Raw genomic sequence first — 57,671 nt, forward strand, 5'->3', positions numbered from 1 at the left:
CCTTGTAGGGGTTAAGGCCCCCTGTAGACGACGGGGTTGATAGGCCGGATCTGGAAGCCCTGTGAGGGGTGGAGGTGACCGGTACTAATAGGCCGAGGGCTTGTCCATAGCTGCTTGCGTCCACTGTGTTGGTTCTGAGACAACAACCTGTTTGTTGCTGGTTGTTTGTTTCATTGTGTTTCGGTGGTCATAGCGTTGGGGAAACGCCCGGTCTCATTCCGAACCCGGAAGCTAAGCCTGACCGCGCCGATGGTACTGCATGGGGGACCGTGTGGGAGAGTAGGTCACCGCCGAACAATCTTTAGAACTCAACCCCTGAGCTGCGGCTCAGGGGTTGAGTCATTTCCGGGAGCCTTGCAGACTGGGACAATGGCCGAAGAGATAGCCGTACTTCGTTGGGATGAGTCGCCAGACGGCGGGGACGGGCCTGCGGTCGTCCTGCTGGACCAGACGCGGCTGCCTGCCGACGAGGTGGGGTTGGTCTGTGCCGATGTGCCGGCGCTGGTGCGGGCGATTCAGATGCTTGCCGTGCGGGGTGCGCCGCTGCTCGGTATTGCCGGGGCTTATGGCGTCGCGCTGGCTGCCGCGCGGGGCGATGACGTCGGGGAGGCCGCCGAGTTGCTCGCGGGGGCGCGGCCGACCGCGGTGAACCTGGCGTATGGCGTACGGAGGGCACAGGCCGCCTGGCAGGGCCGGGACGGCGGTGCCGGCGGGGCTGCGGCCGCGTTGGCGGAGGCGCGGCGGTTGCATGCCGATGATGCGCGGGGCAGTGCGCGGATGGCCGAGCACGGACTGCGGCTGCTCGGAGAGCTGGTCCCCGAGGGCGGGTACCGGGTGCTTACGCACTGCAACACCGGGGCGCTGGTGTCCGGTGGTGGGGGCACTGCGTTCGCCGTGGTGCTGGCGGCGCATCGGTCGGGGGAGCTGCGGCGGCTGTGGGTGGACGAGACCCGTCCGCTGCTGCAGGGGGCTCGGCTGACCGCGTACGAAGCCGGGCGGGCCGGCATGCCGTACACGCTGCTGACCGACAACGCGGCCGGGTCGCTGTTCGCGAACGGGCAGGTGGACGCGGTGGTTCTGGGCGCGGACCGGATTGCCGCGGACGGGTCGGTGGCCAACAAAGTCGGGACGTACCCGCTGGCGGTGCTCGCCCGCTACCATCGGGTTCCGTTCCTCGTCGTCGCGCCGACGACGACGGTGGACTTCAACACGCCGGACGGCTCGGCCATCGAGGTGGAGCAGCGGGCCGGGGGCGAGGTCACGGAGTTCTCCGTGCCGCACGCCGCCGGGGCGCGTTCGGCAACGGCCGCGGTGGCGTATGCGGTCGCACCCGCGGGCACGGAGGCGTACAACCCGGCCTTCGATGTCACCCCGCCGGAGCTGGTGACGGCTCTGGTCACGGAGCGCGGGGTGGCCTCGCCGGTGACGGGGGATTCGCTCGCAGAGCTGTGCGGGCGTTGACCGCGGGTGATCGTCAGGGGAAGAGGCACGTCACGGCGGTGGCCGGGACGTGACCTGGGACACGGGATTCTCTGTATGGGATGTGTAAATGGGATGATGTCGTCATGAAGGGACGCGTTCTCGTCGTCGACGACGACACCGCACTGGCCGAGATGCTCGGCATCGTGCTGCGCGGGGAAGGCTTTGAGCCGTCGTTCGTATCGGACGGTGACAAGGCGCTCGCCGCGTTTCGCGAGTCGAAGCCCGACCTGGTGCTACTCGACCTCATGCTGCCCGGCCGGGACGGCATCGAGGTCTGCCGCCTGATCAGGGCGGAGTCAGGTGTGCCGATCGTCATGCTGACGGCGAAGAGCGACACCGTGGACGTCGTCGTGGGCCTGGAATCCGGGGCCGACGACTACATCGTCAAACCGTTCAAGCCCAAGGAGCTGGTGGCCCGGATCCGGGCCCGGCTGCGCCGGTCGGAGGAGCCGGTGCCGGAGCAGCTGGCGATCGGCGATCTGGTGATCGACGTCGCCGGGCACTCGGTGAAGCGCGGCGGTGAGCCGATCGCGCTGACGCCGCTGGAGTTCGACCTGCTGGTGGCGCTGGCGCGCAAGCCGTGGCAGGTGTTCACGCGCGAGGTGCTGCTGGAGCAGGTCTGGGGCTATCGGCACGCCGCCGACACGCGCCTCGTGAACGTGCACGTGCAGCGGCTGCGCTCGAAGGTCGAGAAGGACCCGGAGAAGCCGGAGATCGTGGTGACCGTCCGCGGTGTCGGCTACAAGGCGGGACCGAGCTGACGTGTTCCGCGTGCTGCCGCGGGAGGGCGTGCCCGGCGGGCCGGTGCAGCCGTTCGTGCGGCTGTGCGTGCGCTGGGTACGCCGCCCGTTGCGCATCGCGACCAGGCTGTACCGGCGGAACATCCAGCTGCGGGTGGTCGCCACCACGCTGCTGATGTCGCTGGGCGTCGTCGTGCTGCTCGGCATCGTCGTCATCGGCCAGGTCCGTAACGGTCTGCTGGAGGCGAAGCTCGGCGCCGCCCAGGGGCAGGCGCAGAGCGGCTTCGCGCAGGCGGAGATACGCGGCGCCGCGGAGGAGCCCGGCAGCGGCAGCGAGGCCACGACGGCCGTGAACTCCGCGGAGTGGCGGGCCGCCCTGGTGGAGCAGCTGATGGGCAGCGGGCAGGGCGTGGTGTCCGTGCTGGTGATGAGCTCCAACGTGGACAACGAGGCGGCCGGCTCGTCCGACAACCCGCGCGGCTCGCTGGTCTCGGACGACACGTCGGTGGACAGCATTCCGGCGGATCTGCGCGAGAGGGTCGACCGCGGCGGCGGATCCGGGATCTACGAGCAGTACGCGCGGGTCTGGAAGCGCGGCTCGGACGAGAGCGAGCCGTCGCTGATCATCGGCAAGCGGCTGAACGACCCGAACAACAATCCTTACCAGCTGTATTTCGTGTTTCCCTTCACGCAGGAAGAGAAGACGCTGAGCCTGGTGAAGGGCACGCTGGCGACGGCCGGCGTGTTCGTGGTGGTGCTGCTCGGCGCCATCGCCTGGCTCGTCGTACGACAGGTCGTCACGCCCGTCCGGATGGCCGCCGGCATCGCCGAGCGGCTGGCCGCGGGGCGGCTGCAGGAGCGGATGAAGGTCAGCGGCGAGGACGACATCGCCCGGCTGGGCCAGTCGTTCAACAAGATGGCGCAGAACCTCCAGGTGAAGATCCAGCAGCTGGAGGAGCTGTCGCGGATGCAGCGCCGCTTCGTCTCCGACGTCTCGCACGAGCTGCGCACCCCGCTGACGACGGTGCGGATGGCCGCGGACGTGATCCACGAGGGGCGCGAGGACTTCGACCCGGTGACCGCGCGCTCCGCGGAGCTGCTGCTCGACCAGCTGGACCGGTTCGAGTCGCTGCTCTCCGACCTGCTGGAGATCAGCCGCTTCGACGCGGGCGCCGCGGCGCTGGACGCCGAGCCCGTCGACCTGCGTGAGATCGTGCGGCGCGTCGTGGGCGGCGCGCAGATGCTCGCGGACGCCAAGGGCGGGCGGCTGCTCGTGCGGGGCGACGAGCGCCCCGTGATCGCGGAGGTCGACGCGCGGCGCGTGGAGCGGGTGCTGCGGAACCTGGTCGTCAACGCCGTCGAGCACGGCGAGGGCCGTGACGTCGTCGTGCTCCTCGGCGCGTCCGAGAGCGCGGTGGCGGTGGCGGTCCGCGACTACGGCGTGGGGCTGAAGCCCGGCGAGGCGACGCGGGTGTTCAACCGCTTCTGGCGCGCCGACCCGGCCCGGGCCCGGACGACTGGAGGGACCGGCCTGGGGCTGTCCATCTCCCTGGAGGACGCCCGGCTGCACGGCGGCTGGCTGCAGGCGTGGGGCGAGCCGGGTGGCGGGTCGCAGTTCCGGCTGACGCTGCCGCGGACGGGCGGAGAGGCGCTGCACGGCTCGCCGGTGCCGCTGGAGCCGGACGACTCGCGGGCGCGGCGTGCGGCGCGGGCGGTCCCGGAGCCGGGCGCGGTGAGTGTGGCGCAGGCCGGCGGATCGGCGGGCGGGGAGCTGCTGGGCACCGTACCGGCGCAGGGCGGGCGTGGGACGGGCGCTGCCGCGCGTGCGGCGGCGCCGCGGCCCGTGGCGCGGGCGGAGGCGGATCCGACGGCGCTGCCGGGCAGCGGGCGGCGGGTCAGCGGGTATGCGGGGGCGGCGGACGAGGCGGCGGCGCCGGGTGGCGCCGCAGGCGAGGATGTGGCGGAGGGGGTGTCCGTGGGCGCGTCTGGGGGCGGGCCCGAGGGTGTCTCGGAGAGTGGCGAGGGCGGCGATGCGGTCCCTAGTGAGGTCGGCAGCGAGGTCGGGAGTGAGGTCGGCGGTGAGGGGGAGCGCGGTGGTCGCGGCTAGCCGTACGGGGAGGACGTCGGCGGTACGCGGGCGGGGCCGGCGGGCGTCGGCCCGTACCCCCGGGCCGTACGGGCGCCCCGGGCCGTACGGACGCCGGCGTCCAGCCCGTAGGCGCCGCTATGCCACCGCCGCTCTGCTCGCGGGCTTCCTGCTCGTCACCGGCTGCGCCTCCATGCCCGACAGCGGGGGCGTGCACCAGGTGCCGCTGTCCGAGCAGCGCGAGGATCCACGCGCGCGCACATACGCCGAGCGGCCGGAGCCCGGGGCCAGGCCCCAGCGCATCGTGTCCGACTTCCTGGAGGCCCTGCGCAGCGACGACTACGCCACCGTGGCAAAGGCATATCTTACGGAGAAGGCGCGCGTGTGGACGCCCGGCGAGACGACGGTGCTCGCTGAGGCGCCGGAGGTCACGGAGTGGCGGCCGACCGGGCCCAAGCCGGTGAACCGCGAAAAGGTGAGCACGGCGGTCGTGCAACTGCACGGCGACAAGGTCGCGCGGCTCAACGAAGCCGGCACGTACACGCCGGACGAACGCCCGTACAGCCTGAATATCGAGCTGTCCAAGGAGCGCAAGTCCGGCCAGTGGCGGATCGTCGATCCGCCGCGCGGGCTGGTGATCAGCCGGGCGGACTTCGAGCGGACCTTCCAGCCGGCCAGTACGTACCACTTCACGGCGCGCAGCAAGGACACGCTCGTCGCCGACCCCGTCTACGTACGCAGGCGGATCGATCCCGTCACGGATGCCGTGCGCACGCTGCTCGACGGGCCGGGCGGGCTGATCGGCACGGTGACGCAGACGACGTTCCCGGAGCGCACCAAGCTGGCGGAGAACCAGCGGCTGACGGTCAACGAGGAGGGCACGCTGCGGGTGCGGCTCGTGACGCGGACGAAGCCGGGGCTGTACACGTGCGAGCGGATGGCGGCGCAGGTGCTGCACACCGCGCAGAGCCAGGAGGGCGTGCGCGTCGACCACGTGGAGCTGCTGACCGCCAAGGACACCAAGCTGTGCGACCTGAGCGCGACGGCGGGCGAGCGGTATGCGCCGGACCGGCTGGCGCGCCACCCCGACTCGCTGTACTTCATCGACTCCAAGCACCGGCTCGTACGGACTCCTCCGGGGCCGGACGGGGGCGACGCCGGGCCCGCGACGGTGATCAGCCCGCTCGGCGACGGCAGACCGGCGTTCGGCTCTGCGGCGGTGGCCCGCTCGGAGAAGAAGGCGGCCGGGGTCACGGCCACCGGGCGCGAGCTGTACGTGTCGTCTCTGGACGAGTCCTCGTCGCTGGGCGACCCGCTGGTGACCAGCGACGCCACCGAGGCGCAGGCGGAGCGCGGCGACGGGCTCACCGCGCCGAGCTGGGACGGCCTGGGCGACCTGTGGGTGGCGGACCGGGTCGGCGGGGAGTCGCGGCTGTACTGGATGGCGGGCGGCGCCAGCGAGCCCGTGCGCATCGACGTCACCGGGCTGGACGGGCGTATCGAGGCGCTGCGGATGTCGGCGGAGGGGGCGCGGATAGCGCTGGTCGTCAGCGAGGGTTCGGAGAGCCGGCTGGTGCTGGGCGTGGTGTCGGTGGAGGACGGCGTGCCGGTGGTGGCGCAGCTGCGTGACACGGGGCCGCTGGCGGAGGTGCGGGCCGTGTCGTGGGCGGGCGAGAGCCGGCTGCTGGTCGTGGGGCGGGAGACCGAGGGCGTGCAGCAGATGCGGCTGGTGTCGACGGACGGATCGGTGCCGCCGGCGGCGGAGCTGGGGCAGGGCCTGACCGGGGTGACGGCGGTGGCGGCGGCGGAGGACGGTACGAAGCCGCTGGTGGCGGCGTCGGAGGACGGGATCGTGCGGCTGCCGCAGAACGCGTACTGGAAGGCGGTGTCGGGCGGGGAAGGGGGCACGGCGCCGGTGTATCCGGGGTAGGTGCGCTGGGGCCGGTTTCCGGGACCGGGCCGGGCGGCCGGGCGGGGCCGGGGCGGGGCGTGGTTGCCGGGGCTGGGTGTGGGGGCGGCCGGGTCTGGTGGACCTCACAGGTCTGGCGGGTCTGGCGGGTCTGGCGGGTCTGACTGCCGGTGGCGGGTGGCCGGTGGCCGGGGCGGCGGCTCGGTTATCCACATACGCGGGGTTGTCCACAGGTGGGTCGCGGGTGTCGGTGGGCCCGGGCATGGTGGACGTATGCGGGGGACAGGACGGGAACTGGCGGGGTTGTTGCTGTCGGCCGGCTGCGCGGGATGCGGGGCCGGGCGGGGCGCGGGGGCGCTGTGCGTGGAGTGTGCGGCGGAGCTGACGGCGGGGGCGGTGCGGCGCGTGGTGCCGCGGCCCCGGCCCGCTGGGCTGCCCACGGTGTACGCGGCGGTGGCGTACGGGGGCGCGGCGCGGGCGGCGCTGCTGGCGCACAAGGAACGGGGTGCGCTGCGCCTGGCCCGCCCGCTGGGCGCGGCCCTGGCGGCGGGGGTCCGGGCGGCCGGGGCCGGCCGGGGTGCTCGCGGCGGGGCGCGGGGTGAGGCGCGGCCGGGGGAGCCGGAGGGCGAGCGCGTCGTCCTGGTGCCCGTGCCGTCGGCGCGGGGGGCCGTGGTGCGGCGGGGGCACGATCCGGTGCGGCGTATCGCGCTGGTCGCCGCGGAGCGGCTGCGGCGGGGCGGGATACGGGTGGAGCTGCTGCCCGTGCTGCGGCAGCGGCGGGCGGTGGCGGATCAGGCTGGGCTGAGCGCGGTGGCGCGGCAGCGGAATGTCTCCGGGGCGCTGGAGGCGGTCCGGGGCGGTGCGCTGCGGTTGCGTGCGCCGGGGTGCCGGGTCGTGCTCGTGGACGACGTACTGACGACCGGGGCGTCGCTCGCGGAGGCGGCTCGGGCCGTACGCGCCGCATGCGACCGTGACGCGGTCGCGGCGGCGGTCGTGGCCGCGCCGCGGGACGCGTTCGAAGCCGGTCGCGCGTGCCCGCTCCCTTGACTGCAATCTTACGTTTCTGCAGGTAGAAAGGAGGTATGCGTACCTGATCGAACCATCGACGCCTTAGGGGGTGCCGCGGCATCTGAGGCGAGCTATGTTCGATTGTGAGGAGGCTGTGGGGACAGCGGATGGGCCGAATCCGCCGCCTTCCGTGGGGTGTCGATCTTGTCGGTGGGGGAGGAGGAGGTGAAGGCCGGTCCTTCCGCGGGGAGGGTCCGGCGGCAGAGAACCCCGAGGCTCCGGCAGCCACCGGGGCCCAGCGCACCAAAGGACCGGCTTCGCCCGTCAGCTCAGCGGTAAGCGGAGCCGCTCCAGAACGGAGTTCTGCGTGGACATCGTCGTCAAGGGCCGCAAGACCGAGGTTCCCGAGCGGTTTCGTCGGCACGTGGCCGAGAAGCTGAAGCTGGACAAGATCCAGAAGTTCGACGGCAAGGTGATCAGCCTCGACGTCGAGGTGTCCAAGGAACACAACCCGCGGCTGGCCGACCGCTGCGACCGGGTCGAGATCACGGTGCACTCCCGGGGGCCCGTGGTGCGCGCGGAGGCGGCCGCGGCCGATCCGTACGCAGCCCTGGACCTGGCGACGGCCAAGTTGGAGGCGAGGCTGCGCAAGCAGCACGACAAGCGCAAGACCCGGCGGCCCGGCAAGGGCCGGCGCACCGCGGCGGAGGTGGGCGCGGTCGTCGCGCAGGCGGCGCAGCTCACCGATGACGGGGAGCTGACGACCCCGTCCATGGAGACGACGGGGGAGAACGAGACGCAGCGGAACGGCTCTCGGCCTCTTCGCCGGGGACCGCTGGAAGTGGACGGTGACGGCCCGCTGGTGATGCGGGAGAAAACCCACGCCGCCCCGCCGATGACGCTCGACCAGGCGCTGTACGAGATGGAGCTCGTCGGGCACGACTTCTATCTGTTCGTCGACTCCGACAAGAAGCTGCCCAGCGTTGTCTACCGCAGGCACGCATATGACTATGGCGTGATCCACCTAGACCCTTATCCGATCGAGGAGTCGCTGCCGGACGGCGCGGGGGGCGCCTTGGGCGGCTGAAAGGCGACGGTACGCGGGCGGCGGGGGCGTCACCCCGCCGCCCGGTCGTGAAATCATGTGCGCGCACGGCAAAGTCGGTGCCTGGGGGCAAGAGTGGCGGAGTTCGATCTGAGCGGAGCTGGTGAGCCGAAGGCGACGGTCGGTCCCCGGGAGGAGCCGATCCGAGTCCTCGTCGTGGACGATCATGAGCTCTTCCGCCGCGGCTTGGAGATCGTGCTCGCCCAGGAGGAGGACATCCAGGTCGTCGGCGAGGCCGGCGACGGCGCCGAGGCCGTCGACAAGGCCGCCGACCTCCTTCCCGACATCGTGCTGATGGACATCCGGATGCCGCGGCGCAGCGGCATCGAGGCGTGCACGGCCATCAAGGAAGTCGTGCCCAGCGCGAAGATCATCATGCTGACGATCAGCGACGAGGAAGCCGACCTCTACGACGCGATCAAGGCGGGGGCGACCGGCTACCTGCTCAAGGAGATCTCCACCGACGAGGTCTCCACCGCGATCCGCGCCGTGGCCGACGGGCAGTCGCAGATCAGCCCGTCGATGGCGTCGAAGCTGCTGACCGAGTTCAAGTCGATGATCCAGCGCACCGACGAGCGGCGCCTCGTGCCGGCGCCGCGGCTGACCGACCGGGAGCTTGAGGTGCTCAAGCTGGTGGCCACCGGCATGAACAACCGCGACATCGCCAAAGAGCTGTTCATCAGCGAAAACACGGTGAAGAACCACGTGCGCAACATCCTGGAGAAGCTGCAGCTGCACTCCCGGATGGAAGCCGTCGTCTACGCGATGCGCGAGAAGATCCTCGAAATCCGCTGAGCCCCCGGGCGCCGCGGCCGCGTTCGGAGCCCCCGACGCGAAGGCCGCGACCGCCCGGTCGCTCAGCCTGCGGCCAGGGCCTTCTCCGCCGCCCGTGCGAGCGGAGTGTGCAACTCCGGCGGGCTGACCCGCTCCACCCGTACCGCCTGCGCCCCGACCCAGCTCGCCGCCTCCGCCAGCGCCGCGGCGGTCGGCTCCACGGCCTTCGCCGGCGTGACCCCGCCCGGCCGGTCGGCGCCGAGCGTGACCTGGCGGGCGACGAGCGTGCTCCCCTCGCGGCCCGGGTCGACCCGGCCGACGAGCTTGCCGCCGGCGAGCACGGGCATGGCGAAATACCCATGTATCCGCTTGGGCTTCGGCACGTATGCCTCCAGCCGGTGCGTCAGCCCGAAGATCCGCTCCGTACGCGGGCGGTCCCACACCAGGGAGTCGAACGGGGACAGCAGCGTGGTCCTGTGCCGCCCCCGCGGGGCCTCTGCCAGCGCCTCCGGGTCGGCCCACGCCGGCTTGCCCCAGCCCTCGACCTCCACCTCGACCAGCTCCGTGTCACCCACGACCGCGGCGACCTGCTCGCCTTTGAGACGGTGATAATCAGCCAGGTCCGCGCGCGTGCCCACGCCCAGTGCGCGGCCCGCCTGGGTGACGAGGCGGCGTAGGCACTCCTCGTCCGCCAGGTCGTCGTGGAACAGCTCGTCCGGAACGGCGCGCTCGGCCAGGTCGTACACCCGCTTCCAGCCGCGCCGGGCCGTGACCACCACCTCGCCCGCGTCCAGCAGCGTCTCCACCGCGATCTTCGTCTCCGACCAGTCCCACCACGGGCCGCCGTTCTTCGCCCCGCCCAGGTCCGTGGAGGTCAGCGGGCCGTCGGCGCGCAGCCGGTCCACGACGGCGGCACGGGAGCCCTCCGGGTCCTGCAACTGGTGCCAGCGGTAGCCGCGGGCGCGGCGCTCCCGGCGGCGGAAAGCGAACAGCGGCCACTCCTCCATGGGCAGGATGCAGGCCGCATGCGACCAGTACTCAAAGGCGGCCGTCCCCGACCAGTACGCCGACTCCACCGCCTCGCGGCTGACGGCGCCCAGGCGCGCGTACGGCACCAGCTCGTGCGACCGGGCGAGCACCGAGATGGTGTCCAACTGCACCGCGCCCAGCCGCCGCAGCACGCCGCGGGCCCCGGCCCGGCGCTCCGGCGCGCCGAGCAGCCCCTGGGCGCGCAGGGCGATACGGCGGGCGTCGTCGGCGGAGAGAGACACGTTCGTGGTCATGCCGGCGAGCGTAGAGCCTGCCTCTGACAACCCCTCGCCCCCGCCCCTCGCCCCCGCCCCTCTCCCGCCCCCTCCCCTCGCCGTCTGCATTGCCCTGCTTTTGGCCGGCCGTGTCGCTCGGCGGCAGGCGGGCGGCGTCGGAACGTCGTCAGGCGGGCGTGCCCGGTCCGTACGGCACCTGTGGGGCCAGGCCCGTGTCCGACGGCAGCAGCGACGCCACCCAGGCGTCCCGCCGGACGCCCCGGTGGATGATCCGGGAGCGCAGCACGCCCTCCATCGTGAAGCCGGCCTTCCGGGCCACCGACCGCGATCCCTCGTTGCCCACCTGCGCCAGCCACTCCAGCCGGTCCGCGCCCAGCTCCGTGAACGCCCACCGCGCCAGCGCCGCCACCGCCTCGCCGGCGTAGCCCCGTCCGCGGTGCCCGGGGGCGGTCCAGAAGCCGATCGAGCGGACGCGCTCCTCGGGCCCGGCGGTGCGGCCGACGCCCGCCGAGCCCACCAGTGTGCCGCTCTCCAGGTCGGTGAGGACCAGGTCGTACTGCCGGTCCTCGCGCCAGCCCGCCGGGATCATCTTCAGGACGTACTCCTCGGCGTGCTCCCGCTCGTACGGCGACGGGACCGGCAGCCAGCGCTGGATGCCGGGGTCCTGGCAGGCGGCCAGGACGGCGTCGACGTCACCGGGCTCTGCGGGGCGGAGCAGCAGGCGCTCGGTGACCAGGGTGATCGGGTCCATGGAGAAGATTGTCCGCGGGCGGGGCGGGTGGCGCCAGCAGTGCAGTTGGACACCCGGTGAGCTGTCGGACACTCACCGCGACGGCGGCGGCAGGTACGGCATCCGTGACCGCAGCCCCACGTCCGAGGGCAGCAGCGACGCCACCCAGGCGTCGCGCCGCGTGCCGTGGTTGACGAACCACGAGCGCAGCGTGCCCTCCATCGTGAACCCCGCCCGGAGCGCCACCGCCCGCGACGGTTCGTTGCCCACCTCGGCGAACCACTCCATCCGGTCGATGCCCACCTCCGTGAACGCCCACCGCACCACGGCCGCCGCCGCCTCCGCGGTGTATCCGCGCCGCCGCTGCTCCGGTGCCGTCCAGTAGCCGAGTTCCGCGACGCGCTCCGCGTGCCGCGACGGGGTGAAGCCGACGAGGCCCATCGAGCCCACCAGGGCGCCGCCGTCGCGGGCGAAGACGCCGAAGTTGTACATGGTGTCCTCGCGCCAGCCAGCCGGGCTGACCTTGAGGACGAATTCCTCCGCGTGCGCGCGCCCGTACGGCGACGGTACGCGCGTCCAGCGCTGGATGTCGGGGTCCTGGCAGGCGGCGAGGACGGCGTTGATGTCGCCGGGTTCCATGGGGCGCAGCAGCAGGCGGCCGGTGTCCAGGGTGACGGGTTCCATCTCCGGATTCTCCGCCTCCGCCTTCCGCCCCCGCCACGGCTTTTCCCGCCGCACCGGCCGGCCCGCGGGCCGGCCGGTGCGGGGGTGCGCGGCCTTTGCGGCACTTTCCACGGTGTTCGGACGTTGACACGTACGGTGACGGCACCTAACGTCCCTGGGCTGGACCTCCCGGGGCGCCCGCGTCCTCGCATACGATGGCCGGTGCGGCCATGGGCTCCGCGAGGCCCGAGAGGAGCCCCAGAGGACAGGGGCCGCACCAGCGCACCCGACCGTGCCAGGCCCGACCGGCAAGGAGCCAGCCCAAAGTGTCCGTCTTCGGAAAGATCATGCGCGCAGGCGAAGGAAAGATCCTGCGCAAGCTCAGCCGCATCGCGGACCAGGTCAACTCCATCGAAGAGGACTTCAAGCACCTCTCCGATGACGAGCTGCGCGCACTGACCGAGGAGTACAAGAAGCGGTACGAGGAAGAGGGCGAGTCCCTCGACGACATCCTGCCCGAGGCGTTCGCCACCGTACGAGAGGCGGCCAGGCGGATCCTCGGCGAGCGGCACTACGACGTCCAGATCATGGGCGGCGCGGCGCTGCACGAGGGCTACGTGGCCGAGATGAAGACCGGCGAGGGCAAGACCCTGGTCGGCACCCTGCCCGCGTACCTCAACGCGATCTCCGGCAAGGGCGTGCACATCGTCACGGTCAACGACTACCTCGCGCAGCGCGACTCCGAGTGGATGGGCCGCGTGCACACCTTCCTCGGCCTGTCCGTCGGCTGCATCCTCGCCAACATGCCGCCGGCGCAGCGCCGCGAGCAGTACAAGTGCGACATCACCTACGGGACGAACAACGAGTTCGGCTTCGACTACCTGCGCGACAACATGGCGTGGTCGAAGGACGAGCTGGTGCAGCGCGGCCACAACTTCGCGATCGTCGACGAGGTCGACTCCATCCTCATCGACGAGGCCCGTACCCCGCTGATCATCTCCGGCCCTGCCGACCAGGCCACCAAGTGGTACGCCGACTTCGCCAAGCTGGTCACCCGGCTGTCCAAGGGCGAGCCGGGCGACCCGCGCCTGGGTAAGCAGGAGACCGGCGACTACGACGTGGACGAGAAGAAGCGGACCGTCGCCATCCACGAGGCCGGCGTCGCCAAGGTGGAGAACTACCTGGGCATCGACAACCTCTACGAGTCGGTGAACACCCCGCTCGTCGGCTACCTGAACAACGCCATCAAGGCCAAGGAGCTGTTCAAGAAGGACAAGGACTACGTCGTCATGAACGGCGAAGTCATGATCGTCGACGAGCACACGGGCCGTATCCTCGCCGGCCGCCGCTACAACGAGGGCATGCACCAGGCGATCGAGGCCAAAGAGGGCGTCGACATCAAGGACGAGAACCAGACGCTCGCCACGATCACCCTGCAGAACTTCTTCCGCCTCTACAAGCGCCACGACCACGAGGGCAAGGAACTGCCGGGCCTCGCCGGCATGACCGGCACGGCCATGACCGAGGCCGCCGAGTTCCAGCAGATCTACAAGCTCGGCGTGGTGCCCATCCCCACCAACCGCCCGCTGGCGCGCATGGACCAGTCCGACCTGATCTACCGCACCGAAGAGGCGAAGTTCGACGCCGTCGTCGACGACATCGAGGAGAAGTACAAGAAGGGCCAGCCGGTGCTGGTCGGCACGACGTCGGTGGAGAAGTCCGAGTACCTCTCGCAGCAGCTCAGCAAGCGCGGCGTGCAGCACGAGGTGCTCAACGCCAAGCAGCACGACCGCGAGGCCATCATCGTCGCGCAGGCAGGCCGCCGCGGCGCGATCACCGTCGCCACGAACATGGCGGGCCGCGGCACCGACATCAAGCTCGGCGGCAACCCCGACGACCTCGCCGAGGCCACCCTGCGTCAGCAGGGCCTGGACCCCGTCGAGCACGCCGATCAGTGGGCGGCGGCGCTGCCGGCCGCGCTGAAGCAGGCGGAGGAAGCGGTCAAGGCCGAGTACACCGAGGTCAAGGACCTCGGCGGGCTGTACGTGCTGGGCACCGAGCGGCACGAGTCGCGGCGCATCGACAACCAGCTGCGCGGTCGCTCCGGCCGCCAGGGCGACCCCGGCGAGTCCCGCTTCTACCTGTCCCTCGGCGACGACCTGATGCGGCTGTTCAAGGCGCAGCTCGTCGAGCGGGTCATGTCGATGGCCAACGTGCCGGACGACGTGCCGATCGAGAACAAGATGGTCACCCGCGCCATCGCCTCCGCCCAGTCGCAGGTCGAGCAGCAGAACTTCGAGACGCGCAAGAACGTCCTGAAGTACGACGAGGTCATGAACCGCCAGCGCGAGGTCATCTACGACGAGCGCAAGCGGGTGCTGGAGGGCGAGGACCTGCACGAGCAGGTGCGCCACTTCATGGACGACACCATCGACGCCTACATCCAGGCGGAGACCGTCGAGGGCTTCGCCGAGGAGTGGGACCTGGAGCGGCTGTGGTCCGCCTTCAAGCAGCTCTACCCCGTCTCCGTGACCATCGAGGAACTGGAGGAGGCCGCCGGCGACCGCGCGGGCATCACCCCCGAGTTCATCGAGGACATGGTCAAGGAGGACGTCCACGCGCAGTACGACAAGCGCGAGGAGCAGCTCGGTTCGGAGATCATGCGGGAGCTGGAGCGCCGGGTCGTGCTGTCGGTGCTGGACCGCAAGTGGCGTGAGCATCTCTACGAGATGGACTACCTCCAGGAGGGCATCCAGCTGCGCGCGATGGCGCAGAAGGACCCGCTGGTGGAGTTCCAGCGCGAGGGCTTCGACATGTTCAACGCCATGATGGACGGCATCAAGGAGGAGTCCGTCGGCTACCTGTTCAACCTGGAGGTCCAGGTCGAGCAGCAGGTCGAGGAGGTCCCGGTGCAGGACGCGGTGCCCGCCGAGGACGCCGCGCCGCAGGACGCGGTGCCGGCCCCGGCCATCCGCGCCAAGGGTCTCGAACAGCCCCAGCGCCCCGACCGGCTGCACTTCTCCGCGCCCACCGCGGAGGGCGGCGTCGCGGAGGGCGAGCTGGCCACCGACGGGGCGCAGGGCGGCGGGGCCGGCGGCTCGGGCGGCGGCCGCACCCGGGCGGAGCGCCGCCGGGCCCAGAAGGGCGGCTCGAAGGGCAAGCGGCGCAAGAAGTGACGCAGGCGACGCGGTAGTTACGTCGCCGGACGGCGGGGCCGGTCCTGCGGGACCGGCCCCGCCGTCGTGTGCGCGGCCGGTTCTGAGCACGGGCGGCTGGGCAGTTGGACACGCGGGTGGTTGCGCGGACGCGGGTGCGGGTACGGCCGCGCGCCGGGCTCGCGGTGGCTTACGCCGCTCCGGGCGCCGCGGATCTCCCGTACGGGCCCCTCCCGTGGCTCCGTACGGCGCCTACGAGGCACCCGCCGCGGTCTGCGGGCCCACGTCAACCGCGGCGCAGCGCCAGCGGCGGTCCGGGCCCAGCTCCAGCCGGAAGGCCAGCGCCCGCAGCCGGCCGCCCACGGCGACGCGGGCGAATGCCTCGATGACGTCGGGCGCCGGGCGGCAGTAGCCGCACGCCTGCAGCTCGGGGCGGGTGCGGTGGCGCAGCGGCAGCTCGTCGGCGAACGCGGCGAGTTGGTCGTACGCGCGGCCGGCGGTGTGGCCGAGCAGCCAGTACATCGGCCGCTGTCCGCTGAGCGCGAGCACCAGCCGTTCGGCGAACCACTCGTGCGGCCGCAGTTCCCCCGGCCGGCGGCGCGCGGGCAGCCGGTGCGGCCGGCGGGTGTCGCGGCGGTCCGGCGGGCAGGTACGGGGCCGGGGCCGGCGGCGCGGTGGCCGGACCGGCGCCCGCCGCGGCGGCGCGGGCGTCGCCCCGTCCGCGGGGTCGAGGGCCGGGTCGTACGCCGGGTCGTGCGGTGTTTCGTGGGCCGGGTCGTGCGCTGTCGGATGCGGTGCCCCAGGCGGTGGCTCGTGCGGTGGCTCGTGCGGTGGCCGGTGCGGTGGCTGGTGCCGTGGCTCGTTACGTGGCTCGTACGGTCGTCGTCCCTGCGGCCGGCGTTCCGGTCGCCGTGCGGGCCGGCCGGTGTCCGGCCGGGCGTCTGTGGTCGTCACGCTGTCACCCCCGTGATGCGTGTGGTTCGCGGTGCCCGAAGGTGTACCCGGCCCCCGCGGCGTGCCGCAACGCCCCCGCCCCCGCCCGGGCGGCCCCACGACATTCACCTATCAGGGTGATGGCCGCCACCCCGCCTCCTGGTCCCGCCCCTCGTCACGCCGGTGAAGGCCGTCGCACACGATGCCGTCGCCGCGCGCCCGGTCGACCCACTCGGACGGGGGACGGCGGCCGTATAGTTCGCCCATGCGCGTGTACGTCCCCCTGACACTGCCCGGCCTGGCGCGGGCGCACGAGGCCGGTGAGCTGGGCCCGGCGCCGCTCCTCGGCTACGCCGTGACGCCGGCGCTGCGCGAGTGGTACGTCTCCGACAACCTCGAGGAGCTGGAGTACGCGGCGCTGACCCGCGCCGCCCAGGCGTCGCTGCGGCTGCTGGCGCTCACCCCCGCCCCCGGCGCCCCACCGCGCCGGGTCGTGGTCGCGGCGGAGCTGCCCGACGCCGCCGCGACGGCCGACCCCGACCGCGGGCTCGACCCCGCCGCGATCGGCGAGGTGCGTATCGCCGCGGCGGTGCCGCTGAAGCTGGCGGCGGCGGTGCACGTGGACGCGGACGACGCGGCGGCGGACGTCGCGGCGGCCGTGGCCGCGCTCGGCGCCGCGGACGCCGGAGACGACGACGCACGTTTCACGGTCGACGGCGCGGAGGACCACGAACTGCTCTGGTACGGCGTACAGGAGATTGAGAACCTCGTCGGCTGAGCGGGCTCCCGGCCCGGTTGTCACACCGGCCGGTTACCGTTCTGGGGTGCGTACACATCTCGTCTGGGACTGGAACGGCACCCTCTTCCACGACATCCACGCGGTGATAGAGGCGACCAACGCCTCCTTCGCCGAGCTGGGCCTGCCTCCGATCACGCTGGAGCGCTATCGCGAGCTGTACTGCGTCCCGGTGCCCCGGTTCTACGAGCGGCTGATGGGCCGGCTGCCGACGCCCGAGGAGTGGGCGGTCATGGACGAGGCGTTCCACCGGCACTACTGGGTGCGCGCCGAGGACGCCGCCCTCGCCGACGGCGCGGCGGAGCTGCTGGCGCAGCGGCGGGCCGCCGGGCAGACGCAGTCGCTGTGCTCCCTCGCGCCGCACGAGCAACTGCTGCCGATGGTGCGCTCGCACGGCATCGCGGACCACTTCGTACGCATCGACGGCCGCACCGGCCCGTCCGACGGCGGCAAGGCGACGCACATGGTGCGCCACCTCGGCGCGCTGCAGGGCATAGACCCGTCCCGCACGGTCGTCATCGGGGACGCGGTGGACGACGCCACGGCCGCGCGGCACGCGGGCGTGCGCGCCGTGCTCTACACCGGCGGTTCGCACAGCCGGGCGAGCCTCCAAGCCGCGGGCGTCCCGGTGGTGGACAGCCTGGCGGAGGCGGTCGCGGCGGCGGACGAGCTGGCGGCGTAGCAGCCGTACGCTCCCCGCCCCGGTCGTCACCGGCCGCGTCCTGCCCGTCCTGCCTGTCCCGCCCGTCCCGCCGGCCCCACCCGCCGTCCGCAGGGCGCCGGCCGCCCTTGCCGCCCGTATGCCCCCGGGGTGACGTTCGCCACCTGGTGAACACCGCCCCCCGCCCGGTCATACGGAAGGCTTTAGTCCAGGTGAAGGCCGTCTCCGCAGGCTGAAAGCTGTGCAGATCGGCAAAGAACTGGCGCTGCGTTTGTACACATTCGGACGTGGACGCGGCCTGGGCCCGAGGGGATAGCCTGGTGGGCGTGATCAGCCCGATATCTCACCGGGGCGACGGAGGTGGGGCCCGAGGGGCCCCCACCGCGCTCCTCCCGGCGTCGGCCGGTGCCGGGGGCGCCACCCGGGGGATGGCTGATCGGCGAAACCGGTGCCGCCGACCGATGATGGCCGGAAGCGGACCGGCGCGTTTCCCCGTTCCGGCACGATGCCGCGCACGGCCCGGAGGCATCCGGGCCGCGGCGCCGTGCCCGCTCGTCAGCAGGGCCGGGGCGAACCCCCGGCCCACCAGAACCGTCACGCAACGGCGCGCGACAGGAGCCTGAGGACCATGCAGATCAAGCTGGATGAAGCCAAGAACGAGCTGCTCGCGCACGCCGCGCGGGTGGACGGGACGGGTGAGGGGGGATTGGCCCCCGAGACCCTCGACGCGTACCTCCAGCGCTACTACCTGCACACCGCGCCCGAGGACCTGCTCGGCCGGGACCCGGTCGACGTCTTCGGCGCCGCGCTCTCCCACTACCGCCTGGCCCAGAACCGTCCGCAGGGCACCGCCAACGTGCGCGTGCACACCCCCACGGTGGAGGAGAACGGCTGGATGTCCAGCCACAGCGTCGTGGAGGTGGTAACGGATGATATGCCGTTTTTGGTGGACTCCGTCACCAATGAGCTGTCTCGTCAGGGGCGCGGCATTCACCTGGTGATCCACCCGCAGATCGTCGTCCGCCGGGACGTCACCGGCCGGCTGCTGGAGGTGCTGGACGCCGGCCGCGACCCGAACGCCGCGCCGCCGTACGTCCGCGGCCTGGAGGACCTGCCGCATGACGCCGTCGTCGAGTCGTGGATCCACGTCGAGATCGACCGCGAGTCCGACCGCCAGGACCTGAAGCAGATCACCGCTGACCTGCTGCGGGTGCTGTCCGACGCCCGCGAGGCCGTCGAGGACTGGCAGAAGATGCGGGATTCCGCGCTGCGGATCGCGGATGATCTCGACGAGGAGCCGCTGCCGGACGACATGCCCACGCAGGAGGTGGAGGAGGCCCGGGAACTGCTGCGCTGGCTCGCCGCGGACCACTTCACGTTCCTCGGCTACCGCGAGTACCGCCTGACGGTCAACAGCGACGGCGAGGAGCTGACCGCCGTCCCCGGTACCGGCCTCGGCATCCTGCGCGCCGACCCCGCCCACGCCGCGTACGCCAAGGACGACGGCAAGCCGCAGCCCGCCTCCGAGTCCTTCCACCGGCTGCCGGCCAACGTCCGCGCCAAGGCCCGCGAGCACCGCATGCTGGTGCTCACCAAGGCCAACAGCCGCGCCACCGTGCACCGCCCGGCCTACCTCGACTACGTCGGCGTGAAGAAGTTCGACGCCGACGGCAACGTCGTCGGCGAGCGCCGCTTCCTCGGCCTGTTCTCCTCCGCCGCGTACACCGAGTCCGTACGCCGCGTGCCCGTCGTCCGCCGCAAGGTCGCCGAGGTGCTCAGCCGCGCCGGCTTCACGCCCAACAGCCATGACGGCCGTGACCTGCTGCAGATCCTCGAAACATATCCGCGCGACGAGCTTTTCCAGATCCCCGTCGCGGAGCTGCAGGCCATCGTCATCAGCGTGCTGTATCTGCAGGAACGCCGCCGGCTGCGGCTCTTCCTCCGGCAGGAGGAGTACGGGCGCTACTACTCGGCCCTCGTCTATCTGCCGCGCGACCGCTACACCACCACCGTGCGGCTGCGGCTGATCGACATCCTCAAGGAGGAGCTCGGCGGCACCTCCGTCGACTTCACCGCCTGGAACACCGAGTCGGTCCTGTCCCGGCTGCACTTCGTCGTCCGCGTCCAGACCGGCACCGAGCTGCGCGAGCTGACCGAGGCCGACGTCCACCGCATCGAGAACCGCCTCGCCGACGCCTCCCGCTCCTGGAACGACGGCTTCACCGAGGCGCTGGTCGCCGAGTTCGGCGAGGAGCGCGCCGCCGAGCTGACCCACCGCTACGCCGGCGCCTTCCCCGAGGGCTACAAGGAGGACTTCGCGCCCCGCACCGCCGTCTCCGACCTGCAGCACTTCGAGAGGCTCAGCTCCCGCGGCGGCACCGAGTCGTTCGCCCTCAGCCTGTACGAGCCGGTGGGCGCCGCGCCCAACGAGCGCCGGCTGAAGGTGTACGGGGCGGACGCGCCGTTCTCGCTCACCCGTGTGCTGCCCGTGCTGCACAACCTCGGCGTGGAGGTCGCCGAGGAGCGGCCGTACCTGCTGCGCTGCGCCGACGGCGCCGACGTCTGGGTCTCGGACTTCGGGCTGCGGTTCCCGCCGTCGCAGAACGGCGGCGGCCTGGAGGTCGGCGAGGACGCGCGCGAGCGCTTCCAGGAGACGTTCGCCGCGGTGTGGAACGGCGAGGCGGAGGACGACGGGCTCAACGCCCTCGTGCCCGTCGCCGGGCTGACGTGGCGGCAGGCGATGGTGCTGCGCGCGTACGCCCGCTATCTGCGCCAGGCCGGCTCCAAGTTCAGCCAGTCGTACATGGAGGACACCCTCCGTACCAACGTGCACACCACCCGGCTGCTGGTGAACCTCTTCGAGGCGCGCATGGCACCGGAGCGGCAGCACGCCGGGCGGGAGCTGACCGACGGCATCCTGGAGGAGCTGAACGGCGCGCTGGACCAGGTGGCCTCCCTCGACGAGGACCGCATCCTGCGCTCCTTCCTCACCGTCATCCGGGCGACGCTGCGCACGAACTACTTCCAGACCGACAAGGACGGCAGCTGGCACTCGTACCTGTCGCTGAAGCTCGACCCGCAGGTCATCCCCGGCCTGCCCGAGCCGCGCCCGGAGTACGAGATCTGGGTGTACTCACCGCGCGTCGAGGGCGTGCACCTGCGCTTCGGCAAGGTCGCGCGCGGCGGGCTGCGCTGGTCCGACCGGCGCGAGGACTTCCGCACCGAGGTCCTGGGCCTGGTCAAGGCGCAGGAGGTGAAGAACACCGTCATCGTCCCGGCTGGCGCCAAGGGCGGCTTCGTCGGCAAGCGGCTGCCGGACCCGTCGGCGGACCGCGACGCCTGGCTGGCCGAGGGCATCGCCTGCTACAAGACGTTCATCTACGGCATGCTCGACATCACCGACAACCTCGTCGGCGGCGAGGTCGTGCACCCCAAGAACGTCGTACGGCACGACGAGGACGACACGTACCTCGTCGTCGCCGCCGACAAGGGCACCGCGACCTTCTCCGACATCGCCAACGAGGTCGCCGTTTCGTACGACTTCTGGCTCGGCGACGCCTTCGCCTCCGGCGGCTCCGCCGGCTACGACCACAAGGGCATGGGCATCACCGCGCGCGGCGCCTGGGAGTCGGTCAAGCGGCACTTCCGCGAGCTGGGCGTGGACTGCCAGACGGAGGACTTCACCGCCGTCGGCATCGGCGACATGTCGGGCGACGTCTTCGGCAACGGCATGCTGCTCAGCGAGCACACCCGGCTGGTCGCCGCCTTCGACCACCGGCACATCATCGTCGACCCCGATCCGGACCCGGCCGTCTCCTACGCCGAGCGCCGCCGGCTGTTCGAGCTGCCGCGCTCCTCCTGGGAGGACTACGACACCGCCAAGCTCTCCGAGGGCGGCGGAGTGTTCTCCCGCAAGGCCAAGGCGGTCCCGGTGAACGCGAAGATGCGCCGGGCGCTCGGCATCGGCGACGGCGCCGCGAAGATGACGCCGGCCGAGCTGATGAAGGCGATCCTCCAGGCGCCGGTCGACCTGCTGTGGAACGGCGGCATCGGTACGTACGTGAAGTCCTCGGCGGAGTCGCAGGCCGACGCCGGCGACCGGGCGAACGACGTGATCCGGGTGGACGGCGTCGACGTACGGGCGCGGGTCGTCGGTGAGGGCGGCAACCTCGGGGCGACGCAGCTGGGCCGGATCGAGTTCGCGCGGGTCGGGGGTCCCGACGGGAGGGGCGGGAAGATCAACACCGACGCGATCGACAACAGCGCCGGTGTGGACACGTCCGACCACGAAGTGAACATCAAGATCCTGCTCAACCAGGTGATCGGCGACGGCGACATGACCGTCAAGCAGCGCAACCTGCTGCTGGGGGAGATGACCGACGAGGTCGCCGCGCTGGTGCTGCGCAACAACTACGCGCAGAACACCGCCCTGGCCAACGGCGTCGCCCAGGCCCCCAGCCTGCTGCAGGCCCACCACCGGTACATGCGCAAGCTCAGCAAGGAGGGCGCGCTCGACCGGGACCTGGAGTTCCTGCCCACCGAGAAGCAGATGCGCGAGCGCCTCGCCGCGGGCGTCGGCCTCACCCAGCCCGAGCTGGCGGTGCTCCTCGGCTACACGAAGATCACCACCGCCGAGGACCTGGTCACCACCGCGCTGCCCGACGACCCGTACCTGGAACGGCTGCTGTTCGCGTACTTCCCGCAGCCGCTGCGCGAGCGCTTCCCGGACCAGATCCGCGCGCACGCGCTGCGCCGCGAGATCGTCACGACGGTGCTCGTCAACGACACCGTCAACACCGGCGGCACGACCTTCGTACACCGGCTGAAGGAAGAGACGGGCGCGTCGACCGAGGAGATCGTACGGGCGCACACCGCGGCCCGCGCGATCTTCCACCTCGGCGACTTCTGGGACGAGGTCGAGACCCTCGACAACGTCATCGACGCCGACGTCCAGACCCGCATCCGGCTGCACTCGCGCCGGCTGGTCGAGCGCGCCACCCGCTGGCTGCTCAACAACCGTCCGCAGCCGCTGCAGCTGGGCGACACCATCGACTTCTTCAGCGAGCGGGTCGCGCGGGTCTGGGCGGCGCTGCCGAAGCTGCTGCGCGGCGCGGACCTGGAGTGGTACGAGCGCAACCAGAACGAGCTGACCGACAGCGGCGTCCCGGCCGAGCTGGCGCAGCGGGTCGCCTCCTTCTCGGCGGCGTTCCCGACGATGGACATCGTCGCCGTCTCCGACCGCGCGCGACACGAGCCGCTGGACGTCGCGGAGGTGTACTACGACCTCGGCGACCGGCTGCACATCAGCAAGCTGATGGACCGCATCGTCGAACTGCCGCGCGCCGACCGGTGGCAGTCCATGGCGCGTGCGGCCATCCGCGAGGACCTGTACGCGGCGCACGCGCTGCTCACCGCCGACGTGCTGGCGGCGGAGCCGGACGGGGGCGACGACGTGGTGACGCCGGAGCTGCGGTTCAAGGCGTGGGAGGGGAAGAACGCGGCGATCCTGGGCCGGGCGCGGAGCACGCTGGACGAGATCCAGAGTTCGGAGTCGTTCGACCTGGCGAACCTGTCGGTGGCGATGCGGACGATGCGTACGTTGCTGCGGACGAACCGGTAGGGGTGTCGCGGGGTAGCGGTACGGGTGCGCGGCGGGTGACGCGGGCGTTGCGGGTGTTGCGGGTGTTGCGGGTGGCGTGGGCGTTGCTCGAAGTCCGGGGCGGGCGAATGGCGTAGTTTGTCCCGCATGGGGCAGACAGTCACGGATCAGCGGCCACCGCGCGTCGGCCCCGGTACGGCGTCCGTCGTCGCCGCGTACCGCCGCGCGCTGCCCCGCGCCGTCCGTCGCCACCTCGCCGTACTCGCCGCCCCGCACCACGCCGACCGGTTCCGCGCCGCCCTCCGGGCCCGCCGCGAGCAGGCCGCCGCCGACGCCCCCGGCCGCGTCGTCGTCACCGTCGACGGCCGGCCGCGCGTCGCCCACCTGCAGCGCGCGCTCTCCCCGGTGCAGGCCCGCCGCGTCGCCGTGCTCGCGGTCACCCGGGCGCTGCGGACCGCCGGAGTCCCGTACTTCGCGGTGCGGGGGCGGGCGTGCGGGCCGGCGGTGGTCGCGGTGCCGGCGGCCCAACGGCGGCGGGCGTGCCGGGTGCTGGCGCGGCTGTGCCGGGTGCGGCCGGCGTATGTGACGGTGGTCGTGGCGGGGGCGGGGGGCGGTCGGGCGGCTGACCGTACGGGGGAAGGCGGCGCGGCGGGCGGTGGCGCGACGGGTGATGGCGCGGAGGGCGGTGGGGTCGGCTCGTACGCGCGGTTCGTCCCCGGCTACGAGCCGGGCGTCTGGCAGCAGTTGGAGAAGGCCGACGTGCTGCGCCTCACCTGGTTCCGCACCGAGCCGGGCCGGCGGCTGGTCATCGGCACCGACTCCGGCTGCGACATCGAGTTCTGGCACCGCGACACAGGCGGCGAAGGCGGCGAAGGCGGCGACCGGCTCCTCGCCCCGCGCCCCGGCCGCGTCGCCGACAGCGTCCCGGCCGGCGCCCCCACCGTGAAGATGACCGACCGCGGCTCCTGGGGCTGCGGCCGGATCACGCTGCGTACCCGCGAGGAGTTCGCGCGCCCGCTGCCCGACGACGTCACGTACCCGGTCGACGCCGTCTACACCTGGGCCGACGCCGAACTGCGCTACGCGCTGCGCTCCCTCGCCACGTACGCGCCTTGGATCCGCCGGGTCCACCTGCTCACCGACGCCGGCGCCCCGCCGTGGCTGGACACCGCGCACCCCGGGCTCACCGTCGTCGGGCACCGCGAGGTCTTCGCGGACCCCACCGCGCTGCCGACGGCCAACCCGCGCGCCGTCGAGAGCCAACTGCACCACATCGACGGCCTCGCCGAGCACTTCCTGTACTTCGGCGACCACCTCTTCCTCGGCGCCGAGGCCGTTCCGGAGGACTTCTTCGCCGCCAACGGCCTCACGAAGTTCTTCCTTTCGGACGCGCGGGAGCCGCTGCGGCACGCCCCGCACCCGCTGCGGCGCAGCGTGCTGGCCGAGATCGAGCGCGAGTTCACCGACCGGCACGCGGCCACCGCCGCCCACCGCGTCCCCTGCCGCGACGACCTGGCGATCCCGGGCTCGCTGTACCCCCACTACGCCACCCACACCGGCCGCGCCGCCGCCGCGACCCTCCGCTACGCGGACGTGGATCCGGCGGCGAGTGGCGCCCATGCCGTGCTGCGGGGGCTGTTGGCGGCGCGGGACCGGGCGGTGATCCGGGTGGCGGGCGAGGCGGGGGCGTCCGAGGTGCTGAGGTCGTTCCTGGAGGCGTACTTCCCGGTGCCGAGTGCGTACGAGCTGCCGGGATGAGGGTGGTGGCGCGGCCGGGGGCGGGGCTGCCCCTGTACGTGCGGCAGGTAGCTGTCCGCGTCGTGCGGGTGCCACGGCGTCTCCGGATGGATGAAATGCAGCCAGTACCCCAGCGCCGCCAACTCGCCCAGCGCCGCCGTCATCGGCGCCCGCGTCCCAGCGGTACGACAGTACGGCCGCCCGGGTGAAGTCCCCGGACGGCCGTACCGCTTCTGCCTGGCTGCCTCGTCCCTGCCGCTACGTCCCTACTTCACGGCGCCCGCCATCACACCCGACACGAACTGCCGCTGGAAGGCGAAGAAGACGATCAGCGGGATGATCATCGAGATGAACGCGCCGGACGCGATCAGCTCGATGTTGCTGTCGAACTGCCGCGTCTGCTGCTGCACCGCCACCGTCAGCGGCGGCTTGCCCGGGTCGGCGAAGACCAGGGCCACCAGCATGTCGTTCCACACCCACAGGAACTGGAAGATGCTCAGCGCCGCGATCGCCGGCCCGCCCAGCGGCATCACCACGCGGAAGAAGAGCCGCAGCTCGCCCGCCCCGTCGATGCGCGCCGCCTCCAGCAGCTCCCGTGGGATCTCCGCGAAGAAGTTCCTCAGTAGGAAGATGGCGAACGGCAACCCGAACGCGGTGTGGAAGAGCACCACGCCCGTGATCGTGTGGAACAGGTTCAGGTCCCGGTACAGCGACGCGATCGGGATCAGCGCCACCTGCACCGGCACCACCAGCAGACCCACCACCGCCAGGAACACCCAGTCCCGGCCGGGGAAGTCCATCCACGCGAAGGCGTAGCCCGCCAGCGCGCCGATGACCACCACCAGGATCGTGGACGGCACCGTGATCCAGATCGTCGTCGGCAGCGCGCCCATCACGTCTTCGTTGCCGAAGAGCGCGTCGTACGTGTCCGTGGTCAGCTGCCCGGGATCGCCGAAGACCTTCCACCAGCCGGTCGTCGCGATGTCCGCAGGATCGCGGAACGACGACAGCAGCAGACCCACCGTCGGGGTCAGCCACAGGAACGCCACGATCACCAGGAACGCCCGGACCGCGCCGCCGCCCGCGTACCGGCCGATGCGGGAGGCGATCGACTCCTTCGCCGGCGCCTCGCTCTCCGCCTCCTGCGGTTCCGGCTTCGGTGCGGTCTCCGCCGCTGCTGCGGTGGTCATCGGCCGGACTCCTTTCGCAGACGGCGAATATTGAAGATCATCACGGGGATGACGAGGAGCAGCAGTACGACCGAGATCGCGCTGCCCATGCCCAGGTTGGGCTCGGTGCCGGAGAACGCCTGCTGGAACAGCTCGACGGCCAGCACGTTCCCGTCCTCCAGCCGGGCGCTCGGCACGATGATGTAGACGAGGTCGAAGATCTTCAGCACGTTGATCATCAGCGTGACGAGCACGACGGCGAGCACGGGCGCCAGCACCGGCACCGTGATGCGCCGGAACACCTGCCACTCGTTGGCGCCGTCCACCCGCGCCGCCTCCATCAGCTCGCGCGGCACCGACGCGAGCCCCGCGGCGATCAGCACCATCGCGAAGCCGGCCCACATCCACACGTACGCCGCGATCACCGCCGGTGTCACCAGCGAGGGGCCGAGCCAGTCGACGCCGCCGTACGCCTCCGCGAAGTTCGAGGCGGGCAGCCGGAGCTGGGCGCCGTCGGCCTCGGCGGGCAGGGTGAACGTACCGTCGGACGCCGTGGTGGCCGAGGCGACGACCTTGCCGCCCTTGACCGCCTCGACCTTGATGTCCTTCAGCGCCTTCTCACCGCGGTCGACAACTTCCGGCTCACCGCCGCCGGGCTTGAAGTCCAGCCACACCGTGCCGTTGATCCCGTCGCCGCCGGCCTGCGGCTCGGCGGCCGGCTGCTCGCCCTCCGCGTCCTGCGGCTTCACCGCGACGAGCGGTAGCAGCGCCGTCTGCCCGGCGCTGACCGTGGTGCCGGACGTGAACGGGCCCTTGTCCGGCCCCTTGAGATCGCCGTTGGGTCGTGGCCGGGCGCCCGGCCAGGGCGCGGGGTCGGTGAACGTGTCGTGGATCGTCGTCCACGCCGCGTTCGCCGCGCCGCGCTCCGGCTCGTTCTGGTAGACGAGGCTGAAGATGACGCCCGCCGCCAGCATCGAGATTGCCATGGGCATGAAGACGACCATCTTGAACGCCGTGCCCCACCGCACCTTCTCGGTGAGGACGGCGAACACCAGGCCCAGCGCCGTGCAGACCGCGGGCGCGACGAGCACCCAGATCAGGTTGTTGCGCAGCGCGGTGCGCATGCGGTCGTCGCTGAACAGCTCGGTGTAGTTGTCCAGGCCGACGAAGTCGCTGCCGGAGACGCCGAACAGGCTGCGGTAGACCGAGTACCCGATCGGATACAGCACCAGGGCGCCGAGCAGGACCGCGGCCGGCAGCAGGAACCACACCGCCACCGAGCTGTTCGTCCGTACCACCGACCGGCGCCGGGGCGGCTTGCCCGGCGCGGCCGGCTTTTCGGGTTGCTTCGCGGGGGGCGTGCGGCCCGGTGGGGACAGGGGGGAGGGTGCGGCGGAGTCCGCCGCACCCCCCGCGGACGAGGTCGACATCAGGGTCTCCCGGCTCCGTCCGTCAGCTCTTGTACGCCGCGGCCGCGGCCTTCTCGAGGTCCTGCTGCGCGCCCTCGACGTCCTTCGGATCGGCCAGGAAGTCCTGCAGCGCCTTCCACTCGCCCTTGCCCGCGGTGCCGCCGAAGTCGGCGGGCGCCTGGTCGGACATGTCGAAGCGGAAGTCGTCGCCGGCGTCGACGAGCGCCTGCGCGATCTCACGCTGCACGTCGTTCGGGTACGCGGCCATGTCGATGTTCTTGTTCGGCGAGATGAAGCCGCCCGGCTCCGCCCACGCCTGCGCCGCCTCGGCGGTGGACAGGTACGTCAGCAGCGCCTGCGCACCCTTCGAGCCGGTCAGCGTCACGGCCGCGTCGCCGCCGGTGACCACCGGCGAGTCCGCGCCGACCGCCGGGAACGGGAAGACCTTCGCGTCCTCGCCGACCTTCGCGTCGGTCTCGTTCACGAACGCGCCGACGAAGTCGGCCTCGAAGACCATGGCGGCCCCCGGGTTGTCCAGGTCGGCGAACGGGGCGGTCGCCGAGTCGGGGAAGGCCATCTTCGTCGCCTTCTTCGCGCCGCCCGCGATCAGCGTGTCGTTGCCGAACAGCTCGCCGAGGGTGGTCAGCGCGTCCTTCACCGACGGGTCGGTCCACGGGATCTCGTGCGCCGCGAGCTGGTCGTACTTCTCCGGGCCGGCCTGGGAGAGGTAGATGTTCTCGAACCAGTCGGTGAGCGTCCAGCCGTCCGCGCCGCCGACCGCCACCGGCGGCACGCCGGAGTCGGAGATGAGCTGCGCGGTGTCCAGGAAGCCCTGCCAGTCCTTCGGCTCCGCGGCGCCCGCGTTCTCGAAGGCCATGGTGTTGTACCAGACCAGGGACTTGTTGGCGGCCTTGACGTACACGCCGTACTGCTCGCCGTCCACCGCGCCCAGGTCCTGCCAGCCCTGCGAGAAGTTCTTGCCCAGCTCCTTCTTCGCGGCGGCGTTCAGCGGCTTCGCCCAGCCCTCCTTGACGAACTCCTGCAGCACGCCCACCTGCGGCGCGAACACGATGTCCGGCGGCTCGCCGCCGGCGACCTGGGTACGGACGAAGGACGCGACGTTGTCGCCGGTCGGCACGTACTCCACCGTGGCGCCGGTCTGCTCCTCGAAGCCGTCGATGACCTTCTCGAAGTTCTTCTGCTCAGGCCCGGTCCACACGGCGCCGACGCGCAGTGACTCGCCGTCCAGCTTGGGCAGCTCGACGCCGGCGCCGGCCTTGGCGGCCCTCCCGCCGTCGCCGCCGCTGTCGTCGCCGTCGTCGCCGCACCCGGCGGCGGTCACGGCGAGCGCGCCCGCGGCGACGAACGCCACCGTGGTCCGCACGACTCTCACCTGTTGCAGTGTCCGCAGCGAACTGCGCATCCCAGCCTCCCCAGGAACGCGGGGCAGATGGGGTTGTCCCGTGCCGACGCAGACCTGCCCCGCAAGGTCTGTGCCGTGTACCGGTGCGAATTGCTGTGGAGTATGTCCTACGCCCGGACCGGCGGGCCCGCAATAGCGCCTCGTACGTAAACCCCGACAACGGCCGTTTCGTGACCGGTCCGTGACTGGAAGGGGCGGAGTGTGCGGGCGTGCGGTGGTGGGTGAGAGCCGGGGTGGGTGGAAAAACCGCTGGTGGGAGTGGGGCTGCGGAGGGAGGGGCGAGTGCGGGCGCGGAGGTGGGGGAGAGGGCCGGCCGGTGGGGGGAGGGGAGGGGCGGCGGGTTGACGGTGGGGACGGGTCGCGAGGGGTGGCAGATTGTTGCCGGGGGGATGGGTGGGGCGGATGGTGCGAGTGGGGCGTAGCGGATGGGGGCGCGCGGGGGTGTGTGCCGGGGCGGGCGGAGCAGGGCACGGGCGCTGACGTGCTACGGGCCGACCTCGCCCGTGCGTGGGCGGGGGCGGCGACGTGGTTGCGGGGCGGGCGTTGCCCGGTGCGTGCGCGCGCAGGTGCGTACGGGGTGGGGTGGCTGCCGCCTGCCTGGGGTGGCAGCAGGCTGCTGGGTCTGGGTCTGGGTCTGGGTCTGGGTCTGGGTCGGGGTCTGGGGCTGGGTCGGGGTCTGAGGCTGGGTCGGGGTCTGAGGCTGGGCTACGGGGACGGCGTGCGGGCGTCGCCCGCCGGGGTGGCGGTGGCCGAGCCCGCGGCGCGCTGGAGGGCGCTGGCGAGCAGGGCCAGGTCCGTGGGCCCGTTGCCGAGTTCGCGCAGGGGGCGGCTGGTCGGGGGTGAGCCCATGCGGGCCCACTCCAGCGGGACGACGGTGGGCCGGGCGGTCGCCGTACGGGGGATCCGGCCGGTGACCCGGGCCGCCTGGAACGGCACCGGCTCCGCCCCGGCGTCGCACAGCAGCCCGCGCCCGGGCGGCACGTCGTCGCCGCCGAGCACGACGTGGTGCGCGGCGCCGGAGACGGCGGCGGTGCCGGCGGTCTTCTCGGGCTGCGCCGAAGCCGTGACGAGGTGCATGCCGAGCGGGCCGCCGTCGCGGGCGATGGCCTCGACCACGCGGACGACCGACCCGGCGGCGGGCCGGGCGGGGCTGCCGAGGGCGGGGGCGACGAGGGCGTCGAAGTCGTCGACGAGCAGGACGACGGCGGGCAGGGCGGGACGGCGCCCGGCGGGCGCGGAGCGGGCCGGGCCGGGCGCGGGGGCGCCGAGGCCCGGGGTGCCGGGAGACGGGGCCCCGGGAGACGGGATGCCGGGAGACGGGGTGCCGTGTGGGGGCGTGGTGCCGGGGCGTGGGGCCGTTTCCGGCGTCCGGGTCCCGTGCGGCGGGGTGCCGCCGCGACGCGGGGAGGCGGCTGCGGCGCCGGGGGCCGGGGTGCCGTGGGGCGCAGGGTCGGTGGCGCCCGCCGTACCCGGCGCCGCGGCCGAGCCGGTCCCGGCTCCTGCTCCCGTCCCCGTTGCCGCTCCCGTTCCCGTCGTCGTCCCCGCCCCCGTCGCCGTTCCCGTTCCCGGCAGCTCGCCGGAGGCGCCCTGCCGGCGGAGGCGGAGGGTGTTGCTCTGCGGCGCCTGCACGTCGGCCGCGCCCCCCGGCCGGGGCTCGGCCCCGGACCGCGGTCCGGGGATTGCCGGGCCCTGCGGCGCCGACTCCCCCTCCGGGGCGTACAGCGCGGCCCGGCGCTTGAACTCCGCACCCAGCTCCTGCGCGAACTCCCGCATCCGCACCGGGTCGGCCGCGACCAGATGCCCCGAGACGTGCGGCAGGTCCGCCGCCGCGCCGAGCGCGTCCCCGCGCTCCCGCCCCGCGCCGTCGACCAGCACCAGCTGGAGCCGCTCCGGCGGCTCCCCGGCGGCCAGCGCGGCGGCGAACGAGCGCAGCAGCTCCGACTTGCCGCCGCGCGCGGCGCCTTCGACGGCCAGCGGCCCGGCGGCGAGGTCGGCCGCGAGCCGCCCGTCCGGCCCCGCGCCGAGCACGGCGCCGACCCGCGGGGCGCCGGCGCGGGACTCCAGCCAGCGGGCGGTCAGCGCGGTCGGGGTGGCGCGGGCGAGGTCCAGCTCGTCGAGGAGGCGTACGGCCCCGGGGAGGGCGCCGCCGCGGCGGGCGGCGTGGGTGCCGTCGGCGTCGTCGCGTTCGCCGTACGGGGCGAGGGCGCGGGCGAGTCGCTCCGCCCAGGCCGCCGACACGGCGTCGACCGTCCCGGCCGGGCCCACGGCGTGGCCCGGCCCGGAGGCGGCGGCCTCGAACCAGCCCCCGGCCGCGGAGGGTTCGCCGGGCGCCACGAAGTCGTCGTCGACGAGGCGGACCCGGCCGGTGCCGTAGGTGGTAGCGGTGGCGGAGGGGCCGGGGGCGGGGGCGTACGGAGTCTGCCCGGACGGCGGGGCTGCGGGCCCGGGGAACGAACTATCGGCCGCCGTGCCGCGCGGCGACGGGCTGCGGGGTGCGGTACCGCGTGGCGAGGAGCTGTGGGGCGCCGCACCGCTCGGCGTCGGCGAGCCGGCCGCCGAACCACTCGGCGCCGTATCGCCCGGCAACTGACCGGCCGCCGACCCCGCGTCGCCGGTCGCGCCGCTCGGCGACGGCGGCCCGGGGCGCAGCAGGAGCCGCAGGCCCGTGGCGACGTCGCCGCTGAGCAGCCCCACCGCCCCGCACGCGGCGAAGCCGGGCGCCGCCTCGCAGGCGGCGGCGTACGTCGCGGTCAACGGCGAGGCGGGGGTGGCGGATGGGGTCTCGGCGAGGCAGACGACGTGCACGCCCGCGGCGGGCCCGTGCTCGGCGAGCCGGGCGACGGCGTCGCGGACGGCGCTCGTGCCGGGGTCGCCGTCGACGACGACCACGCTGCGCGGGGTCGTCGCCGGCTGCTCCAGCCGCCGCTGCAACTCACCGACGCGGGCGGCGGCCTGCTCCCGGTCGTACGCGAGCAGCAGCCGGCAGTCCTGCCCCTGCCGCGGCCGTACGTGGGGAAGCCAGCCGGCCCACGACCAGTCCTCGACGCGGGACTCGTGCGGCCGGGTCGGATCGGCGGAGATCAGCACCAGTTCGAGGGCGTCGGGCGCGTGCAGCGCGGCCAGTTGGGCCACGACGGAGCGCGCCAGCCCGGCCAGCCGGGGCCGCGGCCCGGCGAGCGCGAGCGACCCGGCCCGCCGCAGGTCGACGGTCACGGGCGCGGTGCCGCCGCCGGGGCGGAACTCGGTGCCGAGCCGCAGCACGAGCGCGTCGGAGTGCGCGAGGTCACGCCGGAAGACGAGCCCGCCGGCGGGGCCGCCCGCGGCGGCGCCGGGTTGCGCGGGACCGCCTGCGGCGGCGCCGGGCGGGGTCGGGCCCGCGGGGCCGGTCACGCCGGGGCGTGCGGTGTCGCCGGGGCGCGCGGGGGCGCCTGCGGGGGTGCCGGGGTGGGGGGATCCGCCGGTGGTGCGGGTTGCGTCGGGGCCCGCGGGGTCGCCGGGATACGGAGGGCCGCCCGCGGTGCCGGTCGCGCCGGGGCCCGCCGGGGTGCCGGGGCGCGCGGGGGCGCCTCCGGGGGCACCGGGGTACGGGGACGTGCCGCCCGGGCCCACCGTGTCGCCGGGGTGGGCGGGGTGGTGGGCCGGGGCGTCGCCGGAGCGGTAGCCGGGGGCGTAGGCGTAGGACGAGTGGGCCGTGCCGCCGGTGCCGGTCGGGACGGCGGTGAAGCCCGGCTGATAGGCGGCTTCGTTGGCGAGGGCCGCGAGCAGGATGGCGGCGGCGTCCGGGTAGCGGTCGTGCGGGGTGGCCGTCCCGGTGCGTTCGAGGGCGGTACGGGCCGCGGCCGGGGCGGCGGCTTCCTGCGCCGCGGCCTCCTCCCGCCCGCCGCCGAGCCGACGGGCCCACGCCCGGATCCCGCGCCGCGGCGGCTGCGGTACGGAGGCGGCTTCGCCGCGCCGGGCCGCTCCCGCGGCACCGCCGCGCGGTCGCAGCTCCGGCGGCACGGCGGTGCCCCGCGTCGGCGTACCACCCCTGCGCGGCGGTACGGAGGCGTCCGGCTCCCGCCCCCTCTCGGCGCCGTCGCCGCCGTCGCCGGTGCGACCGCGTGCCCGCCGGTCACCGCGCTCCCCGGCACCGGTCCCCGCGCCGTACGCGCCCCCGGCATCCGGCGCGGTCCGGCCGGGGACCGCCCGCCCGCCGCCGTACCCGGGGTCCGCACCCGGGGAGCCGTGAGCGGCGCCCGCGCCGGGCCCACTCCGGTCGGCGCCGCCGTGCCCGCGTCCTGCGCCGGGTCCCTGGGCGCCTGTGCCCGGTTCGTTCTCGTGGGCGCTGCCGTACCTGGGGTCCGCTGCGGTGGAGCCGTGAGCGGCGCCCGTGCCGGGCCCTCGGGTCCCCGCGCGGGGTCCACTCCGGTCGGTGCCGCCGTGTCCGCGTCCTGCGCCGGGTCCGCGGGCCCCCGTGCCGGGTCCGCTCCCCTCGGCGTCGCCGCGTTCGTCGCCGTACGCGGGGTCCGCTCCCGCAGGGCCGCGCGCGCCTCCCGTGCCGGGTCCGCTCTGGCCGGCGCTGCCGTATTCGGGGTCCGTTCCCGCGGGGCTGGGCCCGCGTCCTGCGCCGGTTCCCTGGGTGTCTGCGCCCGGTCCGTTCCGGTCGGCGCTCCGGTACGCGGGGTCCGCTGCGGCGGAGCCGCCTACGCCCCCCGTGTCGGGTCCAGTCCCCTCGGCGCCACCACGCCCGTCGCCGTACCCGACGCCCGCCGCCGCGTCACCGCCGCGGTTCCCGCTCCCGCCTCGCCGTGCTCTGCCGGACTCCGTCCGGCCTCGTGCCGCGGGCCCGCCGCCGTGCGTACGATCCGTCCCCGCCGCGCTGTGACCGCTGCCCGCGTCGGCGACCCGGTGTCCAGCCCCCGGCCCGCCCGGCCCGCCGCCGTGCTCATCGCCGTTGCCCCGGTCCGCGCCCGCGGCGTACTCACCCCCGGCGTCACCGCCGCCGTACGCCCGCCCCGGGCCCGTACGTCCGTACTCCGGGCCGCCGCCCGCCGGCCATCCGCCGCCCAGCCCGTTCGTCGTCGAGCCCTGTTCGCGCGGCCGGCGTTGCTCCGGAACCCGACTGTGCTCACCCGACCCCGACCCCGACCCCGGCCCCGACCCGCCGCCCGCCGACCCCGCGCCGTACTCCGACCCCGACCCCGTCCCCCCGTGCCCCGCCGGCGAGGCGATCCGCAGGGCCGACTCGCCCACCCGCAGCACCGCGTCGGCCGCCAGCGGCACCGGCGTGCGCCCCACCGCGGCGCCGTCGACCGTCGTGCCGTTCGTGGAGCCCAGGTCCGCCACCGTGATCCGGCCGTCGGACGCCACCGTCAGCGCGCAGTGCAGCCGCGACACATCCGGGTCGTCCAGCGGCACGTCGGCGTCCGCCGATCTGCCGATCCGGATCTGGCCGCCGTGCAGCAGATGGACCCCGCCGGCGTCGGGGCCCGCCACCACCCGCAGGCTGGGGACCGCCGCGGCGTCCGCCTCCGGCGGCCGGCCGTGGCCCGGGTCCGCGGGGCCGCCGAGGCTCAGCACCGCGCCGTCCACCAGCGGGGGTTCGCCGAGCAGGGTGCGGTCCGGGTCGAGGAGCCGCTGTCCCGCGTACACCGGTACGGCCGCGCCGCCCGGGCCGCTCGCGGTGCCCCCGCCGCCGGAGGCGGCGGCTGCCGCCGCGTCGAGCAGACCTCCGGCCACGGCGCCCAGGGTCGTGCCGGCAGGAGCGGTGACGATCACATCGCGACCGCGGGCGGCGGCACCGCCGCGCGTCGCCTTGACGGTCAGCCGGATCTGCATGCCGGTCACCGCTCCCTTCCCTGGGCAGGGCCGATTCGAGGGCAGCAGTCATATTCCCATCTCCCACCGACAACCCGCTGCGGGACCGGCGTTGGTGGATCTTGTATGGCCGCTTCCTGCCTCAACTCCGGCTTAAAGTTTGCCGTTCCGGACCGCTGCTGACGCCTCCGTGAGCTGTACGGGGCAACCACAGACCGGTCCGCCGACGTCCTTTCTCCGAACAGCCGTCACGAAACGGCCGCGTTTTCGGCGATCCGGTCGTACGGCGGGGTGAGCGGCGCCGCGAACGGGTACCGCGTCTGGACGGGCACAGAACGCGCATAGGACGCGCACAGAAACGCGCACGGAAACGCGCACGGAAAACAGGAGGTCCCTTCCGGGAAACCGGTGGCCAGAGGCGGAGCCGGGCCCGCCGCCCACAGCCCACCCACAGCCCGCCCACCGCCCCGGTGCCGCCACTAGAGTGGTGCAGATGGCGCCCGGACCGACCGGTCCGCGGGCCGGCAGGAACGACCACGACCAGGGAGCGCATGACGTGCGGCCGGTAGGCAGCAAGTACCTCCTCGAAGAGCCGCTCGGGCGCGGCGCCACGGGCACCGTGTGGCGTGGCCGCCAGCGCGAGACGGCGGGGGCGGAAGCCGCCGTGGCGGGCAGCCCGGGCGAGGTAGTCGCCATCAAGGTCCTCAAGGAGGAGCTGGCCGGCGACGCCGACGTGGTGATGCGGTTCCTGCGCGAGCGCTCCGCACTCCTCCGCCTCACCCACCCGAACATCGTCCGCACCCGCGACCTCGTCGTCGAGGGCGATCTGCTGGCCCTCGTCATGGACCTCGTGGACGGGCCGGACCTGCACCGCTACCTCCGTGAGAACGGACCGTTCTCGCCCATCGGCGCCGCCCTGCTGACCGCCCAGATCGCGGACGCGCTGGCCGCCAGCCACGCCGACGGCATCGTCCACCGCGACCTCAAGCCCGCGAACGTGCTGCTCGCCGGCGGCGCGACGCCCGACGGGTCCGGCCCGATGCAGCCGATGCTCACCGACTTCGGCATCGCCCGGCTTGCGGACTCCCCGGGCCTGACGCGCACCCACGAGTTCGTGGGCACGCCCGCGTACGTGGCGCCCGAGTCCGCCGAGGGCCGTCCGCAGACCTCCGCCGTGGACGTCTACGGCGGAGGCATCCTGCTGTACGAGCTGCTGACCGGCCGTCCGCCCTTCGGCGGCAGCTCCGCCCTGGAGGTGCTCCACCAGCACCTCAGCCAGGAGGCCCAGCGCCCGCCGGGCCTGCCGGACCCGATGTGGACCGTCGTCCAGTCCTGCCTGCGCAAGAACCCCGACGAGCGCCCCAGCGCCGAGAACCTGGCCCGCGGACTGCGCACCGTGGCCGCCGGCATCGGCGCCGGCGCCACTCCCGAGCAGGCGACCGCGGCCCTCGGCGTCGCGGCGCTGCTCGCCGCCGACCCGCACCCCGCGCAGGTGCCGGGCACCGGCGTGGGCGCGTCCGACCCCACGCAGATCCTCCCGGCCGGCAGCGGCAGCGGCGGCCCCGGGCAGGGCTCGTACGACCCGAACGCCGCCACCAGCGTGCTGCCCGCCGGCGCGGCAGGCGCCGCGGGCGCCGCCGCCGCGCACGGCCAGCAGGGCCCCGGCGGCCCGGGTGCCCCCGGGTCCGAGGACGGCACCCGCGTCATGCCCGTCACCGACGGGCCGCCGCAGCCGGAGGGCCCGCACCCCTGGGAGACCCAGATGCGCGCCGCCCGCGACCGCGGCGAGCAGACCCAGCAGATCGGCTACCTCGACCCCAGCGAGGACCCCCTGCGCCGCCGCCCGCCGCGGCGCGTCCAGCGGCGGCAGCCGCCGCCCGAGGCGTACGCCGCCCCGCCTGCCCGCCGCGAGCCGCCACCGCAGCGCTACGAGCCCCGCCCGCAGCCGCCCGCGCCCCCGCCGCCCCAGCAGCCGCGGGAGCGGGGGCGCAGCGCGAACCCGATGCGCATCCCGGGGCTCGGCTGTCTGAAGGGCTGCCTGTTCACGGTCCTCGTCCTGGTCGTCGGCTCGTGGCTGATCTGGGAGCTGACCCCGCTCCAGGACGCGATCGCGGACGGCAAGGGCTTCTGGGACCAGGTCACCGACTGGGCCACCGACTTCAAGAACTGGGTCTCGGAGTTCAACGACGCCGCCGACGACGCCGAGAAGACGAAGAACGACATCGAGGACGGCGTCAACAACCTCAAGGACGCCACGAACCCCCCGGGCCAGTAACCGGGGCGCCGAGGCGCCGCACCGGGGCACGGCACGGACCCCGTACCTCCGCCACCGGCGGGCCCGAAGACACCCCCTGGCCTGTGAGCATGCCGACAAGTCGACACCCACAGGGGGTTTCCGTGCCGGTCCGGCACCCAACGCCCGTGTCGCCGCGTAGCTTTGTCGTCATGGCACGCAGAATCGGCAGCCGATACGCCGCCCATCAGGTGATCGGACGCGGCAGCGCGGGCACGGTGTGGCTCGGCGAGGGCCCCGACGGGCCGGTCGCCATCAAGCTGCTCCGCGAGGACCTGGCCGAGGACCGGGAGCTGGTCGAGCGCTTCCTCCAGGAGCGCACCGCGCTGATGAGCCTGGACCACGCGCGCGTGGTCGGCGTCCGCGACCTCGTCGTCGACGGCCGCGACCTGGCGCTCGTCATGGACCTCGTCCGTGGTACGGACCTGCGCACCCGGCTGGAGCGCGAGCGCCGGCTGCTCCCGCAGGCCGCCGTCGCCATCGCCGCCGACGTGGCCGAGGCGCTCGCCGCCGCGCACGCCGCGGGGCTCGTACACCGGGACGTCAAGCCCGAGAACGTCCTGCTGGACTCCGACGCCCCCGCCGGCTCCGGCGGTGCGCCCCCCGCGCTGCTCACCGACTTCGGCGTGGCCAAGCTCATCGACGCCCCCGGGCGCGCGCCCCATCCTCCCCCTACGCCCGGGGGGCGCGGGGGCGCCCCCGCCGCCGCACCCCGCGGGCGCGGCGGCGCCGCCACGGGCACCCGGGTCCCGACCCAGCGCCGCGTCATCGGCACCCCCGACTACGTCGCCCCCGAGATCGTCGAGGGCCTCCCGGCGCGCGCGGCCGTCGACATCTACGCCCTGGCCACGGTGCTGTACGAGCTGCTGGCCGGCTTCACGCCCTTCGGCGGCGGCCACCCCGGCGCCGTGCTGCGGCGGCACGTGACGGAGACCGTCGCGCCGCTGCCCGGCATCCCCGACGAGCTGTGGGAGCTGCTGCTGCAGTGCCTCGCGAAGGCGCCGGCGTCGCGGCTGCGGGCGGTGGAGCTGGCCGCCCGGCTGCGCGAGATGCTGCCGGATCTGGACGGGCTGCCGCCGCTGGACGTGGAGGAGTCGGCGGACGGGGCGGACGAGGCCGCGGCCGACGGGCCGCCGCACACGATGCGGCTCGGCACGGACCGGGCGGCGTCCCCGGCGGCGGCCCTCGCCACCGCCGGCGAGCCGGGCGTCACCGGGGCCGGCGGGCAGCCGCTGCGCGGCTCGGTGCCGCTGGTGCGGTCCGCCGCGCCGGACTCCAACCGGGACACCCACACGAGCATGCGCATGCCCAGCGCCGAGGAGCTGGCCGGCGGCGCCCGCGGCACCGCCCGCGTGCCGCGGCTGGCCGGCCAGCCGCGGCCGGGCTCGGCCCGCGCCGCCCGCGCGGGCACCAGGCGGCGCGACGGGGGTGCCCCCACGCCCCTCGGGCGCAGCGGGAGGCTGAAGATCACGGTGGCGGCGGCGGTCATCGCCGTCGCGGGCGTCGGCGGCTGGCTGGTCGCGGCCGGCGGCGACGGCGGCGGGGAGGGCGGCGGAGGCGGCGACCGCTCCACGACCTCGGAGCCGTAGGGCCCGGCCCGACACCGGCCCGCACGCCTGGCCCGTACGCCTGGTCCGTACGCCCACCACGCGAGCCCGCGCCTCGGCCCGTAGCCGCAGGTACGGCATCCCTCGCCCACGCGCCACGGATGGCTGCCGTATGCAGCGGTACTCTGGTGGGGTGGCAGCACCTGACGTATCCGAATCGCTCAAGGCCCTCAGCTCCACCATGGACTCCATCGAGGCCGTTCTCGACCTCGACAAGCTGAGGGCCAACATCGCCGTGCTTGAGGAGGAGGCCGCGGCCCCCTCCCTCTGGGACGACCCCGCGAACGCGCAGCAGGTGACCAGCCGGCTCTCCTACCTGCAGGGCCAGTTGCGCAAGACCGAAGAGCTGCGCGGGCGGATCGACGACCTCGAAGTCCTCTTCGAGCTCGCCGAGAGCGAGGGCGACGCCGACACGCAGCGCGAGGCCGAGGGCGAGCTGTCCGACGTCCGGCGCGCGGTCGAGGAGCTGGAGGTGCGCACGCTGCTCTCCGGGGAGTACGACCAGCGCGAGGCGATGGTCAACATCCGGGCGGAGGCGGGCGGCGTGGACGCCGCCGACTTCGCCGAGCAGCTGCAGCGCATGTATCTGCGCTGGGCCGAGCACAAGGGCTATCAGACGGAGGTGCTGGACACCTCGTACGCGGAGGAGGCCGGCATCAAGTCGACGACCTTCGCCGTCAAGGCGCCGTACGCGTACGGCACCCTCTCCGTCGAGCAGGGGACGCACCGCATGGTGCGCATCTCCCCGTACGACAACCAGGGCCGCCGCCAGACGTCCTTCGCCGGCGTCGAGGTGCTGCCCGTCGTGGAGCAGACCGACCACATCGACATCCCGGAGAACGAGATCCGGATCGACGTCTTCCGCTCCTCCGGGCCCGGCGGGCAGTCCGTCAACACCACGGACTCCGCGATCCGGATCACGCACCTGCCGACCGGCATCGTCGTCTCCTGCCAGAACGAGAAGTCGCAGATCCAGAACCGCGCCGCCGCCATGCGCGTGCTGCAGGCCCGCCTGCTCGCCAGGCGCAAGGAGGAGGAGCAGGCGAAGCTGAACGCGCTCAAGGGCGACAGCGCCGGCTCCTGGGGCAACCAGATGCGGTCGTACGTGATGCAGCCGTACCAGATGGTCAAGGACCTGCGCACGGAGCACGAGGTGGGCAATCCGCACGCCGTGCTCGACGGCGAGATCGACGGCTTCCTGGAGGCCGGCATCCGCTGGCGCAAGCAGCAGGAGCAGGCGAACGCCGAGGGCTGAGTCCGGCGGCCGGCGGCGGGCGTTCGCGGACGCGGTTCGTCCGCTGCAATTCCACGGCTGACCGCGGACGTTGCAAGTGTCACAGTCGTGCACCACTTGGCCGGGACATTGGCCGGAAAAAGGTACAACCCCGTCTCAAGTCGCTTGACGCTCCACCGAATAACGGAGAGGCTGACGGCCGATACTTGCAGGTGTGTGGGGTTCGTGTGACTGAGGGGGGCAAGCCCGCCGCGAACAGGCCCCGTACCGACGCCAAACCCACTGACGAGTACGGCTACTGGGGGTAGCGAGCAATGACGAACAAGGTGCGTGTACGGGTGGCGCGAGTCGCCGCCAGCGCGCTGATCGCCGGCGGCGCCTCGCTTGCCGCCGCCGGTGCCGCGCAGGCCACCGGCGACGACGATGGCGACACGCGCGTCGAGCTTGAGGTCAGGTCGGGCGACGACCAGGGCCGCAGCGGCGACGACACCGGCGGCATCATCGCGGGTCTCATCGAGGGCAGCACCGGCGAGTCGACCGGTGAGACCACCGGCGAGACGACGGGCGAGACCACGGGTGAGACCACCGGCGAGACGACCGGTGAGACCACGGGTGAGACGACCGGCGAGACCACCGGCGAGACGACCGGTGAAACCACCGGCGAGACCACTGGCGAGACGACGGGTGAGACCACCGGCGAGACGACCGGTGAGACCACGGGTGAGACGACCGGCGAGACCACCGGCGAGACCACGACCGACGGCGGTGCCGACGACGGTGGTTCCGGTGACGACGGCGGCTCCGGTGACGACGGCGGTCAGCAGACCACCGGCGGCCAGCAGACCACCGGCGGCACCGGCGGCGACGCCGGCTGTGAGCTGGACGACGACAGCGTCATCTGCGAGGCCGAGTCGACCTCCGGCGGCAGCGAGCCCTCCCCGGCCGGCGACAGCCAGCCGGAGGAGCAGCTGGCCGACACCGGTTCCAGCGGCACCACGTACCTGCTCGTGGGTGCGGCCAGCATCATCGCGGGCGGCGTCGGCTTCCGGCTGCTGCCGCGGCTGATGACCCGCAACGGCACGGCTGCCTGACCCACGGGGCACGCCCACGCCGTACCGGCGAGACGAAGGGCCCGGAGCGATCATTCGCTCCGGGCCCTTCCGCGTGCTTGTCGTGTGCCGTCGCTCAGGGAAACGTCATACGCGTCACATCCGCGAGCGTCGCGGACGCTCCGGCTAGGCCGTCCGCTGCTGCAGGAACAGCACCGCCGCCACGGCCGCCAGCAGCGCCAGCAGTATCCACACCGTGGTCACCGTCACGCCGTGCCAGCCGCCTTCCTGGCGCATGCGCTCCCTGCTCGCCCGGCAGACGGGACAGCGGCCCTCGCTCACGGGTCCCGCACAGTTCGCGCAGACCAGCCAGTCGCGTGTCATGTGCTTCCTCCTCCCGCTGCACTCCTCTACTACCACTGTGCCAGGTCCGGACCGATTCGGCGCGGGTCACCGGATCTCCGCGGCGGCACCGCGCGGTTTGTCCGTGACGAAACGCACCAACCGCCCACGGCGACTGCGCGCCCCCTCCGCATTCGCGTAAGGTCACCTGCGACCGCGACAGGGAGCCCAGCGTGATCCGATTCGACAACGTCACCAAGCTGTACCCCAAGCAGAACCGACCCGCGCTCCAGGACGTCTCGCTGGAGATCGAGCGCGGCGAGTTCGTGTTCCTCGTGGGGTCCTCCGGCTCCGGCAAGTCCACGTTCCTGCGGCTCATCCTGCGTGAGGAGCGGACCACGCACGGTCAGGTGCACGTGCTCGGCAAGGATCTCGCCCGGCTGTCCAACTGGAAGGTGCCGCAGATGCGCCGCCAGCTGGGCACGGTCTTCCAGGACTTCCGGCTCCTGCCGAACAAGACGGTCGCGGAGAACGTCGCGTTCGCCCTGGAAGTGATCGGCAAGCCGCGCGGCCAGATCCGCAAGACGGTCCCCGAGGTGCTCGACCTCGTGGGCCTGGCCGGCAAGGGCGACCGTATGCCCGGTGAGCTGTCCGGCGGCGAGCAGCAGCGCGTCGCCGTCGCCCGGGCGTTCGTCAACCGGCCCATGCTGCTCATCGCGGACGAGCCGACGGGCAACCTCGACCCGCAGACGTCGGTCGGCATCATGAAGCTGCTCGACCGCATCAACAGGACCGGAACCACAGTGATCATGGCCACGCATGATCAGCAGATCGTCGACCAGATGCGCCGGCGCGTCATCGAACTCGAGTTGGGGCGGCTGGTACGCGACCAGTCGCGCGGTGTGTACGGATACCAGCACTGAGCTGCTGCCCCCGGAGCTGAAAGGACGGGCATGCGCGCCCAGTTCGTCTTCTCGGAGATCGGCGTAGGTCTCCGCCGCAACCTGACGATGACCTTCGCGGTGATCGTCTCCGTGGCCCTGTCGCTGGCCCTGTTCGGAGCCTCCTGGCTCATGGGCAAGCAGGTCGACACCATGAAGGGTTACTGGTACGACAAGGTCAACGTCTCCATCTTCTTCTGTAATGAAGTGGACGCCGAGACCTCGCCCAACTGTGAGAAGGGCGCGGTCACGATGGAGCAGAAGAAGGAGATCCAGGACGACCTGAAGGCCCTGGACGTCGTCGAGAGCGTCACGTACGAGTCCAGCGAAGAGGCGTACAAGCACTACAAGGAGCAGTTCGGCGACTCGCCGCTGGCCTCCTCCCTCACGCCGGACCAGATGCAGGAGTCGTTCCGCGTCAAGCTGACGGACCCGGAGAAGTACGAGGTCATCACCAGCGCCTTCGCCGACCGGCCGGGCGTGCAGGAGGTGCAGGACCAGCGCAACGTGCTGGAGAGCCTGTTCAACCTGCTCAACGGCATGACGTACGCGGCGATCGGCGTGATGGCGCTGATGCTCGTCGTGGCGCTCATGCTGATCGTCAACACCGTACGGGTGTCGGCGTTCAGCAGACGCCGGGAGACCGGGATCATGCGGCTGGTGGGTGCGTCCAGCATCTACATCCAGCTGCCGTTCATCGTCGAGGCCGCCGTCGCCGGCCTGATCGGCGCGGGCTTCGCCGCGGTGCTGCTGGTCGGCGGCAAGCACTTCCTGATCGACAACTGGCTCGCGGACAAGATCCTGTTGATCAACTTCATCGGCTGGGACGAAGTGATCCGGGTGCTGCCGCTCGTCGTCGCGATCGGCCTGCTCATGCCGGGTATCGCCGCCTTCTTCGCGCTGCGCAAGTACCTCAAGGTCTGACAATCGGGGTGGGTGTGGCGTAGGCCACGTGCGTGCCGTGGCCGGGTCAACTCCCCATATGGCCCCCGCCGCTGTCCTACACTCAGCGGCATGTCGGGCCCGTCTGACTGTGACCGGCCCCGCAGCGCCTTCCGCCGCGGGGCCTCCTTGACGTTGGTCTTCGTCAGCGTCCTGGCCACCGGTGCCGCCACCGGGTCCTGGCCCGGCGAGGCGCGGCGCCCGCCCAAGGTGCTCACCGGCTACGTCGCCGAGGACCCGGCCTACGAGCCGCGGGCCGGCGAGAGCGGCACCGCCGACTCCGCCGGCGACCTGGTCAGCCGCAGCGGAGACCGCTGGTCGACGGCGTACAGCGCGCGCGAGTACGAGTCGCTGAAGCGGATGCTGGCGGGCAAGTACGTCGGCGTCGGGCTGTGGATCAAGACCGACCGGGCCGGCCGGATGGAGATCGCCCAGGTCGGCGAGGGCAGCCCGGCCGCCAAGGCCGGCATCCGCGCCGGCGACATCCTGCGCGCGGTCGACGGCACCCCGGTCGCGGGCCGCCCCGTGACCGAGGTCGTCGCCCTGCTGCGCGGCGAGGAGCTGGGCGAGGGGGCGCACGGAAGCACGGTGGTGCTTGCGCTCCAGCGCGGCGAGCGGCGCTGGGCGAGCCCCGTACGCCGGGTGGAGCTGGAGGCCGAGCCCGTGACCGTACGGCGCGCGGAGCCCGCGGCTGACGGCGCCACCGCCCCCGTGATCCGGGTGGAGAGCTTCACCCGCGGCAGCGGCGCGGAGGTGCGCCGGGCCGCCGCCCAGGCCCGCGGCAGCGACGGCCTCATCCTCGACCTGCGGGGCAACTCCGGCGGACTGGTCGTCGAGGCCGTCGAGGCCGCGTCCGGCTTCCTCGACGACGGGGTGGTCGCGACGTACGACCTGCACGGCAGCCAGCAGGCGCTGTACGCGAAGCCCGGCGGCAACACGAAGACGCCGCTGGTCGTCCTCGTCGACGGCGGCACGATGAGCAGCGCCGAGCTGCTGGCCGGGGCGCTGCAGGACCGTGGCCGCGCCGTCGTCGTCGGCACCCGCACCTTCGGCAAGGGCTCGGTGCAGATGCCGAAGGCCCTGCCCGACGGCTCGGTCGCGGAGCTGACGGTCGGCGAGTACCGCACCCCCGCCGGGCGCAGCCTGGAGGGCGTCGGCGTCTCCCCGGACCTCGACCTCGCCGTCACCGGCGCCGACCGGGACGCGGAGGAGGAGGCCCGTACGGTTTTGAGTGGCCTCGGGAGCGGCGTCTAGGCGACAATGGCCCGGCTATGGGTAAAGACACGGGTCGCAAGCTGATCGCGCAGAACAAGAAGGCGCGGCATGACTACCTCATCCTCGACACGTACGAGGCGGGGCTGGTGCTGACGGGCACCGAGGTAAAGTCGCTCCGGCAGGGGCGGGCTTCGCTCGCCGACGGCTTCGCGCACCTCGACGGCGGCGAGATCTGGCTGCACAACGTGCACATCCCGGAGTACTCCCAGGGCACGTGGACGAACCACACCGCGCGCCGCAAGCGCAAGCTGCTGCTGCACCGGGCGGAGATCGACAAGCTGATCGGCAAGACGCAGGAGAGCGGGCTGACGATCGTCCCGCTGGCGCTGTACTTCAAGGACGGCCGGGCGAAGGTCGAGATCGCGCTGGCGCGCGGCAAGCGGGAGTACGACAAGCGGCAGACGCTGCGCGAGAAGCAGGATCAGCGCGAGGCGCAGAAGGCGATGTCCGCGGCCCGCCGCAAGTTCCGCGGCTGACCTGCGCGGACGGGTGCGTATGGGGACGTACGCGGGGTGGAATGCGGTGGCATCCGGGGGCGCTCCTCCGCTACCATGGCGGCAGCGGTCCGGATGCGGGCTGCGCACCTTGAAAACACCACATGGGGATGATCGGTTTCGACAGCGGCTGTCGGAACAGGGGAAGCGAGCCGAGGAAGCGGCCATGATCTCGTTAACCACAGGCCGAAACAAATAATCGCCGAAACCAAGCGCGATACCTTCGCCCTCGCTGCCTGAGCAGCGACTTTGCGAAGTGTCAGCCCGGGGCTGTTCCCGACCCGGATCCTGGCATCAGCTAGGGGACTCCACTGCTAAACCCGGTCACGGGGCGTAGCAGGACAAACCACAGTGACTGAGCCCGTCGGAGACTTGTCCGCGTGATCTCCGGGGCCGAGAAAAGCGAAGCGGACTGCGCTCGGAGAAGTCCTGTCCCTGCACCGTTGGACGCGGGTTCGATTCCCGCCATCTCCACGAAGGCGAAAGGCGACGTGTGCCCACGAGATCGTGGGCCGCGTCGCCTTCGTCGTTTCTGCGCGGCTTCGCCGCGCGGGGCGGGGGCTCCGCCACCCGCACCCCCGTGGGCGGGGTGGGGCGGTGATGGACCTGCGGCTGGCCCGGTCAGGTCAGTGGGGCGGGTTGGGGAGGCGTTCGATGGCGAGGAGGGCGGCGTCGTCGGGCAGCTGGCGGCCGGCGTGCCGGAGCAGGTCGGCGCGCAGGGACGCGACGAGCTCGTCCAGGCCGCGATGCGCGTGCCGGGCGGCGCTCTCGGCGAGGGGGAAGTAGACGCCCTTGGCGTCGCGGGCCTCGATGAACCCGTCGGTGTAGAGCAGCAGCCGCTCGCCGGGGCGGAAGTCGATGGTCTGCGGGACGGGCAGCGTGCCGACCAGCCCGCCGAGCCCGATCGGGACGCCGGGCCGCAGGGGCGGGTGTACGGTGACGACGCCGCCGCCGCCGATGATCAGCGGCTCCGGGTGGCCCAGGTGCACGATGCGGGCGACGTGCTCGTCCGGCGGGATCTCCACCAGCAGGGCGGTGGTGAAGCGCTCGCTGAAGTCCTCCGCCGCGTCGTCCCGGTCGATCTCCCGCAGGGCGGTCTCCTCCATCCGCCCGGCGACCTCGCCGATCGTCGGCTCCCGGTACGCCGCCTCCCGGAAACACCCGGTCAGCACGGCCGAGACCCCGACGGCGGGCAGCCCCTTGCCCCGTACGTCACCGATGAGCACCCGGGCCCCCTGCGGGGTCTGCAGCACCTCGTACAGATCACCGCCGATCTGCGCCTCGGCTTCGGCGGCGAGATAGACGCCGCGCACGGCGAGGTGGCCGATCCGCGGGGGCGGCGGACGCAGCAGCGCGAGCTGCGCGGCCTCGGCCACCGACCTGACCTGCTTCAGCTGGGACGCGTGCCGCTGCCGGAGGACGGACGCCAGGATGCTGGCCAGGCCCACGGCGCCCTGGGACGCGAGGTGCATGTCGGCGCTGGTGTCGCCCCAGACGTCGTGGTACAGGTTCAGCCCCACGATCAGCGCGACCGCGGCGGCGGCGATCGCGGCGGTGGCGCGTACGGAGGTGGTCGCCGCGGCCACGACAGGTGCGGTGACCATCAGTGACGCCATGTGCAGCCCGTCGGGGGCGGCGAGGTCGGCGATCGCGACGGCGGCGAGGATCAGCAGGGGGTACAGGACGCGGGGGACGGGAGACCCGCGTTTTCGCGGGGCGGGGGTCCCGGCGCCTCCGACGTCGCGGCGGTGGCCGCCGCGCGGCGGGCGTCGCATGGCGATGGCGTCCTTAGGTGGCTTACAGGGCTTATGTTCCGATTGTTCGAGGATAGGTCACGGTAGGGGAGCCGACGCGGCCACGCCACCCGATCGAGGTCGAGGGTCGGGGACGGGGGGCGGGGGACGGGTTGCCGGCCAGGGTCGTACGGTCCCGGGCGGCGCGGCTCCGTACCAGGGCGTACGACGCCACGCCCCCGGCGCGCGGCCTCGATGCCCGGCCTGCCGTCAGCGGGGCGGGGGCGTCGCGCGCAGCGCCAGCAGCTCGGGGGCGACGATCTCCACTTCGCCGCGAGCGTACGTCAGCACCCCTTCGCGGCGCAGGCCGGACAGCGCGCGGTTGAGGGTGACGCGGGTGACGCCGAGGTGGTCGGCCAGGGGCTGCTGGCCGCCGGGGAGGGGGACCCGGGGGGAGCGGAGGCGGGCGGCTTCGGCCAGCAGCCAGGCCGCGAGCCGGGCGGGCGTGGGGAGCGTCGCCGCGGCGGTGAAGCGGGTCTGCTGGTCGCGGGCCTGGGCGGCGAGGGTGCGCAGGACGTGGGCGCGTACGGCGGTGGCGTCGTCGACGAGGGCGAGGAAGTCGGCGCGGGGGAGGCTGCGTACGGTGCAGGGGGTGAGGGCGGTGAACGTCGCGGTGTGGCCGCGGTCGTCGATCACCGCGACCTTGTCCAGCGCACATGGCCCCGACCACGCCCCGACCCGTACGACCCGCCCGGCCGCGGACACGACGGTCGCGGCGACGCGGCCGTCGAGCAGCAGGAGCAGCCACCGGGCCGGTTCCCCGGCCGCGCGCAGGACCTCCCCGGGGGCGTACCGCCGCGGGACGGAGCCGTGCCAGACGGCGCGCAGCCGGTCGGCGGTCAGGCCGCGGAGCAGCGGTACGGCGTGGAGGGCGTGGAGGGCGGGGGGTGGCGCGGGGTCGGCGTCTTCCGGGGGCCCGGGCCGGGCGTCCGGTGTGGTGGACTCAGCGGCGGGCGTCTCCGGCTGGCCCCGCGCGGTGGCCTCCGCGCCCGGTGCCCCGCGCCGCGTGCCCGGCGCCCCGGGCTCCGCCCTCGCGGCGGCCAGCGTCGCGGCGGCCGGTTTCGCCCTCCGTGTATCGCGCGATACAGATCCCCTCACACCTCCGACCGTACCGTCGCCCCCATGCTTGTACTCGAACTGCGCTTCACCGACGCCCCCGCCCGCCTCGCCGCCCGGCCCGCCCACCGCGACCGGCTCGCCCGCCTCCACCGTGACGGGACCCTCCTCGCCGCCGGTCCCTGGGCCGACGACTCCGGGGCTCTCCTCGTCTTCGACGCGACCCGTGACCGGCTCGACGCGATCGTGGCCGACGACCCGTACTACCGCACCCCCGGTGTCCAGGTCGTGGGCGTACGCGAGTGGACCCCCGTCGTCGGTCCCTGACCGCGGCGCCCCCGGCGCCTCCGCCTCCGGCGCCCCTTGACCTCGACCGCGGTGCAGACTGCACCCTGTCGGGGTGACCCGCCCCCTCCTCCCGCGGCTCGTGCCGCGCGCCTACCGCCCCGTGTTCGCCCACCCGCGGCTGCGCCGCCTGCTGCCCGCGTTCGTGGCCTCGGACTTCGGCGGCGGCATGAGCATGGTGGCCGTGGCGTGGCTGGCCATCGTCATCGCCCCCGACGGCCGCGAGGGCCTGCTCGTCGGGGCCGCGCTCGCCGCGTACGCGCTGCCGGGGGCGGCGGGTGTGCTGCTGCTCGGGCGGTGGCTGCGCAAGCTCCCGGCGCGCAGGCTGCTCATCGCCAACTGCGCGCTGCGCGGCACCCTGTTGGGCTGTGTGCCGCTGGCGTGGGCCGTCGGCGTCCTGCACCCCGTGACGTACGTCGTGCTGCTCGGCTGCTCGTCGGTGCTGACCGCCTGGGGCAACGCGGGGAAGTTCACGCTGGTCGGCCAGCTGCTGCCGGAGCAGCACCGGCTGGCGGCCAACTCCCTCCTCGGCGCCAGCATGTCCACCAGCATCGTGGCCGGTCCGGCGGTGGCCGGGTTCCTGGCCACGGCCGTCAGCCCGGCGTGGGTCGTCGGGCTGGACGCGCTCACGTACGCGGTGCTCGCCGTGCAGACCGCGCGGCTGGGGCCCGACGACGCCGAAACGCGGGGCAAGGACGCGGAGCACAAGCCCGCCGGCCGCGGGCTGCGGCTGCTGGCCGGGCAGCGCGAACTGCTCGCCATCCTCATCCTCACCTGGCTGTTCTTCGCCCTCTACGGCCCCGTCGAGGTCGCCCTTCCGCTCTACGTCACCGGCACGCTCGACGGCGACTCCGGACTCCTCGGCCTGTTCTGGACCGTCTTCGGCGTCGGCGCGGTCGTCGGCGGGCTGACGGTCGGCGCGCTGCGGCGGCTGCCGCTGTGGCCGGTGACGCTCGGCATCGTCGCGGGCTGGGGCGCGACGCTGCTGCTGCCGTACGGGATCGGGGCCGGGGCCGCCACGGCGATGGCCTGCTTCGCGCTGGGCGGCGCGGTGTACGGCCCGTACCCGGCGCTGTCGTTCACCCTCTTCCAGAACCGCACCCCCGAGGGCTGGCTGACCACGGTGCTCGCCGCGCGCGGCGCCGTGCTGCTCACGTCGACGCCGGTCGGGGCGGCGCTCGGGGGGCCGCTGGTGGCGGCGTTCGGGCCGCGGGCGGTGCTGGCGGGGTCGGGGGCGGCGACGGTGGGGGTGGCGGTGGCGGGCGCGGGGGTGTGGCTGGTGTCGCGGGGGCGGGGGCGGGCTCGTACGGAAGCGGCGGCGTCGGCGGACGCGGCCGGCCATCACGAACGCGCTTAGCACGTTGATCGAGAACGGCGAGTACCGCTCGATCCTGGAGGAGTGGGGGCTACAGGACGGCGCCGTACCCTTTCCCGAGGGCCTTCGAGCCCGCTGACGAACCCGACCCGGGGGTGGTGTCCAGCGGCTGGACTACAGTCGCCTCACCATGCCCGATCTCCTCGGAATCAACCATGTGACCCTGTCCACGACCGGCCTCGACCGGCTCGTCGCGTACTACACGGAACTGCTCGGGGCGGCACTCGCGTTCGAGCGCGCCGCGACCCCTTCTGATCCTCGCATCGCAGTCATCGACGTGGGCGGGGACGACCACCTGATGATCGTCGAATCCGCTCACGCCCCTACCACCGGTCTCGACCCCCTGGGCAACGCGGGATGGGGGCTTCGCGTGGGAACTCACGCGCAGCTGTGTGAGGTTCGCGAGCGAATCCTGAGTGCCGGGTGGACGGTCGGCGAGATCGAGACACTGCCCACGCAATGGACGATGACGGCTCGCGATCCCGACGGACGCCCTGTCGACGTGCGGGCCCATCGCCCCCGCACCGCGTCGCCGCCCCCGACCACTGGCTGACGGCAGCCTCCGACTGTCAAAGCAGGCCCTGCCGCAGGCCCGCGCGCTGAAGAGACGGGTGGCCGGGGAGGTGCCCCCGGACACCGGCCCACCCCGGCATCGCGCCCCCGTACCCCTCAGTCCGCCCCTGCCATCGCCTCCGTCACCGCCTCCGCGAACGCCCTCACCCTCGCGTTCTCCCGGTCCCCCCGCCACACCAGCCCCAGCGCCGACTCCGGCAGCCCCCTCACCGGTACGTACGTCACATCCCCCCGCGGGTGGTACTCCGACGTCGGGCGGCACAGCAGCATCACGCCCCGGTTCGCCGCCACCAGCGACAAGCCCTCCTGCAACGTGCCCACCTCCGGGCCCTGCGGGACCGGACTGCCCGACGGGGTACGCGCGGGGGCCTGGGCCTCGCGCCAGTAGGGCGGGGCCGGGGCGGTCACGCCGATCAGCGGGGTCGTGGCCAGGTCCTCGGCGTGCACCTCGGGGCGCGTGGCGAAGGGGTGCCGGCGGGAGGCCGCCGCGTACTGCGGTTGGCGGGAGAAGACCGGGCCGAGTACCAGCGTCGGTTCCGCCACCGGCAGCAGCACCACGGCGGTGTCCACCTCGTCGCGGTGCAGCGGTCCGAAGGGGTCGGAGAGCGGGAGTTCGGTGATCCGGGTGGTACAGCCCGGGTAGCGGTCCTCGAACTCCCCCACGACGTCCATGAATCCGTACCCCACGACCCCCTGGAACCCGATGCGCAGCGGCCCGCCGACCCCGAGCGCCGCCGCCCGGGCGCCTTCGACGGCGTCGCGCAGTGCCGCGTAAGCCGGGCGGAGGGTGCCGAGGAAGTCCTCGCCGAGCGGGGTGAGCCTGACCCGGCGGCTGGTGCGCTCCACCAGGCGGGCGCCGATGCGCTGCTCCAGCGAGCGGAGGAGCTGGCTGACCCGGCCCTGGGACACGTACAGCCGCTCGCCGGTACGTCCGAAGTGCAGTTCCTCCGCGAGGATCATGAAGCACTCCAGCTCGCGTATCTCCACCCTGCTCGCCGGTGTCGGCTCCCCGTCCACCGCCATGTGCCGCATTCCTCTCGCGCGTCGATGAGCTCACCTCATGGAAGCATGAGAACTTCGCGCTTGTTCCCCTCCCTCCCGCCGGGCTTGGCTGAGGCCATGGCAAAAGTCGACGAGCTGTCCGTACCCACGGCCGCCCCGCACCCCTCCCCCCGCGGCGGGTGGCCCGCGGTGGCGACCGTGGCGGCCGGCACCTTCACCGTGGTCACGTCCGAGATGCTGCCGGTGGGTCTGCTCACGCCCCTCAGCGGTTCGCTGTACGTCAGCGAAGGTACGGCCGGCCTGACCCTCACCGTCACCGGCCTGATCGCCGCCCTCTCCGCCCCGCTGATCACCGCCGCCGTGGGCCGGATCGACCGGCGCGTGGCCCTCTGCTCGCTGATCATGCTCCTGGCGGCGGCCAACGTGCTGGCCGCCTGGTCGCCGAACTTCGCGGTCATGATGGCGGCCCGGGTGCTGGTCGGTATCGGGCTGGGCGGTGTCTGGTCGCTCGCCGGCGGGCTGGGGGTGCGGCTGGTTCCGGCCGCGGCCGTGGGGCCCGCGACCTCCCTGATCTTCAGCGGCATCGCCCTCGCCTCCGTGCTGGGCGTGCCGGCCGGTGCGTACATCGGTGAACTCGTCGGCTGGCGTGCCGCGTTCCTCGTCGTCGGCGGGCTGGCGCTGCTCGTGACCGCGGCCATGGCCATGCTGCTGCCGCCGCTGCCCGCCGAGGAGGCGGTCGCGCTCGGCGGCGTGCTGCGGCTGATCGGCAACGCCCGGGTGGCCACCGGGCTCGCCGTGGTGTTCCTGCTGGTGACGGGCCACTTCGCCGCGTACACCTATGTACGCCCCATCCTGGAGGACGTCTCGGGCGTCGGGGCGTCGATGATCGGCACCCTGCTGCTGGCGTACGGCATCGCCGGCATCGCCGGCAACTTCGCGGTCGGCGCCCGGGTGGGCCGGTCGCTGCGCGGGACCGTGCTGGTGATCAGCGGCACGCTGGCCGCCTCCCTGCTGCTCGTACCGCTGCTCGGGCTGTCGGTGACGGGCGCGGCGGTCCTGCTGATCGTCTGGGGTCTGGCCTACGGCGGTGTGTCGGTCAGCACCCAGACCTGGCTGGGCCTGGCCGCACCGCGGGCCCGGGAGGGCGCGACCTCCCTGTTCGTGGCGGTGTTCAACGGGGCCATCGCCCTGGGTGCCTTCGCGGGCGGCCGGATGGTGGACGGCTTCGGTACCCGGTCGGTGCTGTGGCTGGGCGGCGCGCTGGCGCTGGGCGCCCTCGCGGTGAGCGCGCTCGGGCGCGTTCCCGCGGCGGACGGCGGGGCGGCCTCCTAGGCGCCTAGGCGCCGGGCCCGCGGCCGGGCTCAGCCGGCTCACGTAGCTGGTCGTGGTGGAGGGGTTCGTGGTGGAGGGGGCCGTGCGCGCCGGTGTACGGCAGGCCGGAGCCGCCCCTGCGGTCGGCGACGATCTCGGCGGCGATCGAGAGCGCGGTCTCCTCGGGGGTGCGCCCGCCGAGGTCGAGTCCGATCGGCGCGCGGAGGCGGGCGAGCCCGGCCTCGTCTACGCCGGCGTCGCGCAGCCTGTCGAGACGGTCCGCATGGGTGCGGCGCGAGCCCATCGCGCCGATGTAGGCGGCCGGCCCCGTCAGCGCCCGCCGCAGCAGCGGTACGTCGAACTTGGCGTCGTGCGTGAGGACGCACAGCACCGTGCGGGAGTCCGTCTCGATGGTGTCAAGGTAGCGGTGCGGCCAGTCGACGACGAGTTCGTCGGCCTCCGGGAAGCGCGCCCGGGTGACGAAGACGGGCCGGGCGTCGCAGACCGTGACGTGGTAGCCGAGGAACGCGCCGATCCGTACCAGTGCGGCGGCGAAGTCGATCGCGCCGAAGACGACCATGCGCGGCGGCGGCCCGGAGGAGTGCACGAGGAGGGTGGACGGCTCGCCGCAGCGTGCCTGTTCGGCGCCGATCTCCACGGTGCCGGTGCGGCCCGCGTCCAGCAGCGCCCGCGCCTCGGCCGCTGCGATGGCGTCGAATGCGGCGCCGTCGCCGTACGTGCCCTCGTACGTGCCGTCGGGATGTACGAGGAGGGCGCGGCCCAGCAGCTCTGGTGGCCCGCTCGCGATCTGCGCGAGCGCCGCCGCCTGCCCGCCGGCGGCGGCAGCCAGTGCGGCGGCGAACACGGCCCGGTCGGGGGTGTCCGCGCGTACCGGGGTGACGAGGACGTCGATGACGCCGCCGCAGGTCAGTCCGGCGGCGAAGGCGTCCTCGTCGGAGAAGCCGAAGCGCTCGGTGCCGGGGCGGCCACTGTGCAGCGCGTCTTGACACAGCTCGTAGACGGCGGCCTCCACGCAGCCGCCGGAGACGCTGCCGATCACTCTTCCCGCGCGATCCACGGCGAGCGCCGCGCCCGGCGGGCGCGGCGCGCTGCCGCTGACGCCGGTGACGGTGGCGACGGCGAAGTCGCGGCCCTGCTTGAGCCAGTCGGACAGTTCGGTGGCGATGTCCAGCATGGGTCGTCAGCCGATCAGCTTGTCCGGCGTGATGGGCAGGTCGCGGATGCGCTTGCCGGTGGCGTGAGAAACCGCGTTGGCGATCGCCGCGGCCGAGCCGATCGTGCCGATCTCGCCGACGCCGCGGCTGCCCAGCGGGCTGATGACGGTGTCGGGGTGGTCGAGGAAGTGCACGTCGATGTCGGGGATGTCGGCGTTGACCGGCACCAGGTAGTCGGCGAAGTTGGCGTTGGCGATCCGGCCGGTGGCGGGCTCCACCTCGGCGCCCTCCAGCAGCGCCTGGCCCAGGCCGAAGGTGACGCTGCCGACGATCTGGTTGCGGGCGGCGGCGGTGTTGAGGATGGTGCCGGCGTCCACCACCGTCGTCATCCGCGCCAGCCGGGTCTCTCCGGTGAAGCGGTTGACCCTGACCTCGGCGAAGTGCGCGGCGAAGGTGCTCAGGGCGTACTGCCCGAACTCCTCGCCGGGGCCGCTGGACTTCTCCGCCCCGACGGCGTCGGTGCGTGTCGCGGCCAGCAGCTCGCCGAAGCCGACGCTGCGCCCGGCCGCGCTCAGCCTGCCGTCGCGGTAGCGCACGTCTTCCGGGTCGAGGCCGCGGAACGGCGAACGCCTCCGGGTGACCGCGTGCTGGATCAGCGCGTCCACCGCCGCCTTGCTCGCGTCCTGCACGGCCGGCGCGACGCTGGCGGTGCCCGCGGAACCGGCGGCGAGTCCCCAGCCCTGCGGTGACTGCGACCTCACGGCGTTGTCCCCGACCACGGACTCGACGCGCGCGACCGGGACGCCCAGGCTGTCGGCGGCCATGAGGGCCACGACCGTCGTCATGCCGGTGCCGGGATCGGAGGTGGCGGCCTCGACGGCCACCGTGCCGTCGCGCCGGAACGCGACGTGCGTCGAGATCGGGTAGCGCATCGCGCCGAAGACGCCGATCGCCATCCCCATGCCGGTGGACCACTCGCCGTCGACGAGCGTGCCCGGCGTGCGCGGCCGGCGCGACCAGTCGAAGCGTGCGGCGCCGACGGTCATGCACTCGTCGAGGTGCTTGCTGGAGTACGGCAGCCCGGAGATCGGGTGCGTGGCGGCGTTGTTGAGGCGCCGCAGCTCGACCGGGTCGATGCCGAGTCGGTACGCCAGCTCGTCCATCGCGCACTCCAGCGCGAACGAGCTGGGTTCCTCGCCGGGCGCGCGCATGATCGTCCCCGGTGGGACGTCGAGGGTGACGGTGCGGTTGGCCGTGTAGATGTTGGGCGAGGCGTAGACGTGCTGTGAGTAGCGGGCGAAGCCGCCGTCGGCGTTGCTGGTGGCCGGCTTGGCCGTCACGCAGTCGTGCCTGATCGCGTGCAGCGTGCCGTCCCGCGCGGCGCCGAGGTCGATCCTCTGGTGGGTCGCCAGCCGGTGGCCGGTCACGGTGTAGAGCTGCTCGCGGGTCAGCGTCAGCTTCACCGGGCGTCCGGTCTCCCGGGCGGCGGCTGCCGCCAGCACGGTCGGCGCCCAGGTGGCCACCTTGGCGCCGAAGCCACCGCCCACGTGGGGGCTGACCACGTGTACGCGCTCGACGTCGATGTCCATCGCGTACGCGATCTCCGCCGCGTGCATCAGCGGGCCCTGGTTGCCGCTGTGGATCGTCAGCCTGCCGTCGCGCCCCCAGGCCGCGACGGCGGCGTGCGGCTCCATCGGATTGTGGTGCTCGGGCCGCTGGCTGAAGGTGGCGCTGACGGTGACCTCACTCGCCGCCAGGGCCTGGTCGATCGACTCGTACCCGGACTGCAGGTGCTCCTCGACCGCCGGCACCGGCGGCAGCCCCTGGGCCGGCGGCCGGGGCGGCGGCGTGACGGCGTCGGGGAGGCCGTTGGTGAACGAGGTGCGCGCCTGCTCGACGTCGTACGAGGTCTCGATGAGCGCCGCCGCGTCGCGTGCCTGCTCGAAGGTCTCGGCGACCACCATGGCGACGACCTGCCCGTGGTGGCGGACTCTGCGGTCGCCGGGCTGCAGCGGGAAGTAGTTCGGCCCGGTGCTGTTCAGCGGTCCTTCCAGCCACGGACCCGCGTAGGGCAGCGGGTTGAAGGGTGTGTAGACCGCGACCACGCCGGGGGCCTCGCGGGCGGCGTCGACGCGCATCGCACGCACCGTGCCCTTTGCGACGGTGCTGAGCACGAGGTGGCCGTACGCGAGGCCGCGCGGGTGGTGGTCGGCGGCGTAGCGGGCGGTGCCGGTCACCTTGGCGCGGCCGTCCACGCGCTCGACCGCGGTGCCTATGGGTGAGGTGGCCATGATCAATCCCCCAGGCTGAGCAGAGCACGGACGAGAGTGCGGCGCAGCAGCGCCGGCTTGAACTTGTTGTGCGCCAGCGTGCGGGCGCCGTCGGCGGCACCGGCGACGGCGGCCTCGATCGCGTCCTGCCGCAACGGCCTGTCCCGCAGCGCCCGTTCCACGTGCGGCAGCCGCCATGGCCTGGTGCCGACCCCGCCGGCCGCGACCCGGGCCGCGCGGATCGTGCCGCCGCGCAGGTCGACCGCGACCGCCGCGGAGGTGAGCGCGAACTCGTAGGCGGCACGGTCGCGGACCTTTACGTACGTCGACCGCCGTGCCCAGTGCAGCGGGGGGACCGACACGCCGGTGACGAGCTCACCCGGCTGCAGCTGGTTCTCCCGGTGCGGCGTACTGCCCGGCAGCCGGTAGAAGTCCTCCAGCCGGACGCGGCGTTCGCCGTCGCCGCCGCGCAGGTGGACCGAGGCGTCCAGCGCGACCAGGGCCACGGCCAGGTCGCTGGCGTGGGTGGCGGCGCAGTCGTCGCTGGTGCCGAGGACGGCGTGCGAGCGGTTGGCGCCCTCGATCGCCGGGCAGCCGCTGCCGGGCTCGCGCTTGTTGCACGGCATGCCGGTGTCGCGGAAGTAGCCGCACCGGGTGCGCTGCAGCAGGTTGCCGCCGATGCTCGCCATGTTCCGCAGCTGCGGCGACGCGCTCTGCCGCAGCGCCTCGGCGATCACCGGGAAGAGGGAGACGACCGCCTCGTGCGCGGCGGTCTCGCTCATCCTCGCGCCCGCGCCGATGAACAGGCCGTCCCGGCCGAGCGTGATGCGGTCCAGCGGCAGCCGGCGGATGTCCAGGACCAGGCGGGGCGCCATGACCTCAAGCTTCAGCAGGTCGACCAGCGTGGTGCCGCCGGCGAGGTAGGCGCCGTTGTGGGCGGAGGCCGCCGAGATCGCCTCGTCGACGCTGGCCGGGGCGGCGTAGGCGAACGGCCGCATCAGGCGGCACCGCCCTTGACCGCCTCGACGATGCTCGGATACGCCGCGCAGCGGCAGATGTTGCCGGACATGAACTCGCGGATCTCGCCGTCGGAGCGGGCGTGCCCCTCGTCGACGAGCGCGACCGCCGACATGATCTGACCCGGTGTGCAGTACCCGCACTGCAGCGCGTCGCGGTCGAGGAACGACTGCTGCATGGGATGCAGCCGGTCACCGTCCGCGAGGCCCTCGACCGTGGTGACCGGCCGCTCGTGCACGCTCGCCGCCAGCGTCAGGCACGCCAGCACCCGGCGGCCGTCGACGTGCACGGTGCAGGCCCCGCACTGGCCGCGATCGCAGCCTTTCTTCGTGCCGGTGAGCCCGAGCCGGTCCCGCAGCGTGTCCAGCAGCGTCGACCGCGGGTCGAGCCGCAGTGCGTCGGCGTGCCCGTTCACCCGCAGCGTCACGTCCACCAGTTCCTGGCCGGCAGCCGTCGCGGGGGTCGCGGCTTCCTGCAACGCCACGGCGCCCGTGCCCGCCGCGACCACGGCCGTGGACACCGCGGCGGAGCGGGCTAGGAAACCGCGCCGGGGCAGTCCACTGCGGGACGCCGGCGGTTCTGCCGGTTCTGCCGGGTCTGTTGAGTCTGCGGGACTTTTGGTCGAAGGGGGCATGGGCGGTTCCCTCGGGTGAAGTCATTCTCGTTCAATGATGAGACAGACTGTCTCTCTCGTGAGTCACGCCTGTCAAGCTGCTGATCGGCTGTGTACGATGGCGCCGATGGTCAGAAGCCCCGCGCTCCGCGATCACGTCGCCGCCGGCATCCTGGAGGTCGCGAGCGGCGTCCTCGCCGAGCGCGGCGAGGCGACGAGCATGACCGACATCGCCAAGGCCGCCGGCGTCGCGCGGGCGACGCTCTACCGCTACTTCCCCAACCGGGAAGCCCTCCTCGAAGCACTGCGGGAGGCCGCGCTTGAGGAGCTGTCCACGCGTATCGCCGACGCCAAGCCCGACTCCGTACCCCTGGAGGACGCCGTCGCCAGGCTGACCCGGGCGGTGATGGCGCTGGTCGGGAAGTACCGGGCGCTCGCGCTGTTCGACAACATCCCGCAGCGGAAGGGCGGACCGGCGACACCGGTACTGGAGGCGGTGCAGGCGCTGCTCGAACGCGCCGAGC

At 73.4% G+C, this 57,671-nt stretch carries 41 protein-coding genes, 2 rRNA genes and 1 other RNA gene (1 of these 44 running past the window's edge); 28 read left to right on the top strand and 16 right to left on the bottom strand.

Annotated elements, in window-relative coordinates; translation table 11 throughout:
* From T328_RS12670 to T328_RS12710, 9 genes are all read left to right on the top strand, one after another.
* A 23S ribosomal RNA gene (locus T328_RS12670) occupies positions 1 to 108 on the top strand; the annotation flags it as partial.
* A 71-nt stretch (positions 109 to 179) separates the two neighbouring features.
* A 5S ribosomal RNA gene (rrf, locus tag T328_RS12675) occupies positions 180 to 296 on the top strand.
* A gap of 73 nt (positions 297 to 369) precedes the next feature.
* Complete coding sequence (gene mtnA / locus T328_RS12680; RefSeq protein ID WP_496496099.1) at positions 370 to 1,461, top strand: S-methyl-5-thioribose-1-phosphate isomerase; 1,092 nt, start codon at positions 370 to 372, stop codon at positions 1,459 to 1,461.
* A gap of 104 nt (positions 1,462 to 1,565) precedes the next feature.
* Positions 1,566 to 2,243, top strand: a complete 678-nt coding sequence (gene mtrA / locus T328_RS12685) for a two-component system response regulator MtrA (protein ID WP_018840454.1) — start codon at positions 1,566 to 1,568, stop codon at positions 2,241 to 2,243.
* A gap of 1 nt (position 2,244) precedes the next feature.
* Positions 2,245 to 4,329 carry an MtrAB system histidine kinase MtrB gene (gene mtrB, locus T328_RS12690; RefSeq protein ID WP_496496100.1) on the top strand — a complete coding sequence of 695 codons (2,085 nt, stop codon included), beginning with the start codon at positions 2,245 to 2,247 and terminating at the stop codon, positions 4,327 to 4,329.
* 172 nt (positions 4,330 to 4,501) lie between these two features.
* Positions 4,502 to 6,238 carry an LpqB family beta-propeller domain-containing protein gene (locus T328_RS12695; protein WP_496496101.1) on the top strand — a complete coding sequence of 579 codons (1,737 nt, stop codon included), beginning with the start codon at positions 4,502 to 4,504 and terminating at the stop codon, positions 6,236 to 6,238.
* Positions 6,239 to 6,490: 252 nt separating this feature from the next.
* A complete protein-coding gene (locus tag T328_RS12700) occupies positions 6,491 to 7,264 on the top strand; it encodes a ComF family protein (RefSeq protein WP_496496102.1) in 774 nt (257 codons plus the stop codon).
* Between the two features lie 328 nt (positions 7,265 to 7,592).
* Positions 7,593 to 8,312, top strand: a complete 720-nt coding sequence (hpf, locus tag T328_RS12705; protein WP_496496103.1) for a ribosome hibernation-promoting factor, HPF/YfiA family — start codon at positions 7,593 to 7,595, stop codon at positions 8,310 to 8,312.
* A 93-nt stretch (positions 8,313 to 8,405) separates the two neighbouring features.
* Entirely contained in the window at positions 8,406 to 9,125 is a 720-nt protein-coding gene (locus T328_RS12710; protein WP_496496104.1) for a response regulator, read from the top strand.
* A 62-nt stretch (positions 9,126 to 9,187) separates the two neighbouring features.
* On the opposite strand, the gene T328_RS12715 is transcribed toward T328_RS12710, so the two are convergent.
* The 3 genes from T328_RS12715 to T328_RS12725 all read right to left on the bottom strand — a co-directional run bounded on the left by T328_RS12715 (position 9,188) and on the right by T328_RS12725 (position 11,783).
* Complete coding sequence (locus T328_RS12715) at positions 9,188 to 10,387, bottom strand: winged helix-turn-helix domain-containing protein (RefSeq protein ID WP_496496105.1); 1,200 nt, start codon at positions 10,385 to 10,387, stop codon at positions 9,188 to 9,190.
* Between the two features lie 148 nt (positions 10,388 to 10,535).
* Positions 10,536 to 11,120 (bottom strand): GNAT family N-acetyltransferase, encoded by a 585-nt coding sequence (locus T328_RS12720; protein ID WP_496496106.1) that lies wholly within the window; start codon positions 11,118 to 11,120, stop codon positions 10,536 to 10,538.
* 72 nt (positions 11,121 to 11,192) lie between these two features.
* Positions 11,193 to 11,783, bottom strand: coding sequence for a GNAT family N-acetyltransferase (locus tag T328_RS12725; protein ID WP_496496107.1), 591 nt, complete (start codon positions 11,781 to 11,783; stop codon positions 11,193 to 11,195).
* Between the two features lie 305 nt (positions 11,784 to 12,088).
* Between T328_RS12725 and secA the strand changes: the two genes are divergently transcribed.
* Positions 12,089 to 14,938, top strand: coding sequence for a preprotein translocase subunit SecA (secA, locus tag T328_RS12730; protein WP_496496108.1), 2,850 nt, complete (start codon positions 12,089 to 12,091; stop codon positions 14,936 to 14,938).
* Positions 14,939 to 15,169: 231 nt separating this feature from the next.
* Here the strand turns inward: secA and T328_RS12735 are convergent, their stop codons facing one another.
* Positions 15,170 to 15,871: an Rv3235 family protein gene (locus T328_RS12735; protein WP_496496109.1), complete on the bottom strand. Its 702-nt coding sequence runs from the start codon at positions 15,869 to 15,871 to the stop codon at positions 15,170 to 15,172.
* A 244-nt stretch (positions 15,872 to 16,115) separates the two neighbouring features.
* Between T328_RS12735 and T328_RS12740 the strand changes: the two genes are divergently transcribed.
* The 4 genes from T328_RS12740 to T328_RS12755 all read left to right on the top strand — a co-directional run bounded on the left by T328_RS12740 (position 16,116) and on the right by T328_RS12755 (position 24,664).
* On the top strand, positions 16,116 to 16,628 hold the full coding sequence (locus tag T328_RS12740) for a DUF6912 family protein (protein WP_496496110.1): 513 nt from the start codon (positions 16,116 to 16,118) through the stop codon (positions 16,626 to 16,628).
* Positions 16,629 to 16,674: 46 nt separating this feature from the next.
* Positions 16,675 to 17,328 (top strand): HAD family hydrolase, encoded by a 654-nt coding sequence (locus T328_RS12745; RefSeq protein ID WP_496496111.1) that lies wholly within the window; start codon positions 16,675 to 16,677, stop codon positions 17,326 to 17,328.
* A 607-nt stretch (positions 17,329 to 17,935) separates the two neighbouring features.
* The gene (locus T328_RS12750) at positions 17,936 to 22,927 is read left to right on the top strand and encodes an NAD-glutamate dehydrogenase (RefSeq protein ID WP_496496112.1); all 4,992 of its coding nucleotides are present in this window, start codon (positions 17,936 to 17,938) and stop codon (positions 22,925 to 22,927) included.
* A gap of 126 nt (positions 22,928 to 23,053) precedes the next feature.
* Complete coding sequence (locus tag T328_RS12755; protein WP_496496113.1) at positions 23,054 to 24,664, top strand: stealth conserved region 3 domain-containing protein; 1,611 nt, start codon at positions 23,054 to 23,056, stop codon at positions 24,662 to 24,664.
* A 245-nt stretch (positions 24,665 to 24,909) separates the two neighbouring features.
* Here the strand turns inward: T328_RS12755 and T328_RS12760 are convergent, their stop codons facing one another.
* From T328_RS12760 to T328_RS12775, 4 genes are all read right to left on the bottom strand, one after another.
* Positions 24,910 to 25,833, bottom strand: a complete 924-nt coding sequence (locus T328_RS12760) for a carbohydrate ABC transporter permease (protein ID WP_496496114.1) — start codon at positions 25,831 to 25,833, stop codon at positions 24,910 to 24,912.
* Positions 25,830 to 27,242, bottom strand: coding sequence for a carbohydrate ABC transporter permease (locus T328_RS12765; RefSeq protein ID WP_496496115.1), 1,413 nt, complete (start codon positions 27,240 to 27,242; stop codon positions 25,830 to 25,832). The genes T328_RS12760 and T328_RS12765 overlap by 4 nt, the downstream gene beginning before the upstream one ends.
* A 22-nt stretch (positions 27,243 to 27,264) precedes the next feature.
* On the bottom strand, positions 27,265 to 28,644 hold the full coding sequence (locus T328_RS12770) for an ABC transporter substrate-binding protein (RefSeq protein WP_496496116.1): 1,380 nt from the start codon (positions 28,642 to 28,644) through the stop codon (positions 27,265 to 27,267).
* A 705-nt stretch (positions 28,645 to 29,349) separates the two neighbouring features.
* Complete coding sequence (locus T328_RS12775) at positions 29,350 to 34,461, bottom strand: FHA domain-containing protein (RefSeq protein ID WP_496496367.1); 5,112 nt, start codon at positions 34,459 to 34,461, stop codon at positions 29,350 to 29,352.
* A gap of 535 nt (positions 34,462 to 34,996) precedes the next feature.
* Between T328_RS12775 and T328_RS12780 the strand changes: the two genes are divergently transcribed.
* The 4 genes from T328_RS12780 to T328_RS12795 all read left to right on the top strand — a co-directional run bounded on the left by T328_RS12780 (position 34,997) and on the right by T328_RS12795 (position 40,665).
* Positions 34,997 to 36,715, top strand: a complete 1,719-nt coding sequence (locus T328_RS12780) for a serine/threonine-protein kinase (RefSeq protein WP_496496368.1) — start codon at positions 34,997 to 34,999, stop codon at positions 36,713 to 36,715.
* 170 nt (positions 36,716 to 36,885) lie between these two features.
* Positions 36,886 to 38,322 (top strand): serine/threonine-protein kinase, encoded by a 1,437-nt coding sequence (locus T328_RS12785; RefSeq protein WP_496496117.1) that lies wholly within the window; start codon positions 36,886 to 36,888, stop codon positions 38,320 to 38,322.
* 151 nt (positions 38,323 to 38,473) lie between these two features.
* The gene (gene prfB, locus T328_RS12790; protein ID WP_496496118.1) at positions 38,474 to 39,595 is read left to right on the top strand and encodes a peptide chain release factor 2; all 1,122 of its coding nucleotides are present in this window, start codon (positions 38,474 to 38,476) and stop codon (positions 39,593 to 39,595) included.
* 293 nt (positions 39,596 to 39,888) lie between these two features.
* Positions 39,889 to 40,665 carry a hypothetical protein gene (locus T328_RS12795; protein ID WP_496496119.1) on the top strand — a complete coding sequence of 259 codons (777 nt, stop codon included), beginning with the start codon at positions 39,889 to 39,891 and terminating at the stop codon, positions 40,663 to 40,665.
* Positions 40,666 to 40,809: 144 nt separating this feature from the next.
* Here the strand turns inward: T328_RS12795 and T328_RS12800 are convergent, their stop codons facing one another.
* Positions 40,810 to 41,007 carry a hypothetical protein gene (locus T328_RS12800; RefSeq protein ID WP_496496120.1) on the bottom strand — a complete coding sequence of 66 codons (198 nt, stop codon included), beginning with the start codon at positions 41,005 to 41,007 and terminating at the stop codon, positions 40,810 to 40,812.
* Positions 41,008 to 41,198: 191 nt separating this feature from the next.
* Here T328_RS12800 and ftsE point away from each other — a divergent pair, with 191 nt between their 5' ends.
* From ftsE to ssrA, 5 genes are all read left to right on the top strand, one after another.
* A complete protein-coding gene (gene ftsE / locus T328_RS12805) occupies positions 41,199 to 41,888 on the top strand; it encodes a cell division ATP-binding protein FtsE (protein ID WP_281618018.1) in 690 nt (229 codons plus the stop codon).
* A gap of 30 nt (positions 41,889 to 41,918) precedes the next feature.
* Complete coding sequence (gene ftsX, locus T328_RS12810; RefSeq protein ID WP_496496121.1) at positions 41,919 to 42,830, top strand: permease-like cell division protein FtsX; 912 nt, start codon at positions 41,919 to 41,921, stop codon at positions 42,828 to 42,830.
* A 153-nt stretch (positions 42,831 to 42,983) separates the two neighbouring features.
* Positions 42,984 to 44,102 carry a S41 family peptidase gene (locus T328_RS12815; RefSeq protein WP_496496369.1) on the top strand — a complete coding sequence of 373 codons (1,119 nt, stop codon included), beginning with the start codon at positions 42,984 to 42,986 and terminating at the stop codon, positions 44,100 to 44,102.
* Positions 44,103 to 44,119: 17 nt separating this feature from the next.
* Positions 44,120 to 44,599 (top strand): SsrA-binding protein SmpB, encoded by a 480-nt coding sequence (gene smpB / locus T328_RS12820; protein ID WP_496496122.1) that lies wholly within the window; start codon positions 44,120 to 44,122, stop codon positions 44,597 to 44,599.
* Positions 44,600 to 44,723: 124 nt separating this feature from the next.
* Positions 44,724 to 45,094, top strand: a transfer-messenger RNA (tmRNA) gene (ssrA, locus tag T328_RS12825).
* Between the two features lie 149 nt (positions 45,095 to 45,243).
* Here ssrA and T328_RS12830 read toward each other — a convergent pair.
* Together T328_RS12830 and T328_RS12835 are read right to left on the bottom strand one after the other, a co-directional pair.
* On the bottom strand, positions 45,244 to 46,392 hold the full coding sequence (locus tag T328_RS12830) for a PP2C family protein-serine/threonine phosphatase (RefSeq protein ID WP_496496123.1): 1,149 nt from the start codon (positions 46,390 to 46,392) through the stop codon (positions 45,244 to 45,246).
* Between the two features lie 228 nt (positions 46,393 to 46,620).
* On the bottom strand, positions 46,621 to 47,508 hold the full coding sequence (locus T328_RS12835; RefSeq protein ID WP_496496124.1) for a Crp/Fnr family transcriptional regulator: 888 nt from the start codon (positions 47,506 to 47,508) through the stop codon (positions 46,621 to 46,623).
* Between the two features lie 24 nt (positions 47,509 to 47,532).
* Between T328_RS12835 and T328_RS12840 the strand changes: the two genes are divergently transcribed.
* The 3 genes from T328_RS12840 to T328_RS12850 all read left to right on the top strand — a co-directional run bounded on the left by T328_RS12840 (position 47,533) and on the right by T328_RS12850 (position 49,739).
* Positions 47,533 to 47,793, top strand: a complete 261-nt coding sequence (locus T328_RS12840) for a YciI family protein (protein ID WP_496496125.1) — start codon at positions 47,533 to 47,535, stop codon at positions 47,791 to 47,793.
* Between the two features lie 73 nt (positions 47,794 to 47,866).
* Positions 47,867 to 49,168, top strand: coding sequence for an MFS transporter (locus tag T328_RS12845; protein ID WP_496496126.1), 1,302 nt, complete (start codon positions 47,867 to 47,869; stop codon positions 49,166 to 49,168).
* 148 nt (positions 49,169 to 49,316) lie between these two features.
* Complete coding sequence (locus T328_RS12850; RefSeq protein ID WP_496496127.1) at positions 49,317 to 49,739, top strand: VOC family protein; 423 nt, start codon at positions 49,317 to 49,319, stop codon at positions 49,737 to 49,739.
* Between the two features lie 116 nt (positions 49,740 to 49,855).
* On the opposite strand, the gene T328_RS12855 is transcribed toward T328_RS12850, so the two are convergent.
* Positions 49,856 to 50,782 carry a LysR family transcriptional regulator gene (locus T328_RS12855; protein ID WP_496496128.1) on the bottom strand — a complete coding sequence of 309 codons (927 nt, stop codon included), beginning with the start codon at positions 50,780 to 50,782 and terminating at the stop codon, positions 49,856 to 49,858.
* 168 nt (positions 50,783 to 50,950) lie between these two features.
* Here T328_RS12855 and T328_RS12860 point away from each other — a divergent pair, with 168 nt between their 5' ends.
* Positions 50,951 to 52,093 carry an MFS transporter gene (locus T328_RS12860; protein WP_496496370.1) on the top strand — a complete coding sequence of 381 codons (1,143 nt, stop codon included), beginning with the start codon at positions 50,951 to 50,953 and terminating at the stop codon, positions 52,091 to 52,093.
* 4 nt (positions 52,094 to 52,097) lie between these two features.
* Here T328_RS12860 and T328_RS12865 read toward each other — a convergent pair whose 3' ends face one another.
* From T328_RS12865 to T328_RS12880, 4 genes are read right to left on the bottom strand one after another with little or no spacing between them, the layout of a single operon-like run.
* Positions 52,098 to 53,267: an XdhC family protein gene (locus tag T328_RS12865; protein ID WP_496496129.1), complete on the bottom strand. Its 1,170-nt coding sequence runs from the start codon at positions 53,265 to 53,267 to the stop codon at positions 52,098 to 52,100.
* A gap of 6 nt (positions 53,268 to 53,273) precedes the next feature.
* Positions 53,274 to 55,538 (bottom strand): xanthine dehydrogenase family protein molybdopterin-binding subunit, encoded by a 2,265-nt coding sequence (locus T328_RS12870; protein WP_496496130.1) that lies wholly within the window; start codon positions 55,536 to 55,538, stop codon positions 53,274 to 53,276.
* Between the two features lie 2 nt (positions 55,539 to 55,540).
* Positions 55,541 to 56,515 (bottom strand): FAD binding domain-containing protein, encoded by a 975-nt coding sequence (locus T328_RS12875; protein ID WP_496496131.1) that lies wholly within the window; start codon positions 56,513 to 56,515, stop codon positions 55,541 to 55,543.
* Complete coding sequence (locus T328_RS12880) at positions 56,515 to 57,054, bottom strand: (2Fe-2S)-binding protein (RefSeq protein WP_496496132.1); 540 nt, start codon at positions 57,052 to 57,054, stop codon at positions 56,515 to 56,517. The genes T328_RS12875 and T328_RS12880 overlap by 1 nt, the downstream gene beginning before the upstream one ends.
* Before the next feature lie 220 nt (positions 57,055 to 57,274).
* Between T328_RS12880 and T328_RS12885 the strand changes: the two genes are divergently transcribed.
* Positions 57,275 to 57,671 carry the 5' portion of a TetR/AcrR family transcriptional regulator gene (locus T328_RS12885; RefSeq protein WP_496496133.1) on the top strand. Its footprint extends 164 nt past the window's final position, so 397 of the gene's 561 nt are visible here — the first part of the coding sequence; it begins with the start codon at positions 57,275 to 57,277; its stop codon lies off the right edge, out of view.

The organism is Streptomyces sp. CNX435, assembly GCF_059570575.1.

Bases quoted from the DNA above. Each gene is read 5' to 3' on its own strand.
- mtnA (WP_496496099.1), top strand. From the start codon at position 370: ATGGCCGAAGAGATAGCCGTACTTCGTTGGGATGAGTCGCCAGACGGC.
- mtrA (WP_018840454.1), top strand. From the start codon at position 1,566: ATGAAGGGACGCGTTCTCGTCGTCGACGACGACACCGCACTGGCCGAG.
- T328_RS12695 (WP_496496101.1), top strand. From the start codon at position 4,502: ATGCCCGACAGCGGGGGCGTGCACCAGGTGCCGCTGTCCGAGCAGCGC.
- T328_RS12700 (WP_496496102.1), top strand. From the start codon at position 6,491: ATGCGGGGGACAGGACGGGAACTGGCGGGGTTGTTGCTGTCGGCCGGC.
- T328_RS12715 (WP_496496105.1), bottom strand. From the start codon at position 10,387: ATGACCACGAACGTGTCTCTCTCCGCCGACGACGCCCGCCGTATCGCC.
- T328_RS12720 (WP_496496106.1), bottom strand. From the start codon at position 11,120: ATGGACCCGATCACCCTGGTCACCGAGCGCCTGCTGCTCCGCCCCGCA.
- T328_RS12725 (WP_496496107.1), bottom strand. From the start codon at position 11,783: ATGGAACCCGTCACCCTGGACACCGGCCGCCTGCTGCTGCGCCCCATG.
- T328_RS12740 (WP_496496110.1), top strand. From the start codon at position 16,116: ATGCGCGTGTACGTCCCCCTGACACTGCCCGGCCTGGCGCGGGCGCAC.
- T328_RS12750 (WP_496496112.1), top strand. From the start codon at position 17,936: ATGCAGATCAAGCTGGATGAAGCCAAGAACGAGCTGCTCGCGCACGCC.
- T328_RS12755 (WP_496496113.1), top strand. From the start codon at position 23,054: ATGGGGCAGACAGTCACGGATCAGCGGCCACCGCGCGTCGGCCCCGGT.
- T328_RS12760 (WP_496496114.1), bottom strand. From the start codon at position 25,833: ATGACCACCGCAGCAGCGGCGGAGACCGCACCGAAGCCGGAACCGCAG.
- T328_RS12765 (WP_496496115.1), bottom strand. From the start codon at position 27,242: ATGTCGACCTCGTCCGCGGGGGGTGCGGCGGACTCCGCCGCACCCTCC.
- T328_RS12770 (WP_496496116.1), bottom strand. From the start codon at position 28,644: ATGCGCAGTTCGCTGCGGACACTGCAACAGGTGAGAGTCGTGCGGACC.
- T328_RS12775 (WP_496496367.1), bottom strand. From the start codon at position 34,461: ATGCAGATCCGGCTGACCGTCAAGGCGACGCGCGGCGGTGCCGCCGCC.
- T328_RS12785 (WP_496496117.1), top strand. From the start codon at position 36,886: ATGGCACGCAGAATCGGCAGCCGATACGCCGCCCATCAGGTGATCGGA.
- T328_RS12795 (WP_496496119.1), top strand. From the start codon at position 39,889: ATGACGAACAAGGTGCGTGTACGGGTGGCGCGAGTCGCCGCCAGCGCG.
- T328_RS12800 (WP_496496120.1), bottom strand. From the start codon at position 41,007: ATGACACGCGACTGGCTGGTCTGCGCGAACTGTGCGGGACCCGTGAGC.
- ftsX (WP_496496121.1), top strand. From the start codon at position 41,919: ATGCGCGCCCAGTTCGTCTTCTCGGAGATCGGCGTAGGTCTCCGCCGC.
- smpB (WP_496496122.1), top strand. From the start codon at position 44,120: ATGGGTAAAGACACGGGTCGCAAGCTGATCGCGCAGAACAAGAAGGCG.
- T328_RS12830 (WP_496496123.1), bottom strand. From the start codon at position 46,392: ATGCGACGCCCGCCGCGCGGCGGCCACCGCCGCGACGTCGGAGGCGCC.
- T328_RS12840 (WP_496496125.1), top strand. From the start codon at position 47,533: ATGCTTGTACTCGAACTGCGCTTCACCGACGCCCCCGCCCGCCTCGCC.
- T328_RS12850 (WP_496496127.1), top strand. From the start codon at position 49,317: ATGCCCGATCTCCTCGGAATCAACCATGTGACCCTGTCCACGACCGGC.
- T328_RS12855 (WP_496496128.1), bottom strand. From the start codon at position 50,782: ATGGCGGTGGACGGGGAGCCGACACCGGCGAGCAGGGTGGAGATACGC.
- T328_RS12865 (WP_496496129.1), bottom strand. From the start codon at position 53,267: ATGCTGGACATCGCCACCGAACTGTCCGACTGGCTCAAGCAGGGCCGC.
- T328_RS12870 (WP_496496130.1), bottom strand. From the start codon at position 55,538: ATGGCCACCTCACCCATAGGCACCGCGGTCGAGCGCGTGGACGGCCGC.
- T328_RS12875 (WP_496496131.1), bottom strand. From the start codon at position 56,515: ATGCGGCCGTTCGCCTACGCCGCCCCGGCCAGCGTCGACGAGGCGATC.